Source organism: Streptomyces sp. NPDC088747 (assembly GCF_044751025.1).
Classification (GTDB): Bacteria; Actinomycetota; Actinomycetes; order Streptomycetales; family Streptomycetaceae; genus Streptomyces.
The window spans coordinates 112,332-168,773 of the sequence record NZ_JBIVKZ010000016.1; the positions used below are offsets into that span (position 1 = coordinate 112,332).

The 56,442-nt window shown below is 70.2% G+C and carries 53 protein-coding genes (2 of these 53 running past the window's edge); 29 read left to right on the plus strand and 24 right to left on the minus strand.

Annotated features, from left to right (window positions below; genetic code table 11):
* Positions 1-1,962: the 5' portion of a class III lanthionine synthetase LanKC gene (gene lanKC, locus ACIP79_RS31635; RefSeq protein ID WP_401228650.1), read on the minus strand. Its footprint begins 780 nt before the window's first position; the window shows 1,962 of its 2,742 coding nt (coding positions 1-1,962); the start codon lies at positions 1,960-1,962; its stop codon lies off the left edge, out of view.
* Positions 1,963-2,115: 153 nt separating this feature from the next.
* Positions 2,116-2,952, minus strand: coding sequence for an IclR family transcriptional regulator (locus ACIP79_RS31640; RefSeq protein WP_401228652.1), 837 nt, complete (start codon positions 2,950-2,952; stop codon positions 2,116-2,118).
* A 78-nt stretch (positions 2,953-3,030) separates the two neighbouring features.
* Between ACIP79_RS31640 and ACIP79_RS31645 the strand changes: the two genes are divergently transcribed.
* The gene (locus tag ACIP79_RS31645) at positions 3,031-3,981 is read left to right on the plus strand and encodes an amidohydrolase family protein (protein ID WP_401228654.1); all 951 of its coding nucleotides are present in this window, start codon (positions 3,031-3,033) and stop codon (positions 3,979-3,981) included.
* A gap of 94 nt (positions 3,982-4,075) precedes the next feature.
* Here ACIP79_RS31645 and ACIP79_RS31650 read toward each other — a convergent pair whose 3' ends face one another.
* The 3 genes from ACIP79_RS31650 to ACIP79_RS31660 all read right to left on the minus strand — a co-directional run bounded on the left by ACIP79_RS31650 (position 4,076) and on the right by ACIP79_RS31660 (position 6,218).
* Positions 4,076-5,152, minus strand: coding sequence for a PhlD (locus ACIP79_RS31650; protein WP_401228656.1), 1,077 nt, complete (start codon positions 5,150-5,152; stop codon positions 4,076-4,078).
* Positions 5,153-5,297: 145 nt separating this feature from the next.
* Positions 5,298-5,489 carry a hypothetical protein gene (locus ACIP79_RS31655; RefSeq protein ID WP_401228658.1) on the minus strand — a complete coding sequence of 64 codons (192 nt, stop codon included), beginning with the start codon at positions 5,487-5,489 and terminating at the stop codon, positions 5,298-5,300.
* A gap of 225 nt (positions 5,490-5,714) precedes the next feature.
* On the minus strand, positions 5,715-6,218 hold the full coding sequence (locus ACIP79_RS31660; RefSeq protein WP_401228660.1) for a hypothetical protein: 504 nt from the start codon (positions 6,216-6,218) through the stop codon (positions 5,715-5,717).
* A gap of 490 nt (positions 6,219-6,708) precedes the next feature.
* On the opposite strand from ACIP79_RS31660, the gene ACIP79_RS31665 reads away from it, so the two are divergent.
* Positions 6,709-8,028, plus strand: coding sequence for an Nramp family divalent metal transporter (locus ACIP79_RS31665; protein WP_401228662.1), 1,320 nt, complete (start codon positions 6,709-6,711; stop codon positions 8,026-8,028).
* Between the two features lie 106 nt (positions 8,029-8,134).
* The gene (locus tag ACIP79_RS31670) at positions 8,135-8,914 is read left to right on the plus strand and encodes a DUF1963 domain-containing protein (protein WP_401228664.1); all 780 of its coding nucleotides are present in this window, start codon (positions 8,135-8,137) and stop codon (positions 8,912-8,914) included.
* A 55-nt stretch (positions 8,915-8,969) separates the two neighbouring features.
* Here the strand turns inward: ACIP79_RS31670 and ACIP79_RS31675 are convergent, their stop codons facing one another.
* The 3 genes from ACIP79_RS31675 to ACIP79_RS31685 all read right to left on the minus strand — a co-directional run bounded on the left by ACIP79_RS31675 (position 8,970) and on the right by ACIP79_RS31685 (position 11,437).
* Positions 8,970-9,854 (minus strand): alpha/beta fold hydrolase, encoded by an 885-nt coding sequence (locus tag ACIP79_RS31675; protein ID WP_401228665.1) that lies wholly within the window; start codon positions 9,852-9,854, stop codon positions 8,970-8,972.
* A 258-nt stretch (positions 9,855-10,112) separates the two neighbouring features.
* Entirely contained in the window at positions 10,113-10,586 is a 474-nt protein-coding gene (locus tag ACIP79_RS31680; protein WP_401228667.1) for a hemerythrin domain-containing protein, read from the minus strand.
* 275 nt (positions 10,587-10,861) lie between these two features.
* Positions 10,862-11,437: a CAP domain-containing protein gene (locus ACIP79_RS31685; protein ID WP_401228669.1), complete on the minus strand. Its 576-nt coding sequence runs from the start codon at positions 11,435-11,437 to the stop codon at positions 10,862-10,864.
* Between the two features lie 896 nt (positions 11,438-12,333).
* On the opposite strand from ACIP79_RS31685, the gene ACIP79_RS31690 reads away from it, so the two are divergent.
* The 3 genes from ACIP79_RS31690 (at position 12,334) to ACIP79_RS31700 (ending at position 13,568) form a co-directional block, all read left to right on the plus strand.
* Positions 12,334-12,774 (plus strand): hypothetical protein, encoded by a 441-nt coding sequence (locus tag ACIP79_RS31690; protein WP_401228671.1) that lies wholly within the window; start codon positions 12,334-12,336, stop codon positions 12,772-12,774.
* Positions 12,774-13,238 carry a hypothetical protein gene (locus ACIP79_RS31695; protein ID WP_401228673.1) on the plus strand — a complete coding sequence of 155 codons (465 nt, stop codon included), beginning with the start codon at positions 12,774-12,776 and terminating at the stop codon, positions 13,236-13,238. Before ACIP79_RS31690 ends, ACIP79_RS31695 begins: the two co-directional genes overlap by 1 nt.
* A 90-nt stretch (positions 13,239-13,328) precedes the next feature.
* Positions 13,329-13,568 carry a hypothetical protein gene (locus ACIP79_RS31700; protein ID WP_383688906.1) on the plus strand — a complete coding sequence of 80 codons (240 nt, stop codon included), beginning with the start codon at positions 13,329-13,331 and terminating at the stop codon, positions 13,566-13,568.
* Between the two features lie 75 nt (positions 13,569-13,643).
* Here ACIP79_RS31700 and ACIP79_RS31705 read toward each other — a convergent pair whose 3' ends face one another.
* Positions 13,644-14,222: a TetR/AcrR family transcriptional regulator gene (locus tag ACIP79_RS31705; protein ID WP_401228675.1), complete on the minus strand. Its 579-nt coding sequence runs from the start codon at positions 14,220-14,222 to the stop codon at positions 13,644-13,646.
* A gap of 84 nt (positions 14,223-14,306) precedes the next feature.
* Between ACIP79_RS31705 and ACIP79_RS31710 the strand changes: the two genes are divergently transcribed.
* From ACIP79_RS31710 to ACIP79_RS31735, 6 genes are all read left to right on the plus strand, one after another.
* Positions 14,307-15,188 carry an SDR family oxidoreductase gene (locus ACIP79_RS31710; protein ID WP_401228677.1) on the plus strand — a complete coding sequence of 294 codons (882 nt, stop codon included), beginning with the start codon at positions 14,307-14,309 and terminating at the stop codon, positions 15,186-15,188.
* Positions 15,189-15,308: 120 nt separating this feature from the next.
* Positions 15,309-15,683, plus strand: a complete 375-nt coding sequence (locus ACIP79_RS31715) for a VOC family protein (RefSeq protein ID WP_401228679.1) — start codon at positions 15,309-15,311, stop codon at positions 15,681-15,683.
* A gap of 490 nt (positions 15,684-16,173) precedes the next feature.
* A complete protein-coding gene (locus ACIP79_RS31720) occupies positions 16,174-17,055 on the plus strand; it encodes an SDR family oxidoreductase (RefSeq protein WP_401228681.1) in 882 nt (293 codons plus the stop codon).
* Between the two features lie 125 nt (positions 17,056-17,180).
* Entirely contained in the window at positions 17,181-18,365 is a 1,185-nt protein-coding gene (locus ACIP79_RS31725) for a zinc-dependent alcohol dehydrogenase (RefSeq protein ID WP_387179398.1), read from the plus strand.
* Between the two features lie 690 nt (positions 18,366-19,055).
* On the plus strand, positions 19,056-19,376 hold the full coding sequence (locus ACIP79_RS31730) for a hypothetical protein (RefSeq protein WP_401228683.1): 321 nt from the start codon (positions 19,056-19,058) through the stop codon (positions 19,374-19,376).
* 182 nt (positions 19,377-19,558) lie between these two features.
* The gene (locus ACIP79_RS31735) at positions 19,559-21,709 is read left to right on the plus strand and encodes an MMPL family transporter (RefSeq protein ID WP_401228685.1); all 2,151 of its coding nucleotides are present in this window, start codon (positions 19,559-19,561) and stop codon (positions 21,707-21,709) included.
* Between the two features lie 204 nt (positions 21,710-21,913).
* On the opposite strand, the gene ACIP79_RS31740 is transcribed toward ACIP79_RS31735, so the two are convergent.
* Complete coding sequence (locus ACIP79_RS31740; protein ID WP_401228687.1) at positions 21,914-23,365, minus strand: ATP-binding protein; 1,452 nt, start codon at positions 23,363-23,365, stop codon at positions 21,914-21,916.
* Complete coding sequence (locus ACIP79_RS31745; RefSeq protein ID WP_401228689.1) at positions 23,362-24,045, minus strand: response regulator transcription factor; 684 nt, start codon at positions 24,043-24,045, stop codon at positions 23,362-23,364. The genes ACIP79_RS31740 and ACIP79_RS31745 overlap by 4 nt, the downstream gene beginning before the upstream one ends.
* 303 nt (positions 24,046-24,348) lie before the next feature.
* Between ACIP79_RS31745 and ACIP79_RS31750 the strand changes: the two genes are divergently transcribed.
* Positions 24,349-25,860, plus strand: a complete 1,512-nt coding sequence (locus tag ACIP79_RS31750) for an aminotransferase class I/II-fold pyridoxal phosphate-dependent enzyme (RefSeq protein WP_401228691.1) — start codon at positions 24,349-24,351, stop codon at positions 25,858-25,860.
* A gap of 60 nt (positions 25,861-25,920) precedes the next feature.
* Here the strand turns inward: ACIP79_RS31750 and ACIP79_RS31755 are convergent, their stop codons facing one another.
* Positions 25,921-28,179 (minus strand): catalase, encoded by a 2,259-nt coding sequence (locus ACIP79_RS31755; RefSeq protein ID WP_401228693.1) that lies wholly within the window; start codon positions 28,177-28,179, stop codon positions 25,921-25,923.
* Positions 28,180-28,547: 368 nt separating this feature from the next.
* On the opposite strand from ACIP79_RS31755, the gene ACIP79_RS31760 reads away from it, so the two are divergent.
* The 4 genes from ACIP79_RS31760 to ACIP79_RS31775 all read left to right on the plus strand — a co-directional run bounded on the left by ACIP79_RS31760 (position 28,548) and on the right by ACIP79_RS31775 (position 32,203).
* Complete coding sequence (locus tag ACIP79_RS31760) at positions 28,548-29,096, plus strand: cysteine hydrolase family protein (RefSeq protein WP_401228836.1); 549 nt, start codon at positions 28,548-28,550, stop codon at positions 29,094-29,096.
* Positions 29,097-29,565: 469 nt separating this feature from the next.
* Positions 29,566-29,946: a VOC family protein gene (locus ACIP79_RS31765; RefSeq protein ID WP_383689127.1), complete on the plus strand. Its 381-nt coding sequence runs from the start codon at positions 29,566-29,568 to the stop codon at positions 29,944-29,946.
* Between the two features lie 95 nt (positions 29,947-30,041).
* Positions 30,042-31,091: a hypothetical protein gene (locus ACIP79_RS31770; protein WP_401228695.1), complete on the plus strand. Its 1,050-nt coding sequence runs from the start codon at positions 30,042-30,044 to the stop codon at positions 31,089-31,091.
* A gap of 2 nt (positions 31,092-31,093) precedes the next feature.
* Positions 31,094-32,203: a hypothetical protein gene (locus tag ACIP79_RS31775; protein ID WP_401228697.1), complete on the plus strand. Its 1,110-nt coding sequence runs from the start codon at positions 31,094-31,096 to the stop codon at positions 32,201-32,203.
* A gap of 113 nt (positions 32,204-32,316) precedes the next feature.
* Here the strand turns inward: ACIP79_RS31775 and ACIP79_RS31780 are convergent, their stop codons facing one another.
* Positions 32,317-32,592: a helix-turn-helix domain-containing protein gene (locus tag ACIP79_RS31780; RefSeq protein WP_401228699.1), complete on the minus strand. Its 276-nt coding sequence runs from the start codon at positions 32,590-32,592 to the stop codon at positions 32,317-32,319.
* Between the two features lie 122 nt (positions 32,593-32,714).
* Here ACIP79_RS31780 and map point away from each other — a divergent pair, with 122 nt between their 5' ends.
* Positions 32,715-33,482, plus strand: a complete 768-nt coding sequence (gene map, locus ACIP79_RS31785) for a type I methionyl aminopeptidase (RefSeq protein WP_401228701.1) — start codon at positions 32,715-32,717, stop codon at positions 33,480-33,482.
* Between the two features lie 68 nt (positions 33,483-33,550).
* Here the strand turns inward: map and ACIP79_RS31790 are convergent, their stop codons facing one another.
* Complete coding sequence (locus ACIP79_RS31790) at positions 33,551-34,327, minus strand: polysaccharide lyase family 7 protein (protein ID WP_401228703.1); 777 nt, start codon at positions 34,325-34,327, stop codon at positions 33,551-33,553.
* A gap of 231 nt (positions 34,328-34,558) precedes the next feature.
* Between ACIP79_RS31790 and ACIP79_RS31795 the strand changes: the two genes are divergently transcribed.
* Together ACIP79_RS31795 and ACIP79_RS31800 are read left to right on the plus strand one after the other, a co-directional pair.
* On the plus strand, positions 34,559-35,692 hold the full coding sequence (locus tag ACIP79_RS31795; RefSeq protein WP_401228704.1) for a hypothetical protein: 1,134 nt from the start codon (positions 34,559-34,561) through the stop codon (positions 35,690-35,692).
* Positions 35,693-36,218: 526 nt separating this feature from the next.
* Complete coding sequence (locus ACIP79_RS31800) at positions 36,219-36,578, plus strand: STAS domain-containing protein (protein WP_401228706.1); 360 nt, start codon at positions 36,219-36,221, stop codon at positions 36,576-36,578.
* Between the two features lie 59 nt (positions 36,579-36,637).
* Here ACIP79_RS31800 and ACIP79_RS31805 read toward each other — a convergent pair whose 3' ends face one another.
* Positions 36,638-37,294, minus strand: a complete 657-nt coding sequence (locus ACIP79_RS31805) for an endonuclease (protein WP_401228707.1) — start codon at positions 37,292-37,294, stop codon at positions 36,638-36,640.
* A gap of 180 nt (positions 37,295-37,474) precedes the next feature.
* Positions 37,475-38,527 carry a DNA topoisomerase IB gene (locus tag ACIP79_RS31810; protein ID WP_401228709.1) on the minus strand — a complete coding sequence of 351 codons (1,053 nt, stop codon included), beginning with the start codon at positions 38,525-38,527 and terminating at the stop codon, positions 37,475-37,477.
* 224 nt (positions 38,528-38,751) lie between these two features.
* On the opposite strand from ACIP79_RS31810, the gene ACIP79_RS31815 reads away from it, so the two are divergent.
* From ACIP79_RS31815 to ACIP79_RS31850, 8 genes are all read left to right on the plus strand, one after another.
* A complete protein-coding gene (locus ACIP79_RS31815) occupies positions 38,752-39,732 on the plus strand; it encodes a TIGR03557 family F420-dependent LLM class oxidoreductase (protein ID WP_401228710.1) in 981 nt (326 codons plus the stop codon).
* Between the two features lie 44 nt (positions 39,733-39,776).
* Positions 39,777-40,784: a Ppx/GppA family phosphatase gene (locus ACIP79_RS31820; protein WP_401228712.1), complete on the plus strand. Its 1,008-nt coding sequence runs from the start codon at positions 39,777-39,779 to the stop codon at positions 40,782-40,784.
* 102 nt (positions 40,785-40,886) lie between these two features.
* On the plus strand, positions 40,887-41,381 hold the full coding sequence (locus tag ACIP79_RS31825; RefSeq protein ID WP_401228714.1) for a DUF6328 family protein: 495 nt from the start codon (positions 40,887-40,889) through the stop codon (positions 41,379-41,381).
* Between the two features lie 180 nt (positions 41,382-41,561).
* Entirely contained in the window at positions 41,562-42,743 is a 1,182-nt protein-coding gene (locus ACIP79_RS31830) for a PP2C family protein-serine/threonine phosphatase (RefSeq protein ID WP_401228716.1), read from the plus strand.
* A gap of 135 nt (positions 42,744-42,878) precedes the next feature.
* Positions 42,879-43,574, plus strand: a complete 696-nt coding sequence (locus tag ACIP79_RS31835; protein WP_401228718.1) for a response regulator transcription factor — start codon at positions 42,879-42,881, stop codon at positions 43,572-43,574.
* A complete protein-coding gene (locus tag ACIP79_RS31840; protein ID WP_401228720.1) occupies positions 43,567-44,694 on the plus strand; it encodes a sensor histidine kinase in 1,128 nt (375 codons plus the stop codon). Before ACIP79_RS31835 ends, ACIP79_RS31840 begins: the two co-directional genes overlap by 8 nt.
* A 149-nt stretch (positions 44,695-44,843) precedes the next feature.
* Complete coding sequence (locus ACIP79_RS31845) at positions 44,844-45,830, plus strand: endonuclease/exonuclease/phosphatase family protein (RefSeq protein ID WP_401228837.1); 987 nt, start codon at positions 44,844-44,846, stop codon at positions 45,828-45,830.
* A 277-nt stretch (positions 45,831-46,107) separates the two neighbouring features.
* The gene (locus tag ACIP79_RS31850) at positions 46,108-46,386 is read left to right on the plus strand and encodes a hypothetical protein (protein ID WP_401228722.1); all 279 of its coding nucleotides are present in this window, start codon (positions 46,108-46,110) and stop codon (positions 46,384-46,386) included.
* A 142-nt stretch (positions 46,387-46,528) separates the two neighbouring features.
* On the opposite strand, the gene ACIP79_RS31855 is transcribed toward ACIP79_RS31850, so the two are convergent.
* From ACIP79_RS31855 to ACIP79_RS31890, 8 genes are all read right to left on the minus strand, one after another.
* Positions 46,529-48,061, minus strand: a complete 1,533-nt coding sequence (locus tag ACIP79_RS31855) for a hypothetical protein (protein WP_401228724.1) — start codon at positions 48,059-48,061, stop codon at positions 46,529-46,531.
* Between the two features lie 167 nt (positions 48,062-48,228).
* Entirely contained in the window at positions 48,229-50,124 is a 1,896-nt protein-coding gene (gene nhaA / locus ACIP79_RS31860; protein WP_401228726.1) for a Na+/H+ antiporter NhaA, read from the minus strand.
* 130 nt (positions 50,125-50,254) lie between these two features.
* Positions 50,255-50,824 (minus strand): hypothetical protein, encoded by a 570-nt coding sequence (locus tag ACIP79_RS31865; RefSeq protein WP_401228728.1) that lies wholly within the window; start codon positions 50,822-50,824, stop codon positions 50,255-50,257.
* Entirely contained in the window at positions 50,821-52,218 is a 1,398-nt protein-coding gene (locus tag ACIP79_RS31870) for a hypothetical protein (protein ID WP_401228730.1), read from the minus strand. Before ACIP79_RS31870 ends, ACIP79_RS31865 begins: the two co-directional genes overlap by 4 nt.
* Positions 52,215-53,048, minus strand: coding sequence for an ABC transporter ATP-binding protein (locus ACIP79_RS31875; protein ID WP_401228732.1), 834 nt, complete (start codon positions 53,046-53,048; stop codon positions 52,215-52,217). The genes ACIP79_RS31870 and ACIP79_RS31875 overlap by 4 nt, the downstream gene beginning before the upstream one ends.
* Positions 53,045-53,863 carry a zf-HC2 domain-containing protein gene (locus tag ACIP79_RS31880; protein WP_401228734.1) on the minus strand — a complete coding sequence of 273 codons (819 nt, stop codon included), beginning with the start codon at positions 53,861-53,863 and terminating at the stop codon, positions 53,045-53,047. The genes ACIP79_RS31875 and ACIP79_RS31880 overlap by 4 nt, the downstream gene beginning before the upstream one ends.
* Positions 53,860-54,417 (minus strand): RNA polymerase sigma factor, encoded by a 558-nt coding sequence (locus ACIP79_RS31885; RefSeq protein WP_401228736.1) that lies wholly within the window; start codon positions 54,415-54,417, stop codon positions 53,860-53,862. Before ACIP79_RS31885 ends, ACIP79_RS31880 begins: the two co-directional genes overlap by 4 nt.
* Before the next feature lie 170 nt (positions 54,418-54,587).
* Positions 54,588-55,604, minus strand: coding sequence for a LacI family DNA-binding transcriptional regulator (locus tag ACIP79_RS31890; RefSeq protein ID WP_401228738.1), 1,017 nt, complete (start codon positions 55,602-55,604; stop codon positions 54,588-54,590).
* A gap of 285 nt (positions 55,605-55,889) precedes the next feature.
* On the opposite strand from ACIP79_RS31890, the gene ACIP79_RS31895 reads away from it, so the two are divergent.
* Positions 55,890-56,442, plus strand: partial view of an ABC transporter substrate-binding protein gene (locus ACIP79_RS31895; protein ID WP_401228740.1) — the 5' end (the start) only. 761 nt of this gene lie beyond the right edge of the window; 553 of the gene's 1,314 nt are visible here — the first part of the coding sequence; the start codon lies at positions 55,890-55,892; its stop codon lies beyond the right edge, outside the window.

A 56,442-nucleotide genomic window follows, 5' to 3' on the forward strand; every position in this document is an offset into this window, starting at 1 on the left:
GGTGTCGAGGAGGTCCAGCGCCCGTCGCCGGTGCCCGAGGCGGTCAAGGACGTAGGCGACGCCCGCGAGCCCGTCGTACAGCCCGAGCGGTGTTCCGGCCGGCAGCGGGTCCGTGTGGTCGAGGAGCCAGCGCTCGCCCTCCTCGTACCGGCCCGCGCCGGTCTGGGACAAGGCGTACAGGACACCCGCCGCGCCGTACGCGAGCCCGAGCCCGCCGCCCTCGGAGAACTGTGCGACATCGCCCGGGAAGAGGCGGTCGTCGCGCTCCGGGGTGGCCGAGGCGAGGATCGCCTTGACCATCGAGTCACGGCTGTACGGCCAGTCGCCGGGCTCGGCGAGAGTGGCGTACGGCGCGGAGGACACGGCGGACGGTGCGGAGGTGACGGCGGCCGGTGAAGTGGCCGTGGACGACGGCGAGGTGGCCGCGGATGAAGGTGAACCGGCCGTAGCTGATGGTGAAGTGGCCGTAGATGACGGTGAACCGGCAGCGGACGGCGTCGCGTTGGTCCGGGAGGACGCCGGGGTCCGGACGATCTCGGTGACCGCCTCCTCCAGAAACTCCCGCGGTACGTCCGGGAACTGACCGAGGATCACCTCGGCGAGATGCGCGGCCTTCGCCCGGTCGACCACGAACAAGGTGGTGACCGGCATGAACAGGGCCAGCCGCAGGCACGCCAGCGCGTACCGGTCCACGTCCGCGCCGGTCCGGTCGGGCGGCGCGAAGAACCCCGGGTGGGCGACGACCTGACGGCCGCCCTCCTCGATCGGAGCCGCCGCCTCGAAGTCGAGGAGGGAGACCGACTGTTCGTCGGGGGCGACCATGATGTTGAAGACGTGCAGGTCGTTGAAGGCGATCCCGCGCTCGTGCACGGCCTCGACCACTTCCTCGACCATGCGGTGGATGCGCAGCGCCCACGCCGTGTAGTCGGCGACGGCGGCCGGGTCGGGATCGGGGGAGAGCAGCGGATGCCGCTCGGCGAAGTAGGAGTTGAGCGGGCGCCCCTCCAGGAAGCTCATGACGAGGAAGCGGTGGTCGCCGAGGGTGAACCAGTCACGCACCTCGGGCACCACTCCGAGCCCGGACACCCGCTCCAGGGCGTACTTCTCCCTCGCGAGCCGGGTGACGGCGTCCGCCCCGTCGGCGGCGAGCCCCGCGTGCGGCCGCCCTTCCTTGAGAACGACCCGCTGTCCGTCCCGGGTGTCGACGCCCGAGTACACGCCGCCGCCGTTGGAGAAGTGCAGCGCCTTCTCGATGCGATACGGCAGGTCGCCGACCGTCGTGGTGTTGCGTGCCGCGAGCTGGGGTTCCAGGAACGCCGGCAGTTTCACCCACTCCGGCACCTGGAAGGAGGGCGCGCGCCGGTCCGGGACCAGTCGGCCCTCACCGTCCGTCACGGCGGGCACCAGCGTGCCGCGGTCGTCGACGACGAAGGACCGTGCGAAAGCGCCGTAGCGCACGTACAGCGGTCCCTCGTTCCAGCGCAGATCGGTGAGGATGTACGGCCCGTCGAGGCCTTCGAGCAACGCGCCGAGTTCCTCCAGCACCGTCTGGAGCTGCTGTTCGTCGGCCGGGTAGAGGGTGACGAACTTGCCGCTTCCGTCGCGGGCCGCGTACTTCACGTTCCGCAGGTGCAGCAGGTGCGGTCCGGGGACGAACTTGAACGGGATCGCCCTCGGCACGCAGTAGTCCCACACGATTTCCGCGATCCGTTCCGCGTTCTCCCGCGTGGCCGAGGCGTGGATCTTCCACCCCTGCGCCGGCCCGGACCGCGGCCTGCCCTCCGTGTCGACGGGCGTCAGTGCCAGCCAGTCGCCGATGCGGGCGGCCCGCCATCCGGCGGGTACCGCGCGCTTGGCCGTCTCGTAGACGGGCGCCGCCTCGCGCCCCTCTCCGGCCAGCCGGTCGGGCGTCTCGTAGAAGTGTCTGTCGGCCAGTGCGTAGACCTCGTACCGCGTGTCCATCGAAACCCCCTCCGGCTCTTGATTGAGAGTTCCACCTCATCCCGGGCACGGACAGTCACACCTGTCACGAGGTCACCGTGAAGAATGCACGGCCGTCGCCGGTCGGAGAGCGAGGAGAGCGACGACCGCCGTCAGAGAGTGGCTCCCGCCCGCCTAATGAGGGTTGTGAGCGTCGCCGGAGCGGCCCGCTCGCCGGCCGTCCTCCTCCAGCCGACGGGAGATCGCGCGGGCCGTCGCCCGTACGGCGGGGCCGAAACCCGCGTCCGCGAAGCCGGTACTGGGCGCCACGACCGACAACGCCGCCACCACCTCGTGGCCGTCCCGCACCGGCGCGGCCACGGTGGCCAGTCGCCAAGGACGTTCCTGCCTGCCGAAGACGTGATCGCCACGCCTCACCTCGGCGAGCACGCGGCGCAGATCCGCCGGGGTGGGGATGTCCTCATGGCCCCGCGTGGGCTCGTAGGTGGCGATGGCGTGGTCCTGCACAGCCGTCGGAGCGAAGGCGAGCAGCACCAGCCCGGCGCCGGTGGACGCGAGCGGAAGGCGGCCTCCCACGCGGTACTGCACGGGGCTGGCGTCCAGAGCGGACAGGCGTTCGACGAGCAGCGCCTCCTGCTGTTCGCGTACGGCGAGCAGCACATGCTGTCGTGTCACATGGAAGAGGTCCTCCATGAACGGCATGGCCACCGCTCGCAGCCCGTGGCCACGCGGCGCCAGGGACGCGGTCTCCAGCAACCGCAGTCCCACGACGTAGCGGCCGTCGTCGAGACGCTCCAGCGCACCCGCCTGGACGAGGGACCGGGCGAGCCGCAGGGCGCTGCTGCGTGGAGTACCGCTCCGCTGCGCGAGTTCGGCGAGGGTCTGTGCACGATGTTCATCGTCGAACGAGCCGAGCAGGGCGAACGCCCGATCGACAACCGGTTGGCCCGCGGTGGGCTTCCCTCCACGCCTGGGCCGCGGCCCGCTGCCGGAGGCAGGTGTTTCATTCATCGGCATCACCCATGCCACTCTACGGCGACGTTCCTACGGTGGTTCTGACACGGATTCGCCAGCCCAGGGAGCCCTCGTATGACCCCGACCGGCCTCATCGACGTCCACGCCCACTTCGTCACCGACAGTTATGTCGCCGCCGCCCGATCCGCGGGCATCGAACACCCCGACGGGATGCCCGGCTGGCCCCCGTGGAGCGTCGAACAGCATCTAGATCTGATGGAACGCTCGGGGATCGAGAAGTCCTATCTGTCGATCTCCTCCCCGGGTGTGCACTTCGGGGACGACGCCGCCGCACGGGCGCTCGCGCGGGAGGTCAACGTGTTCGCCGCCCGCGTCCGCGACGAGAATCCGCGACGGTTCGGACACTTCGCCGCCCTGCCTCTCCCCGACGTCGAGGGCTCGCTCGCCGAGGCCGTCCACGCCCTCGACACCCTCGGTGCCGACGGGGTCGCCGTGGAGACCAACCATCACGGCCTCTATCTCGGTGACCCCCGGCTGGAACCGCTCTGGAAGGAACTCGACGGCCGCGGCGCCGTCGTCTTCGTCCACCCCACGTCACCGCCGCACGCCGAAGAACTCGCCCTTGGCCGCCCGCGGCCGATGCTGGAGTTCCTCTTCGACACCGCGCGCAGTGCGAGCGACCTGCTCCTGGGAGGCGTCCTCACCCGCCATCCACGGATCCGCTGGGTGCTGACCCACGGTGGGGGAGCACTACCGCTGCTCGCCGACCGCATCGACCTCTTCGCCGCCTTGCGGGGCTCCGGTCCCGTAGACGCACCCAGCGCCCTGGAGCAGCTCGGCCGCCTCTGGTACGACATGGCCGGCACGCCCTTCCCGCGCCAGATCCCGGCGCTCGACGCCGCGTTCGGCACCACCCGCCTCCTGTACGGCAGCGACTACTGCTGGACACCCGCCGAAGGAGTGCTCGCGCAGGTCGCGGCCATCGACTCGGCGGCCCAGCCGTCCACCGCCGACACCTGGCGAGACCTCACCACCCGCAACGCGCGCCGGCTGTTCGACTCGTGATGATCGGGGCGCCGGGGGAGCCCCGGCGCGTGGGCACCGGGCCGAGCCCGGCGCGCACGGTCCACGTCACCCGGTCCAGGTCACTTTGTCCACGTCACCCGGTCCACGTCGCCGTGGCCGCGGTGACCGTGACGCCGGGACCGATGCCCACCAGCACGCCGCGCGCACCGTCCGCAGGCGGATCCTCGTGCGTTCGCGCCAGGACGTTCAGGACACTGACGCCGCCGAGGTTGCCCACCTGACGCAGGGTGGCCCAGGAGTGCCGGGTGAGCCGCTCCTTGTCGTCGAGATCGGTCGCCCGGTCGATGCCGAGCCCGAGCGCGACGTCCTCGATGATGCGCGGGCCTCCGGGGTGGACGATCGCGAACTCGACTTCATGCAAACGCTGTTGAACGAGATGTTCGCGTAGGGCGGGCATCGTGTCATTGACGGATTCGGTGGCCGACCTGTCCGACCCGAAGTGCATCCCGCCGGATTCCAGCCTGCCGAAGTACCGGTGGCGGGTGCGCGGCAGGACGTACTCCCAGGTGCTGTCGACGCGCAGGCCGGGACCGAGCGGGGTGCCGGTCACCACGCAGGCGCCGGCGGAGTCGCCGAACAGCGTCTTGTAGATCATCGACTCGTGAGTCGTCTCACGGTGGTTGTAGACGGAGCTGAGCTTCTCCGCGACGACGACCAGAACGGTGGCTTCGGGGTGGGCGGCGATGTGCTCGGCGGCCTTCGCCAGTGCCTGTGCGCCGCCGACGCAGCCGAGGGTACTCATGGGAACGCGCCGGACGTCCGGCCGTAGCCCGAGCTCCTCGACCAGGTGGACATCGAGGCCCGGCGTCGTCCACGAGGTGGTGTGGGAGGTGACGACGCAGTCCACGGAGCGGGCGTCGAGGCCGGTCCTGGCGAGTGCCTGGCGCGCTGCGCCGACGCCGAGGGAAGCGGCGTCGGCGAATGACACGCGGCTCCGTTCGGCGGCCGGTGCATCGCCGGAGACCGAGGGGTGCGCGAGCGGCCGCGTGAACCTACGGGTCTCGACCTGCGTACGCCGGGCGAACCGCAACCCGACCTTGAGCTTCGGCAGACCGGGGTTCGCGCGCTCGATGTCCGAGCAGATCTCGTCCATGGTGATCTCGTGGGGCGGCAGGGCGATGCTGGGACAGCTGACATAGGCAGGACGCATGAAGGCGACTCCGGGGTCCGTCAAGTCGATGGCGACATCAGCCGGACACGGCGACCGACCGACCAGAACGGCAGAGCGGTGCTGTCACGCACGCGGCGACCGCCGCCCCGGCCGGTGAAGTGGCCACCGCCGCCCGCCGCTGCTGTCAGTGGATGCAGCCGCCCGAACAGAGGATGGTGAACTCCGCTGTACCCGGGCGAAGTTGGGAGACGTCCCACGGCAACGGCTTGGCGGCCGCGGTACGGCCGGGCTCGGCCGCGGAGGCGCCGGACGTGAGGCCCACGGTGAACGCTACGGCGGCCAGTAGTCCTGCGGACAGGCGAGCGGTTACGCGCATGATGGTTCCCCCTGGTCGGAAACGGGCCGCCCGGATCAGGACCGCCCGCCCGTCAGTCTCACCTCTCCTCAGCCGCGCACCAATGCTTTCGACCCCGATCGAAAGGTGCAGGTCATTGGGGAGGCCCGGGTGGCCGGCGCCGGACCGAGGCGGCCGGTCACCCAGACGGACACCCCGCGCCGGGGAACCTGGCGCGGGGTGTCCGTGGGCTCGTCGAAGGTCAGGTCAGGCGCAGAGGACCCGGGTCTCGGGGGTGTACACCGGCCCGCCGCTGTTGTTCGTGGTGTCGCTGAACTCGGCATAGTAGTAGGAGTAGAAGCCGATGTTGCCGTTGCAGCCGGAGTCGGCGGCGACCTGCAGGGTCAGCGTCACGGTCCGGCTCTGGCCGGGCGGGATGGTGGATCCGTAGTTCGGGCCGAGGTTGGCGGGTCCTGTACCGGCGCACGGGACGCTGCCCGTGTCCGTGGTCAGACTGCAGCCGGTGAAGCTGTACTTGAGGTCGGGCCGCTGCGTGGTCAGCCACGTCGGGTCGATCGTCTGGTAGACGAACAGGATGTCGTGGGTCTTGTTGTTGGTCAGCGTCATCGAGAGTTGCACCGTGCCGCCTGGCGTCGTGGTGGCGGAGTCGGTGGCGAACGTCAGGTCGGCGTCCGCCGCACTCGCACTCGGGGTCAGGCCGAAGACGGCGAGGAGGAAACCGAGGAGGGTGGCGAGACCCAGGCGTCTCATACGTGGTGATCGCATGGCCCGTGAGGCTAGGCGGATCACGCGCGCCCCGTCTGCCCCGCGACGATCACCCCGACCACGGACCGGCCGAATGTGTTCCTCGTGTGACAGCTGTGAGGCGAGCGTGTGAAGTGGGTGCCCCGGTCGCATAGGTGCACGGCATGGGGAGGAGACGCGGGGCGCGCGGGGGCGAGGACACGCCGGTCGGCCGCGAGGTGGTGGATGCCGATATTGGCGTAATACCTGCGCGGGACACCGAAACGGGCGGACCGCTGACGGATGACCGCACAACCGAGGCATTCCTGGTACGGCAGGAACCGAACTCCTCGCTGAAGTCGGGCCGTTCGAAGTGACCAGCCCTTCGAGCGAGCTCCGGCCGGTCAACCGGACGCGGCCGGCGCACGGACAGGACCAGCCGGGCGCTGTGCACATCGGGTGGTGATCGAAGCGCGCGCCCTTGTGGCCCCACGCTCTTTACGCTTTCTTGATTCGCATGACGGAGACCAGTGGGAAGTCAGAGTCGGGGGAGTCCACCGCCCAACCGCGCAAGTCGAGTTGGAAGTACATCGGACCCGGCATCGTCGTCGCGGCGACAGGCGTCGGAGCGGGCGACCTCGTCGCGACGCTCGTAGCGGGAAGCAACTTCGGCTACACCCTGCTCTGGGCCGCGGTCATCGGCTGCGTGGTCAAGATCTCGCTCGCCGAGGCGGCCGGCCGCTGGCACCTGTCCACCGGACGGACCCTCTTCGACGGCTGGGCGAGCCTGGGCCGCTGGACGACGTACTTCTTCGTGGTCTACGTGGTCATCTGGGGCTTCGTGTACGGCGCGGCGGCGATGTCGTCGAGCGCGCTGCCGCTCCAGGCACTGTTCCCCGACGTCTTCCCGGACGACTGGTCGATCAAGCCGTGGGCGATCATCTGCGGCCTGGTGGGTCTCGTGTTCGTGTGGTTCAACAGGTACGAGGTCTTCGAGAAGGTCATGACCGTGCTGGTGGGCGTGATGTTCGTCGTCACGGTCTACCTGGCGATCCGCGTGACCCCCAACCTCGGCGACGCCTTCGCCGGCCTTCTCCCCGTCCTCCCCGACGAGAAGGACTCGATCCTCAACACGCTGGGCCTGATCGGCGGGGTGGGTGGCACCATCACCCTTGCCGCGTACGGCTATTGGGTCAACGCGAAGGGGTGGACGAACACGGGCTGGATGAAGGTCATGCGCCTGGACAACCGCGTCGCGTACATCACCACCGGCATCTTCGTCATCTCGATGCTCTTCGTCGGCGCGGAACTCCTGCACTCCGCGAACGTCGCCATCGCGAGCGGGGACAAGGGCCTCATCCAGTTGAGCGACATCCTGGAGGCGGAGTACGGCACGGCGACCGCCAAGTTCTTCCTGATCGGCTTCTTCGCCACGTCTTTCACCTCGCTGATCGGCGTCTGGCACGGCGTGAGTCTGATGTTCGCGGACTTCGTGGAGCGCTACCGCGGCACCAGGACCACCGGGGAGGAAGTGGCGGCGGGCACCCGGGAGAAGTCCTGGCCGTTCCGTGGGTATCTGCTCTGGCTGACCTTCCCGCCGATCGTCCTCCTCTTCCAGGGCCAGCCGTTCCGTCTGGTGATTCTCTACGGCGTCCTGGGCGCTGCCTTCCTTCCCTTCCTGGCCCTCACCCTGATCTGGCTCCTCAACTCCTCGCGCACACCGCGCGAGTGGCGCAACGGCCTGCTCAGCAACTCCATGCTGGCCTTCGCCGGACTGCTCTTCCTGGTCCTGTGCGTGAAGCAGGTCTGGGACCAGCCGTGGGCGGACTTCTTCTAGCCCGAGCCGAGTTCGCCGCCGGCCCCGCCTCGTGACGGCCTTCGTGGGGAGGTCGTCACGGGCGACGATCCTCGGCATGTCAGTGCCCCATGGCACGATCGCGAGCATGACATCGATCGACGAGCGGCTCGTTGCCGAGACAGCTGCCGAGTACGGCGTTCCCGTCCCCGTCGCACAGGAGCTGATGGCGCAGTCCAGGCCATGCCTCTATCTGGTGCCGCACAACGAAGTACCGCTCTCCCGAAGGGATGTTGCGCGCCCCGCGGCCCGAACAGGCGGGCTTCCCGCCCTCCCTGACGGAGTGGAATGGCCCGAGGGGAGGGAACCGCTCGTGCTGAGTGTCGACTGCGCGGCCCTGCCCCGCGAATTCCTGGACATCGAACTGCCCGTCGATGGACACCTGTTGTTCTTCACCGACATCGAGTACCCGCCGGACTCGTCAGCGGTGCTGCACGTCCCTGCCGGAGCACACACCACGGAGCGTGCCGCGACGTACGAACTGGGTGGCGAGGCGGTGGAGACCAGGGTCTACGAACCGCGCACCTTGTATCCCCTCCCCGGACTGACCTTCGACAGCGAGTGGGACGGTGGCCCGGAGACCCGCGCGTTCCTGGACGACGGCGGTGACGAGGACGCGCTGGAGGGTTTCGAGGAAGCCATCCTGGACAAGGCGGCGGGGGGACAGCATCCCGGTGTCTGTGTGCAGATCGGCGGGTTCTCCGATCCATGGGACATGGCACCGGACGAGGGCGATCTCGTACTCCTCGCGCAAATAGCCGGGCAGGCGATCGACTACAACGTGTTCACCATGAATCTGATCGTGGGCACCAGGGAGGACATCGCCGCCAGGAAGTTCGCCGCCCTGCAGTACGAGCAGCAATGCTGAGCCGGACCCTCGTCGGGGGAGCCGGCTCGCCTCTCCCGCCGTGGCGCCGCGCGGGTCACCGTTGGTCGGAGTCAGCCGGATCCGGCTGAAAGAAGTGGGCCAGGTCGGAGGCCAGGGCTTCGGGGGCCTGTTCGGCGACATGGTGCCCCGAATCGATGCCGTGCCCGCGGACGTTCGTGGCCCACCTGCGCCAGATCGCGAGGGGATCGCCGTAGAGGTCTTCGAGGTCATCCTTGAGCGACCAGAGGATCAGCGTCGGGCAGGTGACGCGTGTGCCGGCGTCCCGGTCGGTCTCCTCGTGCCGCCGGTCGATGGTGAGGCCGGCGCGATAGTCCTCGAGCATCGCCCGGACCACGTCGGGATTGCGAGTGGCCTGCCGCCATTCCTCGTAGTTCTCCGGCCCCATGACGCCGGGATCACCGTGGTACCAGCTGTCGGGGTCGGCGTTGATGACCCGCTCGGGGATGTCCGGCTGCGCGAAGAAGAACCAGTGCCACCACTGGGTGGCGAACTCGGCCGTGATGCGTGACAGATGCTCCGTCAGGGGCAGACAGTCCAGGAACGCCACCCGGGAGACGGCGTCGGGGTGGTCGAGCGTGAGGCGCAGCGCCACGCTGCCCCCACGATCGTGTCCGGCGAGCGCGAACCGGTCATGTCCGAGCTGACGCATGACGGCCACCACGTCCCCGGCGACCGCACGCTTGGAATAGCCCGCGTGATCCGCCGTGAATCGCGGACCTCTGGAACGCCCGTAGCCCCGCAGGTCAGGACAGACCACGGTGTGACCGGCTTTCACGAGCCGCGGAGCGACCCGATGCCAGGTCGCCGAGGTGCGGGGATGACCATGCAGCAGCACGACCGGCGGACCGTCTCCTGCGAAGCGGACGAAGATGGATGCCTCACCGACGTCGACCCGTGTCTCGTGAAACCCCTCGAACATCCCAGCCTCCTTCAGTCCGGCCCGCGCGCCACCTCCGGCTGGAGGAGGCACGAAACGAGTCTTCCTCCTGCCCTCATGGGCAACGGCCATGCACGCGGTGGAAGGGGGGCATCAAGAGGAGACCGATCCGCGCGTCTGAACCACTGACGGAGGCGCCCCCGTCAGCGAACGGGCCGGGCGCGGCCGACAAGACGCAGACTTCACCCGCACCCGCACCCGTTCCCGCACCCGCTCGTGTCAACTGCCGCTCCGGGGGAGCTAGTCGTCGGCGCTGGGGACGGCCAGCGGGTCGCCAGGAGCCCCATCCTTCGCCTTCTCCATCTGCTCGCCGAGATCGAGGAGACGGTTTCGACCCATGGCCTTGCGGACCTCGGGGAACCACTCCTTCTCTTCTTCCTCGACGTGATGGCGCACGTTCTCCATGAGGACGTTCATCTTGGCGTCGAACCGCTCATCAGCGGGATCGAGGTCCTTGAGCTCGGAGAGCATCCACAGCACCACGTGATGCTCCTCGACACTCTCCAGTACGTGGTCCGTGGTGTCCGGCGCGGCTTCCCGGGAGGCCGGGTAGAAGATTTTCTCCTCGATCCAGGTGTGCGTGGTGAGTTCCTTGATCACCTTGTCCGCGATCTTCCGCTTCTCGACGTGGGCCTTGTCGCCGGCCTTCTCGAACTGTTTGAACAGCTGCTCCACGGTCTTGTGGTCCTCTTTGAGCAGGACGATCCCGTCCATGTGACTCTCCTTCGCACCGGTCACGGGGCGGCACGACTGCCGGCCCTGACGCCGTGTACCCGGTGCGGAGGACGGAAGTCCCTTTCGGCGAGCGCTGTGGCTCGGACAGGCGAACGTCATCCGCCGAACGCAGTCAGCCGCCGTACGGGCTCAGGGGTCTGTCGAGGCCGACTGGGCGGCCCGGTCCTGCGGGCTCCGGTGTCCGTTGCCGCCCCCGTTATCGCAGCCTCGGCCACTGGCCGGACCGAATGGCGGAGACGGGGACCTCGACTGAGTCAGCGGCGCGCCGCGAGGTCCAGGGTCCACCAGGCGCCGCCCGGACCATCTGTCCTGCCGATTCCCGCGTCTTTGTAGCGGCAGGTGAGGATGATGGCCCGGTGCGGCGGACTGCCCATCCACGTACTGACGGCCCCACGGGCGGTGTCCGCTCCCGACAGCACGGCCTCGCCCGAGTAACTGGGGTGGTAGCCGGCCGCCCGCATCCGGTCCTCGGGACTGCTGCCGTTCGTTCCGGTGTGACCGAGGCGCTGGTGACGGGCCATGTCGGTGCTGTGAGCCTGCGCCGCCCGGTTCAGCGCGGCCCGCAGCCGTACTCGCGGGCATCCGGCCCGGCTGCGATGCCGGTTGATCTCGACGGCAGCCCTGGCCGCCGCGCCGGCCGCCTCGCGCTGGAAGGGCGGGCGCCGCTCCGGTGCCGGTTCGGCCACCGGTCCGGGGTCGGGTTGGGGCCACTGTGGCACCTGGTGGGCGGGCGGCGACGGCACGGGCGGGCCGGCGAAGACCTGCGGCGCGGCCAGCAGGGCGGTCACGGCATACACGCCCACCAGCAGGGTCCGGCGTAGTGAGTTCATGGTCTTCTCTCGTGGGGTGTGAGGCGCACGGGGTTCGGTTGGCTGCACAGCTCCACTGCGTTTCGTCACGGCAAGGGGGATGGGATTCGGTCGTGGCGGCACGAAGGCCGGGTGTGCACGACAGGACGGCCACCGCGTGATCAACGGCTCGTCCGTGCCGAAGTAACGCGTGCACAGCCCTGATTCACCGCGGCGCGCACTCCAGCAATCCCGGCGGATCATCCTCGTCCAGCGGTCGCGGTGTGCTGTACAGCAGGCGCAGTTCCTCGGCGGCGGAGTGGTCACCCGCGCAGGCGGCCACGACCGGCAGCGACTTCTTGCGCCGCGAGATCGGCGCCGACCGGCTTTCCGCTGCGCGCGGTACGGCCCCCAGTCCCAGCAGGGTGCAGCAACGTGAACTCGTGCGCGACAATAATGGCGGCCAGGACCCGGCCCGCTGGCTCCCGTGCAACACCCAGGCCACCTGCCGCTGTATCACCGCGTGAACTGGGCAACGCCGGTTGGACAGCCCTGAACGCATGCAGCCCTGAACGCATGGCAGACCTGAACGGGCCGCGGCAAGGTCCGCCGTGCAGCCCGACCCCTCGTTCGGCCGCTGCCCGTATCGAGGGCATCCGCAACGAGCCACCACGCGTGGGCCGTTCACATCCGAAGGTGTGGCATCCGGATCTGCTCGTGCCCTCGTCGCGACGGGCCCCGCACGCCGCGTAGTTCCCGCTCCTCGCGGTCCGTGACGGAACCGACCGCCTGTGCCGCCGGCCCGCGGGCACCGCCCGCGGCAAAGGCGAGAACGACATGGTTGAGTTTTCGAACATCCTCTGGGCGCCGACCGACGAAGACCTCGTGACCGGGCTGCTCCGCAGCCCTGCCGGCACACCGTCACGACGGGAGACCCGATGGCCCTTCAGGAGCTCAACGCCCATACCGCCGTTGCCACCTCCATGCTGAACAACGGCGACAACCCCGAGCACGTACACGCTCTCCGCCATGCCACGTCGGCCGCTGACGGCACGGCGCCAGTCGAACCCGCACCGCGCCATGACGACGAACACGACGTGACCGTCGCCGAAGCCGCGATCGGCTTACTGGAGAGCGAACTTGTCCGCGACGACGGGAGGCGGGCGGAGAAGGGGAGGTCCGCTGTCGCCTCGTATCCGGCCGCGCGGGTTCCCGGCGCCAAGCGGCGGACGAAGGGGGCGCTCGCCGCCATCCGAATCTGGCCGCGCGCGGGCGGCCGCCCAGGTGGCCGCCCAGGTGCCCACCGAGCAGGGCCGACCCCAGCGGTGCCAGACACCTTCGAGACCGCCGGCCGGGGCGCACAGAAGGAGGCGCGCTGATGGACACCAGACACCTCGCCTTCGACGGGTACCTCTACACCCACCCCACCCCCGGCGACGATCCGGGAAGCGTCCGGTTCCAGCTGGTCACCTCGTACACCGACGACGCGGCGGACGACAGGCTCTGGTCCTGCGTCACCGGTGACCGCGACATCGCGTACGCGCTCATCACCGAGACACAGCCCGGCGACCTGCTGCGCGTCTGTGGAACGGTGACGCGATCCGACGGTTCGGGCGAGTCCGCGCAGTTCACCGTCAAAGCCCTGGAGATCCTGGCCACCGCTCCGCCCAGGGTGGCGCACAGCATGGCTCTCGTGCGGTACGGCCCCTACGCCATGGTCTTCGACGCCGACACCGAGTCCGTGCCCGTCTTCACCGAGGCGGGTACCTGGGTCGGCACGGCCGTGAGCTCCGACGCCATCAACGACCTGATCGACGCTCACGAGAACGGTGACCTCGACTGAGCGTTGCTCGCCCATCACCGCGCCATGCCCGCCAACTCGCGCGGGCATGGCGCTTCCCCGCCGCACGGACTGCCAGGACAAGGAGCCCTCATGGCCAGGATCACCTTCAGTATCGAGCCCCGGCACGCCGACTTCACCGGATGCGCGCACCCGGTGAAGCCCTCCGGCCGCCCTCGCGACCCGAACTCCGGCTGCACCGGTCGCGACCACTATCAGGTCGTATGCAGCGAGCACGGTGACGTCGGCGACCCCCACCACGTCAGGCCTCTCGCCGAACTCGGGGTCGTCGCGCACCGCCAGGAGCACCGCGCCGCACTCATGAGCCGCTGACGCGGCACACCCACCATCTGCGGGGCGGCGGTCGAGACGGATCCGGCTGCCCCGCAGCACGGCGGCTCTGCCGGGTCAGCCCAGGGACGCGCTCGCCGCGCGGAGCTCGTCCAGGGCTGCCAGGGAGAGCTCGGCGAGCGCCTTCTTGGAGGCGTCGTCGCTCTCGGACCATTCGGCGAACCCCCGTTTGAACGCGAGGACGCCCAGCTCACCGGCGAGAGCCGCGGTCGGGTCGGGCACTCCGCGGGCGACGAGAGCGCTGGTCATCGCGGCGGCGAGACTCACGCTCTTGAGGGCGTCACGCTCCTGAAGCTCGGTGCTGGCGGCGACGGCCGCCCTCAGGCGAGGGGCGATCTCACGATTCATGGGGCCCATCGCGCTCGAAGCACGCTCAAGACCGGCAGCGACCGCTTCGAGCGGGCTGGCGTCGGCGGGTGCCTCGGCGATTCCCTCGGCCAGCAGCCGGCTCAGCGTTTCCTGTCCCGCCACCAGCAGCCCGCGCTTGTCGGGGAAGTGGCGGAAGAAGGTGCTTTTGGTGACTCCGGCGCGCTCGGCGATCTGCGCGACCGTCGTGGCGTCGTATCCCTGCTCGGCGAACAGGTCCACGGCAGCCACGACGAGGCGTTCGCGTGCGCCCGCTTCCCACCGTCCCATGGACTCATCGTACGTGACGGGACTCTTGTCCCGTCACCTGTTAACGTGATGGGACAAGAGTCCCATCACTTGCAGGAGAGCCCCATGCGTGTCTTTGTCACCGGTGGCACCGGTCTGATCGGGTCCGCCGTCGTCGCCGAACTGATCGGCAACGGCCACACCGTCCTGGCGCTCGCCCGCTCCGACGCGTCCGCACGGGCCGCCGAGGCGGCCGGTGCGGAGCCGCTGCGCGGCGGTCTCGCCGATCTGGACGTACTTCGCGCGGGCGCCGCCCAGGCCGACGGGGTGATCCACCTCGCGTTCAGCAACGACTTCAGCAGCCCCGACGCCCTCACCAAGGCGGTCACCGAGGAGAGCGCCGCCATGGCGGCGCTCGGCGAGGAACTCGTCGGCAGCGACCGTCCCTTCGTCACCGTCTCGGGCACCCCCTATGTGCCGGGCCGCGTCTCCACCGAGGCCGATCCGGTGCCGACCGACGGACCGGTCGGCGGTCGTGGACGCGCGGTCACGAGGGTCCTGGAGCTGGCCTCGCGCGGAGTCCGGAGCACGGCCGTTCGCCTGCCGCGCACCGTGCACAACCAGGGCAACGGCGGGTTCGCCGGAATGCTGACCGGCATCGCACGCCAGACCGGGGTCTCCGGGTATCCCGGCGACGGTGCTCAGCGGTGGCCGGCGGTGCACGCGCTCGACGCGGCGGTTCTCTTCCGGCTCGCCCTGGAGCAGGCGCCGGCCGGTAGCGCCTGGCACGCCGTGGACGACGAGGGAGACGCGGTGCGGGACATCGCGTCGGTCATCGGCCGACGGCTGGGCCTGCCGGTCGAGTCGGTGCCGTCGGAGACATACGGCCCGCTCGGCCCGATCTTCGCCACCGACCAGCCCTCGTCCAGCGCCCACACCCGGCAGACACTCGGCTGGGAACCGAAGCGCCCGCGCCTGCTGGAGGACCTGGAGAACATCCAGCCCTGAGACATCCTGGCCCCGGCCGACGAGCCGTGAACGATCAAGGGCCGGCGAAGTGAGGCCTCGTGCGGGCGGGCGTGAGCGTCACGCATGCGTGAGGTGGACGTCAGGGGCAACACTCCAGGCATGACGACAACGCTTGGCGCCTTCGTTCTGGGTACTCCCGATCCTCCCGCGCTGGCCGACTTCTATCGGGCCCTGCTGGGTTGGGAAGAGGTCGACCGCGAGCCGGAGTGGGTTCGTCTGTCGCCGCCGGAAGGTCAACGACCCAGCCTCAGCTTCCAGTTGGAAACCGATCACATTCCTCCCTACTGGCCGCAGCGCCCCGGTACTCAGCAGATGCAGGCGCACCTCGACCTGCAAGTCGACGACTTGGAGGCGGAAACGGAACGGGCTTGCGCCCTGGGGGCGACGCTCGAGGAGTACCAGCCGCAGAAGGACGTGAGGGTACTTCGTGACCCGCACGGCCATCCGTTCTGCCTCTTCCTTCCGGGTGCTTGATTCTCGATTACTTACGGGGACCGGCTCAGCGCTGCCTCTTGCGGTCGCGGCGGTTCAGCCGGTCCCTCCGCGCGAACGCCTCCGCCGAGATGCGCCGGCAGTGGGTACGCGGGGTGCGGCTCGCCCGATACCGCGCTGCCGCCGCTGGTCGCGCTTCGCTCCCGTTGGATGGTGCGGCACCTGGATAGGGGAGGCGGGTCTCGCCGATACCGGGTTCCTCGGTCCGGGCGGCGAGGCGGCGGCGGACGGATGAGCGGCGCCGGGAGACCGATCGCCGGAGCACCTGAATGGATCACTCATAGCGGGGCACTCAGTCCTGTGCGGAGAGAATGCCCCTAATGCAGCAGAATGGCGGGAAATGACCGGCTGAGGCCGTTCCAGAAACGCCCGAAAAGCCCGAAACGGTAGTCCGCGGTAGCACATCAGGACATAAGCCCATCAGCGCATCCACATCGCTCAGCCCACCACATCGCGGAGGAAGGTCGATCCCGTGTCCGACGACACCCCTCGTTCGCAGCCCCGGCAGCCCGAACCGGAATTCCCGCAGCAGGACCAGGAGCATCCCGGGTGGACGGGTCCCATGGACCCGCCGCCCGACCACGGTGAGGACTCCTACCGGGGCTCAGGACGGCTCCAGGACCGCAAAGCGGTACTGACGGGCGGCGACTCGGGTATTGGGCGCGCCGTCGCGCTGGCCTTCGCCCGGGAGGGCGCCGACGTGCTGTTCACCTACCTGCCCGAGGAGGGCGAGGAGGCGGCGGAGACCACCCGACTCGTCCAGGACGCGGGCCGCACGGCCGTGGCCGTCCCCTGTGACATCCGGGAGGAGGAGCAGTGCCGTCGGCTGGTCGAACGCGCGGTGGAGGAATGGGGCCGCATCGACGTCCTCGTCAACAACGCCGCGTACCAGATGTCGCAGCCGGACGGCATCGCGGCGATCAGTACCGAGCAGTTCGACCGCGTGATGCACACCAACCTCTACGGCATGTTCTGGCTGTCGAAGATGGCGCTGCCGCACATTCCCCGGGGTGGTTCCATCATCAACACCACTTCGGTCCAGGCGTACCAGCCCAGCCCGCACCTGCTGGACTACGCCATGACCAAGGGGGCCATCGTGACCTTCACCCAGGGACTGGCCCAGATGGTCGCCGACGAGGGCGTGCGCGTCAACGCTGTCGCGCCGGGTCCGGTGTGGACGCCGCTGATCCCCGCGACCATGCCGGACACCAAGGAGTTCGGCAAGCAGTCGCCGCTGGGACGTCCCGCGCAGCCCGCGGAGATGGCACCCGCCTATGTCTTTCTCGCCTCACCCGAGGCGAGCTACATCACCGCCGAGATCGTCAACGCCACCGGAGGTACACCGATCCCGTGACGGTGCGAGGGCGCCCGGCCACCCGGCCACTCGGCTGGACCGGGAGAACAGCAGGTTGCGGGCGCCCATTTCGGATACACGGCCGTGAAGCCACAGGCCGCAGGACGACCGAGGAGACGGACAACATGCGTGCACTGACCTGGCAGGGCCGACGGGACGTCCGAGTGGAAACGGTCCCCGACCCGACCATCCAACAGCCCGACGACGTGATCGTGCGGATCACCTCCACCGGGATCTGCGGCTCCGACCTGCATCTGTACGAGGTTCTCGGACCGTTCCTGGACCCGGGCGACATCCTCGGGCACGAGGCCATGGGCGTGGTCCAGGAGGTCGGCCCCGACGTGACCGCCGTCGCCGTCGGGGACCGGGTGGTCATCCCGTTCAACGTCTCCTGCGGCACCTGCTTCATGTGCGACCAGGGACTCCAGTCGCAGTGCGAGACGACGCAGGTGCACGCGTACGGCTCCGGAGCCTCGCTGTTCGGCTACACCAAGCTGTACGGACAAGTGCCGGGCGGCCAGGCCGAGTACCTCCGGGTGCCGTTCGGCAACACGCTGCCCATCAAGGTGCCCGAAGGGCCGTCCGACGACCGCTTCGTCTATCTCTCCGACGTGCTGCCGACCGCCTGGCAGGCCGTCGAGTACGCGGCGGTACCCCCGGGCGGTTCGCTCACCGTGCTCGGGCTCGGTCCGATCGGCGACATGGCGACCCGGATCGCCCAGCACCGCGGGGCGGGACTGGTCATCGGGGTGGACCTGGTGAACGAACGCCTCGACCGTGCCTCCGCGCACGGCGTGACCTGCCTGGACCTGCGCCGTCACGAGAAGGACCTCGGGGACACCATCCGCGACCTGACCGGCGGCCGCGGCACCGACGCGGTGATCGACGCGGTCGGTATGGAGGCGCACGGTAACCCGGTGACCAAGGCCGCCCAATGGGCGACCGGACTGTTGCCGGACGCGCTCGCCCAGCCGTTCATGCAGAAGGCGGGCCTGGACCGGCTGGGCGCGCTCTACGCGGCCATCGATCTCGTACGCCGTGGCGGAACCGTCTCGCTCTCCGGCGTGTACGGCGGAGCCCTGGACCCCCTGCCACTGCTCCGCATGTTCGACAAGCAGCTCCAGTTCCGGATGGGCCAGGCGAACGTGTGGCGCTGGGTTCCCGACATCCTGCCCCTCCTCACCGACGAGGACGTCCTCGGCGTGGACGGTTTCGCCACCCACCACCTGCCGCTGGAGGAAGCACCGCAGGCGTACGCGGCCTTCCAGGCGAAGCGGGACGGCATGATCAAGACCTTGCTGCGTCCTTGAGCTGCCGAAGTGCGCGCATCGGGGATCCCTGCATGAGGGGATGCCCGAACGGGGGAGTACGGCTTCGCGCCAGGGCAGGACCCGTGTGCCCGCCGCGAAGCGGAGGCCTTTGTGTTCGACAGCGCCCCGACCTGATGACCACCGGCTACGCGCGGTAGCCCGACCAGTTTCGGCGTAGCCCTTGAAGCGGCGCGGACGAGGCTCGGGGGCAGGAACGTGCTGGGCGTACGCGGGATCCTGGCCGGGACCGAGCCTGAGATCCCACTGACCGTCGAGCTGGCCCCTGAGTGAGTCGAGGCCACCGCGCTCCTTGAGCCGGGCGGCCCGGGGTCGGGCAGCCCCAGCAGTGCCTTGCGGGTGATCCGGACATCCTCGGCGGCCCGGCCGAGTTCGTCGAGCTGTGCGGTCAGCTACGCGACCCGTTCCCGCATCGTCTCGGCCTGTGCGGTGATCTCCCGTTCCCGCTCCTCCAGCCGCGCCGGCACCGCGCCGAGCGTCAGCTCCCCGCCGGTCATGCGGTGCGCCAGGCCGGTGTGGTCGCCCCGGTCAGCCGACGCAGTATCACCGCGGTCATCGCCCAGTACACCCGCGACTCCCAACTACGGGGCGGATGCTCGTAGTCGCGCACCACCGAACGGCATCCGGTCGCGACGCGCCTGCTGCAGATCACCCGGGGCCCAGATCGCCCTGATGCGCCCCGACCCGCAGACGAGCGCCCTGTGGGAGATGTTCTCCGACCTGATGGGCCTCGACGACGCCCGCCGATACGTCGCCGACATGCTCGCCGACATGCTCGCCGGCATGGACGTCCGGTACGACCTCGACCTGGGCTACGACCACCGGCTCGTCGGCACCCTGTGCCCGGACATGAAGCTGACCCTGGAACGGCCCGACCCGGACGTCGTCACCGCGGTGACCCGGTCGGCGGACCTGCTGCGTGAGGGGCGTCGGTTCCTGCTCGACCTCGTCGACCGCGCGGGGGTCCGCGACTCCGCAGTCGCGTGGATCTGACGGGTCAACACCGTCACCGCCCGCACGGACCGGGTGGACGTCGACGCCACCACGCCGGTGCGTGCGCCGGGCACATGGTCCGGCCAACCGGCCTGAGCAGCGCATTAACAGTCGCCTCAGGTTCGCTCAGTAGGAAGTCGGCATCCAGATAAGCGATGCAACCCGTATGTAGGAGGCTAGTGATGGCAGTCAACGCAGCGCCGTCCGGGGAAGCGCCGGCCGGTCGGTTGGCCGGCCGGTGGGTGCCGTGGTTGGTGATTGGCTTGTGGCTGGTGCTGGCGGTGGGCATGGTGCCGCTGAGCGGAAAGTTGAGCTCGGTCACCACCGACAGCGCCGTGGACACCTTGCCGGCCAGCGCCGAGTCCACGAAGGTGGCGGCGCTGGACGACAGTCTCCCCGGCGGTGAAGAGAACACGTTCGTCTTCGTGTACCACCGCTCCGGCGGCATGACCGACGCCGACCGCGCGACGGTCGAGCGCCACTACGACACCCTTACCAAGCAGTATCCGCCGAAGGGGACGGCGGCGGCCGGCGAGGACGACGAGGGCTCACCGATGAGCCGCTCCGCCGACCGCGAGGCGATGATGTTCACCCTCGATGTGAGCATGTCCTACGGCCCACCGGAGGACCTCGTCGGCCCGGTACGTGACGCCGCGAAGGACCGCCCCGCCGGCCTGGAACTCGACGTGACCGGCCCGGCCGCGATCGACGGCGACATGGATGCCGTCTTCGACGGCATCGACACGCAGGTCCTCCTCACCACCATGATCGTCGTCACGCTCCTGCTCATCCTCACCTACCGCAGCCCGGTGTTGTGGATCATCCCGCTGATGGCTGTCGGCGCGGCCGCACTGACCTCGATGGGCACCGTCTACCTGCTCGTCAAGGGCTTCAACATCGTGGTCAACGACCAGAACTCGGCGCTGCTGACGATCCTGGTGTTCGGCGTCGGCACGGACTACGCGCTGTTGCTCATCGCTCGATATCGGGAGGCACTGCACCACCACGAGAACGTCCGGGTCGCGATGGTCCACGCGCTACGCGGCGCGGCGCCGGCCATCATCGCGTCCGCGGCCACCGTGGTCGCCGGCCTGCTCTGCCTGCTCGTCGCGGACCTGAACAGCACCAGCGGGCTGGGCCCGATCGGTGCGGCCGGCATCCTGTGCGCGCTGGTGGCCATGCTGACGCTGTTCCCGGCGGTGCTCGTGGTGCTCGGCAGGCGGGTCTTCTGGCCGGTCATCCCGCGGTTCAGCACGGCCGTGGAGGAGAAGCCGGGGCTGTGGGGACGGCTCGGCACCGCCATCAACCGCCGCCGGTGGGTGGCGACGCTCGGCTCGCTCGGAGTCCTCGGCGTGCTCGCCCTCGGGCTGGCGGGCAACACCGGCGCCCTGCGGGAGCAGGACCAGTTCCTGTCCACGCCGGAGTCGGTCAACGGCTTCACCGTTATGCGCCAGCACTTCCCGGAGCTCGGCGGCCAGCCGATGACGGTCTTCACGCGGCCGGCGCACCAGGAGCGGGTGCTCGACGTCGTCAAGGACACTCGCGGTGTGGCCGAGGCCGTCTCGGAGCAGACCAGCGGTGGCTGGGCCAACATCTCCGTGACCCCGAAGGACGCTCCGGACACCGCCGCGGAGTACGACACGATCAAGCGGGTGCGCACCGCCGTGCACGCGGTGAGCGGGGCTGAGGCGATCGTCGGCGGGCCGAGTGCGGAGAACCTCGACACCGAGGTGACCACCGTGCGCGACGAGAAGCTGGTGATCCCGCTGGTGCTCGTCGTCGTCCTGATCATCCTCGGGCTGCTGCTGCGCGCGATCCTGGCCCCGCTGGTGCTGATGACCACCGTGGTCATCTCATTCGCCGCGGCCTTCGGCGGCAGCGTGTTCGTCTTCGACACGATTCTCGGGTTCAAGGGCATCGACTCTTCGGTGCCGCTGCTGGCATTCCTGTTCCTGGTGGCGCTCGGCGTCGACTACAACATCTTCCTGGCCAGCCGGGCCCGGGAGGAGACCATGCGTCTCGGCACCAGAGAGGGCATGCTCAAAGCCCTCTCCGCCACCGGTGGCGTCATCACCTCGGCGGGCCTGGTCCTGGCGGCCACGTTCGCGGTCCTCGCCACACTTCCGCTGGTGATGCTGGTCGAGGTCGGGTTTCTGGTCGCCTTCGGCGTGCTGCTCGACGCCCTGCTGGTGCGGTCGGTCCTGGTGCCCGCCCTCACCCTGCTGATCGGCCGCCGGATCTGGTGGCCGAGCCGGCTGTCCCGTCCAGCGGCGGAGCTGCCGGAGGGTCAACAGCCGCTCGCCGACGACGAGGAGCCCGCGCTGCAACGGTGAGCGCGGCGGCACGGACGAGATCCGGGACGGGCCCCAAGCCCGTCCCGGATTTCTTCATAAGCCCGACCGGTTGCCGCCCTTGGTCCTGCACCACACGCCGGGGCTGGGGTCGGCGCATCGCGATGCCCTGCCCCGCCGGTGAGTCACGCGGGGCCATGCCCGAGGGCCGCCACCCCTTGTCCTGCGCCGCGCTGCCGGGGCGGGTCAGCGCGCCGCGGTGTCCTCCCCGGCGGTGAGCCGAGCGATCGGGGCGGGCGGGGCCGCGGCCGGAAGGTCGACCCGAAGCAGCGCGCCACCGCGTGCGGAGCGGGCGACGGTGGCCCGGCCGCCGTGGGCCTCGACGACCCGCTGCACGATCGACAGCCCCAGACCGGATCCCGGCAACGCCCGGGCACTGTCGGCACGGTAGAACCGGTCGAACACCCGCGGTACGTCGGCGGTGTCGATGCCCGGCCCGGCGTCGTCGACCTCGAGCACCGCCGACGCGCCCTCGGCACGGAGCTGGACCTGGACCGGCTGGTCCGCGGGGGACCACTTGCCGGCGTTGTCGATGAGGTTGAGCACCGCCCGCTCAAGCGCAGCGGGGCGCCCGCTCACCCACACAGAGGTCACGTCGAGCACGACCTCGCTGTCGGGCACGCGGGAACGCGCCCGGGTCGCGGCGGCCGCCACCACGTCGGCGAGGTCGAGCACCTCGGTGCTCTCGTCGCTGACGTCACCGCGCGCCAGGTCGGTCAGCTCGGCGGCAAGGGTGCTCAACTCGGCCACCTGGGCGCCGAGATCGTTGAGCAGCCGGGTCCGGCTCTCCGCCGGCAGTGCGCTGTCCAGGGTGCCGCGCCGATCGAGCCGGATCAGCAGCTCGGCGTTGAGGCGCAGGCTGGTGAGCGGGGTCTTGAGTTCGTGGGCGGCGTCCTCGGCGAGCAGCCGCTGGGCCCGCCGGGAGTCCCGGAGCGCGGCGAGCATGTCGTTGATCGACTGGATCAGCCGCCGGATCTCCCCACCGCCCTCATCCGGGATGTCGGCGTCGAGATCCCGGGTGTGCGCGACACGTACCGCGGCGTCGGTCAGCCGGTCGATCGGTGCCAGCCCGGTCCGCGCCACGGTCCGCCCGACAAGGGCACCGCCGACCACGCAGAGCAGCCCGATCAGCAGCATGCCGAACCCGAACTGGTTGACCGGGCTGTCGTCGACGACGTGGGCCACCTGGACCGCGCCGTCGCCCGCCCGCAGCGTGTAGATGACGTAGCCTTCTTCGTCGCTGTCGCTCGACTCCATCAGGTCGGCCGACGCGCCCTGCGCCACGCGCCACGCGTCCTCGCTGACGGGGGGCAGGGCGGGTTGGCCGGCCGGCGTCCGGATCGAGCCGTCGGGCAGGATGACGCGCACCAGCCGACCGGATCCCGGATACGGCGGTAGCTGGACCTGCGCCAGACCGGCGCGCTCCGCGTTCGTCGCCAGGACGCGGGAGTCGGCGCGCAGCTGATTCTCGGCGGTGTCCCGCAACTCCCAGTTCAGTAGCTCGCTGGCCACCTGGAAGGCCGCGAACACGCTGACCGCGATGGCCGTCGCCGCGATCACCGTCAGCCTGGTCCGCAGGGACCGCCGGCGCCACCATCGGGTCAGCCGGCGCGGTTCCCGGCCGGCGGGCCTGCTCACGGAGGAGTCTCCCGCAACGTGTATCCCAGGCCGCGCAGCGTGTAGATCAAGCGCGGCTCACCCTCGGCCTCCATCTTGCGGCGCAGGTAACTCACGTACACCTGGAGGTTGTTGGCGGTCGAGCTCATGCCGAAGCCCCAGATCGCCTCGAACAGCGCGTCGCGGGTCAAGACCCGGGTCGCGTTGCTCATGAGGACCTGCAGGAGGGAGAACTCGGTCAGGGTCAGGCGCAGCGGCCGCCCGCCACGCCATGCCTCGAACCTGTCGGGATCGAGCCGGACGTCGGCGAACGACAGGATCTGCGACTCCTCGTCGGTCGGCGTGTGCCGGCGCAGCAGGGCCCGCACCCGGGCCAGCAACTCCTCGGTGGCGAACGGCTTGGGCAGGTAGTCGTCGGCGCCCGCGTCCAGCCCCGCGACCCGGTCGGAGACCTGGTCACGGGCGGTCAGCATCAGCACCGGCAGATCCCGGCCCGCGGCCCGCAACCGCCGGCAGGTCTCCAACCCGCCGAGGCGGGGCATCATCACGTCCAGGAGCAGCAGATCCGGCGCGTCGCCACCGACCTCGTCGAGCACGGCGAAACCGTTGGCGACGGTGCTGGTGTCGTAACCCTCGACCTGGAGCACCCGCTCCAGCGAATCCCGGATGGCCGCCTCGTCATCCGCGATCATGATCCGCACGCCGGCCCGCCCCCTTCCAGTCGATCTTTTTGCCGCTCATTGTCCCCGATCAACCTGAGGCCAGGCTTAGAGCGTCGCTGGGGACCGCGCTTCTTCCCGGCAACCAGACAGTAGATCCTCGCGCCGTCGGCGTCCTCGGAAACGCCGCGTTGCTGAGTCTCGCCGTGGCGTTCGCGATCACCACGGTCACCGGCCGACGATGGCACCAGATCCTGGCGCGGGACCTCGGATTGTGATGTGTGGATGCACCCGTCTGGCCGGAGCGGGTGACATGCCGTCCCCCATCCAGGGAACTGCACCTCCATGGGTCTGAATCACGACGAGGCGCCGGTCCTTGAGGCGCTCGCCCGCTATCACGATGCCGACGAGATGGACTTCACGCCGCCGGGACACAAACAGGCGCGGGGTGCGGACCCCCGCGCGCGAGCGGTGCTGGGGGACGCCGCCTTCTTCGGTGACGTCCTAGCCAACGGGGGTCTGGACGACCGGCTGGCGCGCGGCGGTGTCCTGGAGCGGGCCGAAAGCCTCATGGCCGACGCGGTCCACGCCGATCACACGTTCTTCTCCACCTGCGGCAGCTCCCTGTCGGTGAAGGCGGCCATGCTCGTGGTGGCCCGTCCCGGCAGCCGGCTCCTGGTGGGCCGCGACGCACACAAGTCGGTGATCGCGGGACTCATCCTCTCCGGTGTCGAGCCGGTGTGGGTGGAGCCCCAGTGGGACCCCGCGCGGCACATCGCGCATCCACCGTCGGTCGCCGCGTACGAGAAGGCGTTCGCGGAGCATCCTGATGCCGACGGCGCCCTGGTCACCAGCCCGACGCCGTACGGTGCCGCAGCCGACCTCGCCGGTATCGCCGACGCCTGCCACCGCCGTGGCAAACCGCTCATCGTGGACGAGGCGTGGGGCGCGCACCTGCCCTTCCACGAGGACCTGCCGTCGTGGGCGATGGACGCGGGCGCGGACATCTGCGTGACCAGCATCCACAAGATGGGCAGCGGGCTGGAACAGGGCTCGGTATTCCATCTGCGGGGTGATCTCATCGATCCCGCGGAACTCGCCTCGCGCGCCGACCTCCTCGGCACGACCAGCCCGAACGTCCTGCTCTACGCCGGAATCGACGCCTGGCGCCGACAGATGGTCCAGCACGGCCACGAACTCGTCGGCCAGGCACTGGAACTGGCCGCGCGCACCCGAACGGCCATCGAGCGGATCGGCGGTTTCCACGTCAACGACGCCGCCGACTTCTGCGGTCGCGATCTCGCCGCGGACTTCGACCCCCTGCCGGTCGTGATGGACATCAGCGAACTCGGCACCACCGGTTACCGTGCCGCCGACTGGCTGCGTACGCACCGTCACGTCGACGCGCACCTGTCGGATCACCGGCGGATCAGCGCCCAGTTGACCCACGCCGACGACGAGGAGACCGCCGGTCGTCTGGTGAGCGCCCTGCGCGATCTGGCCGACCACGCCGACACCCTGCGCGACGCACCGCAGGTCGTCGTCCCGGCCCCGGCCGAACTCCGCATGGAACAGGCCCAGTTGCCTCGCGACGCCTACTTCGCCCGGCACGCGAGGGTGCCGGTCACCGAGGCCTGCGGCCGGATCGCCGCGGAAATGATCACCCCGTACCCGCCGGGTATTCCCGCGGTGCTGCCCGGCGAACGCCTGACTGAACCTGTACTGCGGTACCTGACCTCGGGGGTCGCGGCCGGCATGTTCCTGCCCGATGCCGCCGACCAGAGCCTGGAAACCGTGCGCGTGGTCGCCGAAGACCGACCTTCGGACAGCCGGTCCTCGAACCTCGGGCCGGTCTGAGGCTCGTGGCGGCTCCAGCCCGTCCCGGACAGGAGCCGCCACGAGGACGGGATCAGAGTGTCAGAGCGACGGGGTGAAGCGGTCCCAGGCGCGGTGGTGGGCCAGCAGCACCGTGAGCTGTTCCAGCGCCGCGGCGCCGGTCTCGGTGCTCACCACGCCGGGGGCGTCAGGTGCGATACCGGCAGCCGCCAGAGCTTCCGCGCCCTCGCCCCACACCCCGAGGGCCTTTCCGTGCCGGTAGGCCTCCATCACCATGAGCAGCACGCGCGGGTCGATGCCCGCGGCCACCGCCACGTCGTCGTCGACCTTGGCGTCACGGGCTCCATACGTGTCGGCTCCCACCGCCGGTGCCCCGGCGAGCAGGATGGCGTCGAACTCGGTCGACCGGGCGTTGGCGAAGGTGCGCTGGACGGTGAGGGGCTCGCCATCGGGGTCGAGAACACCTCCGGTGGGGGCGATGACCAAGGGGACCATGCCGGCGTCCAGGACGGACTGCCGTACCGCCCGTACGTCGGTCAGGTGCTGGTCGCCTTCAACGACGATGCCGATGATCCGGCCGTCCAGCGGCCAGGCGCCGCCGAGTTGGGACAGTGCCGGACTGGGGAGGGGTTCGGCCGGCGTCTCGGTCGGCGCGGGTGCGGGCAGGCCCAGTCCGGACGCGACCTGGGCGCAGAGGCCGGTGTCGATGTTCGCCAGGACCTTCAGGGCGCGTTCCTTGATCGCGGTTTCCCAGCACTTGCTGAGTTCGAAGGTGTAGGCGGCGACGATGTGCTCGCGTTCGGTGGGCGTCATGCTCAGCCAGAACAGCCGGGGCTGGCTGAAGTGGTCGTCGAAGGAGGCAGCCGCCTCTCGCACCTTGCGGGCCGCGGGCAGCGGCTCGGGAACCTCGATGTAGGCGCCGTTGTCCGCGCCGGCGAGGAAGGGGCATCCGCCGTCGAGGGAGTTGGGCCGGTAGGGCGCGACCCCGCGGTGGACGGCGGTCTGGTGCATGCCGTCGCGAAGCATGTCGTTCACCGGCGCGTGGGTGCGGTTGATCGGCAACTGGCCGAAGTTGGGGCCGCCGAGCCGGCTGATCTGGGTGTCGAGGTAGGAGAAGAGCCGGCCCTGGAGCAGGGGGTCGTTGGTGACGTCGATGCCCGGAACGAGATGCCCGACATGGAAGGCGACCTGTTCGGTCTCGGCGAAGTAGTTCGAGGGGTTGGCGTTCAGCGTGAGCAGCCCGACGGGCTGGACCGGCGCCAGCTCCTCCGGCACGATCTTGGTCGGGTCCAGCAGATCGATGCCCTCGAACAACTGGTCGTCGGTGTCGGGGAAGGTCTGGACGCCGAGTTCCCACTGCGGGTGGGCGCCGGCCTCGATCGCGTCGGCCAGGTCCCGTCGGTGGAAGTCGGGGTCCATGCCGGCCGTGATCTGGGCTTCCTCCCAGACCAGGGAGTGCACGCCCAGCTTCGGCTTCCAGTGGAACTTCACCAGCGTGGTCGCGCCCTCGGCGTTGACCAGGCGGAAGGTGTGGACGCCGAAGCCTTCCATCATCCGGTAGGAGCGCGGGATGCCGCGGTCGGACATGTTCCACAGGGTGTGGTGGGTGGCCTCGGTGTGCAGGGAGACGAAGTCCCAGAAGGTGTCGTGGGCACTCTGCGCCTGCGGGATCTCCCGGTCCGGATGCGGCTTGCCGGCGTGGATGACGTCGGGGAACTTGACGGCGTCCTGGATGAAGAACACCGGAATGTTGTTGCCGACGAGGTCGAAGACACCCTCCGAGGTGTAGAACTTCGTCGCGAAACCCCGGGTGTCACGGACCGTGTCCGCGGAGCCGCGTGAGCCCAGCACGGTGGAGAAGCGCACGAAGACGGGCGTCTCGACGTCCTTGCCGAGGAACGCGGCCTTGCTGATCCGTTCGGCGGTGCCGTACCCCTGGAAGATGCCGTGGGCGGCGGCGCCGCGCGCGTGCACCACCCGCTCCGGGATGCGTTCGTGGTCGAAGTGCGTGATCTTCTCGCGCAGGTGGTGGTCCTGGAGCAGCACCGGACCCCGCGGCCCCGCCTTGAGCGAGTGGTCGGTGTCGTACAGCCGCGCGCCCTGCGCGGTGGTCAGGAACTCGCCACCCTGCGCCACCGCCGCCTGCGGGGTGCCGGTCGCCTGCCCGGTGGGGCTGTACGTGTCCGGGCCGCGCTGGTCGGGCTTGGGCGGCAGCGGGCCCTCCGGCGCCGTCGGCTCTTCGACCGGCGGAGGTACCGGGCCCGGCGCACCGGGAATCTCGTTCCCGGGGTGCGCGATCTCCTGAACCTTTTCGGCGACCTTGTCGGCTGCTGCCGTCACGGGATTCTTCTTCTTGGCACTCACGGAATTTCCGATCGACTAGGGGGGTGAGAAACCGCTGTTTTCGTCACGAGGACGGCCGATGAGATCAGCGGAGGCTGAGTACCCCCTTCCGTGATCGCGACTCAGCGCCTCGCCCACATGAGGCGGAGATTCACCCGCCGGCCTTCTGCGGCGTGCTCATCGCACGGCTCCCCCCACGGATGACCGGTATGTTGCGCATTGTCGGCCAGGCGAGCGACGCCCTCGGCCCGGGCAACCCAAGACTCGGCAGGCCGCTCCCGCTCGCGCCCGGCCGGTGTGGCGATCACGCGGACCGGGTACCCGCACGCTTGATCAACCGGCTACCCGCACAGGCGAAAGGTGTCATCGTGGACGGCCGTGACAGGACAGCACTCATCGTCATCGACATGATCAACACCTACGGGCACGATGACGCCGATCTTCTCGTCCCGTCCGTGGCGAAGACGATCCCGGCGCTGAGCCGCCTCCTGGAACGCGCCAGATCCGCCGAGGCACCCGTCATCTACGTCAACGACAACTTCGGTGAATGGCGGTCCCATCACGGCGAGCTGCTCGACCAGGCACTCGCGGGCCCGCACGCCGACCTGGTCGAACCGGTCCGCCCCGACGACAAGTCCCTCTTCGTCGTCAAGGTCCGGCACTCCATCTTCTACGAGACACCGCTGACGTACTTGCTCGCCCAGCAGGACATCGGACATGTGGTGCTGTGCGGCCAGGTCACCGAGCAGTGCGTGCTGTATTCGGCGCTCGACGCGCACATCCGCCATCTGCGGGTGACCATCCCCGAGGACGCCGTGGCCCATATCCACGCCGATCTCGCGGACGCCGCGCTTCGCATGATGCGCCGCAACATGGACGCCGACATCCGCCCCGCCGACGAGATCACCTTCTGAGACCCGGGGTGCGCCTGGTGCGCCCGGCGGCCTTCCTGGCGTAGGCGGTCATGGCCATCGGCCAGAGTCAGCCAGAGTCGGCGGGAGCGTGACGTGCGGAGACGTCCGTACCGTGGGCACATCAGTGCACAAGTTCCTCACGAGACATGCTGTTGGGTTGCCGTGAAAGCGGGCACACGGGAGTCAGGCCGGTCAGGTGGCCTACCCCCTTGGGGACTGACCGGCTCAGGTTCCCCTGGTTCGGCCACATGTGCCGGGGGAACCGCCCCCCTCGCGCGCGTGAACGTACTCCGCGATGCCGAGGCGTCGCGAGCAAACCTCCGGTTGCCCAGCTCAGGGGCACCACGGAAATCATGTCGACCATGTTCGCCCTGTCCGGTACGGTCGCGGAATTGTTCCTGCTGCCGGGAGCCATGGGGATCGTGTGTGGCCTGACCTGCAGTGCCGAGGCTGAGAGTAGGTTTCGTCAATGGCGTGTCGTATCGGTGAACTCGTCCTCGGTTGCCGCGAGCCGGAGGTGCTGGCGCGGTTCTGGTGCGAGGTCCTCGACTTCGTCGTGCTGGACCGCGAGGACGACGGCTCGATGGAGATCGGGCCGCGCGAAGGGTTCGGCGGGCCGCAGCCGACGATCTTCCTCAGCCGCAGGGACGAGCCGGAGAAGGGCAAATCCCGGCTGCACATCGACGTCAACGCCACCGACCGCGACCAGGACGCCGAGCTCGAACGCCTCCTCGGTCTCGGCGCGCGCCCGGCCGATATCGGCCAGACAGGGGAGGAACAGTGGCATGTGCTGGTCGACCCCGAAGGCAATGAGTTCTGCCTGCTCAAGGCGCGCCTCGCTCCCCTCTGACCTCGTGCCCACGCGATCCGATCGGCTGAATGCCGTCTGTTCGCGGATGGGTGAACGCCCGTAGCCTGTGCGGCCTTCGCGTTCTGGGGGGTCTCGTGAACGGTCTCCGTGCTGTCGTTGTCTGCCTTGTGATCGCGTGTGCCACGCTGGTGTCGCCCGCGGCGGCCGTGACGCCGAGTTGGTCGGCCCTGCCGGTGCCGGCCGCGGCCCCGCCGGTGACCGTGTCCGATCTCGCCGCCCGCGGACCGCGCGAGGCATGGGCGACCGGGTACGAGCAGGCCGTCGACGGACTGCGGCCGATGTTGTACCGGTGGGACGGTACGGCGTGGAGCCGGGACACGACCTTCCCCGGCGCCGACGAGCCGGGCTGGCTGGGTAAGGTTCAGTTCGTCCGCGACGAGGCGTGGATCTTCCACAACCGGGCGGGGGAGGGGGAGATCCTGCGCCGGTCGGCGCGAGGATGGAGCTCCGTCCCGCTCCCGCAAACCCTCTGGACCTACCAGGACTTCACCGCCGTACCGGGTGGAGCGTGGGTGGTGGGAGAGGACGACACCGGGCTGAAAGTGCTGCACTACGACGGATCCGGCTGGACCACCCAATCCACCCCGGACGGCGTGCTGTTCCTGATGGGGATCACGGCCCGCACTGCCACGGACGTCTGGGCCTGGGCGGACACCACCACCGGCACCACCGTCCTGCGCTGGGACGGCACGGCATGGCGGGACGCGAAGGTGCCGCTGCCACCGGACAGCAACGTGCACACGATCATGCCCGAACCGTCCGGCCGGGTCACGATCGGCGGCAGCCAGTACACCGACGGTGTGGCCCGGACGTACCTGATGACCTTCAACAGCCGTGCATGGCACACCAGTTACCCGCCACTGGGTGACACGTACACCGAGGCGTTGGTGCGCGGCGCGGACGGCGCGCTGTGGCTGCCACTGCGCAGCGACCGCGCGTTCCAGTCGAAGTACGCACGGGTGGACGGCCGCCGCGCCACCTTCTCCTACGGACCGGAGCGCGCGAACGCGATCGACGTCAAACCGCGCGCACTGGCGAAGGCCGGCTCCGCACTTCTGTCCTTCGGGACCGTCGAGATCTACGGCTCGAAACCGAACCTGATGAGCGAGCGGCTGGGAGGCTGACCATGGCACGCAGACTTCTCGTCGCGGCCCTCGCCGTCGCGTTGACCCTCGTGACCATCATGTCCTCGGCCGCCGCGGAGGGCGTTGCCTGGCAACACGTTCCCCTGCCGGCGCAGGTGCGTCCGCAGGCGGGGCTGAACGAGGCCGTGGCGTTCTCGCCCGAGCGGGCGTGGGCGGTGGGTGCGGACGCCGTGGGTCGCGAGGCGCCGGGCTTCCCGCTGGTGCTGCGCTGGGACGGCACCGCCTGGCAGCGCCAGGGCCTGCCCGGGATCGGCTGGCAGGGAGAACTCCTGTCCGTCGCCGGTACCTCACCGACCGACCTCTGGGCGGTCGGCCGCGACTCGGCGGGCGGCACCCACCTGCTCCGCTTCGACGGCATCGTGTGGTCCGAGAGCCGGCTGCCGCGCGGTGCCGTGCTGACCAAGGTCGTCGCCGGCGGCGGTGAGACCTGGCTGATCGGCTCGCGGGACGGCGCGCAGGTGTTGCTGCGCTGGGACGGGCGCGGCTGGCGGGACGTGCCGGTGCCGCCGGGATCCGTGCTCGGCCTGCACATTCTGGCGGCCGATGACGTCTGGGCCGCGGGCGCCACCAACTCGGGTGCGGCGGTGTCGCACTGGAACGGGCAGGCGTGGCAGCAGACGATCGTGGACGGGTTCCCGCGGTCGGCCGTGGGCAGCGTGCTGGCGGTCTCGCCGACCGAGGTGTGGGCGGGTGGCACTGCCGGATTCGTCGGTGGTCCGCCGGGCCGGCCGATTCCGCCGCTGCTGGTCCGCTGGGACGGGCAGGCGTGGAGCAAGGTGACCATGCCCACCGACTTCGGCTCGGTCAACTCCCTGGCGCCCACCACGTCCGGCGCGCTGGGCTGGGTCTCGGTGGCGCGCTCGCAGAAGTGGGGGCCGCCCGGCGGCACTCCGCCGTTGGTCCCCGGGCCGGATTTCCTTGCCTGGAACGGACAGGCGTTCACCGAGTACAGCGAACCGGCGGTGGCCGGGGAGGGCGACTCCTCGGCACTGTGGCTGGCGCCGGTGCCGGGCACGACGACGGTGTGGTCGGTCGGCCGTGCCGCCGGTCCGGAGGGCACCTTCGCCCCACGGGTGCTGCGGTTCGGCTGAGGAGCCGCGACGAACTCCCGGCCCATCTCCGACAGGGCCGGGCTGACCGTCCGGCCCGACGGTCCGGGCGCACCGTCAGGCCCGCCCGCCCGCGCCGGGCCCACCCTCCCGGCTCACGCCGAGAGGGCCTGCTGATCGCGGTCGTCGGCCTGGACGCAGGCGGCCGCCAACGCGTCCAAGGACATACCCAGCGCCGCGGCCAGGGCTGTCACGGTGAAGAACGCCGGAGTCGGCGCCCGACCGGTCTCGATCTTGCGCAGCGTTTCCGGTGACACCCCCGCCGCCGCGGAGACCTCCACCATGCTGCGGTCGCCTCGCGCCCGGCGTAGCAGCGCGCCGAACCGCTCTCCGCGCTGCCGTTCCGAGGGGGTCAAAGGAGTTCTCACCATGTCCGTGATACTAATACCGGTATAAGAATTGGTTCGCAGGCGCGTGAGGCCGCGTGTGCTGACGTGCAGCGTGAGCCGACGTGAGGCCGCATGGGCCGACGTGAGACAGGGAGTCGCAGGACATGGTGGAGATCAAGACCGACACGGCGCTGGACGCGATGAGGGAAGCCGGCCGCATCGTGGCCCAGGCCCTCGCCGCCGCCCGGAAAGCGGCGGCCGTCGGGGTGTCCCTGCGGGAACTGGACGAGGCGGCTCGTACGGTGCTGGCCGAGGCCGGAGCCGGCTCGCCCTTCCTCGGATACCAGCCCTCCTTCGCCCCGACCCCCTTCCCCGCGGTGATCTGCACCTCGGTCAACGACGCCGTCGCGCACGGCATCCCCACCGGTTACCGGCTGCGCGACGGCGACCTGGTCAGCGTCGACTGCGGAGCGAAGCTCGACGGCTGGACCGGGGACGCCGCCATCAGCTTCACCGTCGGAACGCCGCGACCCGCCGACGTGGCGCTGATCGACGCCACCCAGCGCGCTCTCGACGCAGGCATCGCCGCGGCGATGCCTGGCAACCGCATCGGCGACATCTCCCACGCCATCGGCACCGTCGCCCAGTCGGCGCGCTGCGGCATGCCCGCCGACTTCGGTGGCCACGGCATCGGCCGTCACATGCACGAAGACCCCCACATCCCCAACCGGGGGCGTCCCCGCCGCGGCTTCCCGCTCCGTCACGGTCTGACCCTCGCCATCGAGCCCATGCTCATGGCCGGAGGTAAGGATGCCTACCGCACCGGCGCCGACGGCTGGACCCTGCACACCATCGACGGCAGCCGGGCGGCTCACATCGAGCACACGATCGCCATCACGGAAGAGGGTCCCCGCATTCTGACCCTGCTCTGATCCGGACGGCGGACCGGCGGCCGCGCTTGGCTTGTCCGGGCCGCCCGCCTCCGGGCCCCGCCTTCGGGTCAGCCGTGCGAGACGTTCAGCCCGTAGAACGCGACCCGTGCGCCCTTCGTGGTGCTGTCGGAGGACGACTGGTTGTAGGAACCGGCCTTGAAGTACTGCTTGTACGGGAAGAACGACGACGGGATCGTGTAGCGCGTGGTGCTCCCGTTGACCGTCAGGCTGATCGTGTTGCCGCCGGACACGGCGATGGCGTAGGTCCATGTCTTGCCGACGGACACATTGCCCACGGTGTGCAGGGTCTGTCCGCCGGCGGGGGAGATCTCGGTGCCGACGACGATGTCGCCGTTCGACCGGTAGTACAGCTCCACCAGCGGCTTGGTGGAGGAGCCGCCGGAGCCGAGGTGGATCTGTCCCACGCACACGTTGGACGTCACCGACACCACGCGCAGGGTCGCGCTCAGTCGGTGGCTGCCGCTCAGCGACCAGTCCGCCGCGCCGCCGTTGCGGTTCATCTCCCGCAACTCGGAGCGGGCGTAATTGGAGTTCGGGGTGGTGACGCCCTTCTCGGGCGCCCAGAACGTCATAGCTCCGTCACGGGTGTCCGTGTAGAAGTACGAGTCCTGGAAGCCGTTCGAGCCCTGGAGCCGGGACGAGGAGATGGTCGTGGGACTGCCGGGCGACCCCACGGGCTCCTGCAACTGCCAGACCGACAGATCGAAGTTGCCGCCGGGAGCGACCTTCGGATCCGCGGCGCCCGCGCTCGATGTGCCCAACACGGTGACCACGGCGACAGTGGCCGCGACCGTCGCCGTCGCGAGAACTCTGGTACGGATCATGATGCCGTCCTTCGTGATGTGGGGGAGGAGCGGACGCGTTCATTCATGTGAACGACTGGTTCCCATGTGAACCTGCGTGTCGCGACCGTAAAGGTCTGAACCAACCCCGTCAAGAGGTCTCGTGGCCGTACAACCGTCGGCCGCTGCGGCGGGTCTGACTGAGTGACCAGGCAGTGAACGGGGGCGGGTCGCGGGTTCCGCGTGTGCCTCCGGTGGACAACGGGGGCATTCATGAAGACAGGTACGTATCTCAGGGCTGCGGTGGTCGGGGCGTTGGTGGCGGCCACGGTGTCCGTCGCCCCGGCCGGGGTCGCCGTATCGGCCCCGGACCGGGCGTCGGCTCCAGACCGGGCCTCGGCTCCGGCCTGGAGCACCTCCCTGGCGGGCACACTCTCGGACAACTCCTCGCTCTTCGACGTCGCGTCGGCGGGCCCGAACGCGGCCTGGGCGGTGGGGGTTCAGTACGTCGACGGGGCCGGCCAGGGCGTGATCCTGCGCTGGAACGGCAGGACCTGGCAGCAGCAGCCCACTCCCGACGTGCCGGGGGTCGGGGTGTGGCACGCCCTCGACGCCGTGTCGGCCCGCGACGTCTGGGCGTACGGCTGGGGCCAGGACGGCGAGACGCTGGCCCACTACGACGGCAGCCGGTGGAGTTCGGTGCCGCTGCCCGCGGGGGAGCGCTACGGCTTCGCGAAGCTCGCGGCCGTGCCCGGCAAGGTGTGGCTGGTGGGTGACACGGGGATCAGCTCCTACGCCCACGGCGTCTGGCGGACCACACCCCTCCCCGAGGGTGTGATGATCGGCGCGATCGAGGCGCGGAACTCCCGTGACGCGTGGGCGGTCGGGCAGTTCGCGTACGCCGGCCGGCCGGGCAGGTCCGTGCTCATGCACTGGGACGGCCGCGCGTGGACCGACCTCGCGCCGGCCGGCAGCGATATGCCGGTCACGGCCGTGTACCAGGAGTCCGCGCGCAATGTGTGGGTGACCGCCCTCACCCCCTACGTCGAAGACCAACGGCAGCAGACCAAGGTGCTGCACTGGGACGGCCGCGCCTGGCGCGACGTCACGGGGCCGGTCGACGGGCTGTGGGCCGGCGCCGTCACCGGCGACGGCAAGGGCACCGTGTGGGTCTCGGGCGATCCCTACGGTTACGAGGGCACCGCCCTCTACTGGCGTCTGCGCGAAGGCGTCTGGACCTCGGTCGCGGGCGACGCCGTCCCCGGAGGCCAGACCCAGTCGTACGATGTCGAAGCCCTCGCGCCCACCGGCCGCACCGGGCAGTTCTGGTCGGTCGGCTCCTATGGACTCATCACCGGGGAGTCCACCTCCGCCCAGTACGAGTTGATCCAGCGCTCGACCCGCTGAACCCGCCCCTGCGCACAGCGCGCACAACGCTCTTCGGCGCCCTCGCGCCGCCGAGGAACTCACCCGGTGAGCCGACGTCCGACTCGCCGCCGCCGCCTCCTTCTCCGGCCGCGAGGATTCCGGTAAGCGCCCGTGGGTGCCCGGCGCTCACCCGCGGGTGCGGGGAGGCGGTGAGATCGGCCCGACCGGTGTCGGGAGAAGGGACGATGATCCATCAGATCGAGGGCGATAACGACTCACCGGTCAGGCCCGGACGCCTGTGCCCCCCTCGCGGGGCCGGCCTGCACCCGTTTGCTTCTGTCCGGTGAGCTCGTACGACCGTCTCGCCGATCGCATGCCGTGCGAAACCGCTTGGCCAGGGCGAATTCACCCGCCTACGGTCCGCAGCGCGCCCCCGCGGTGCGGCACCGCTCCGATCACGATCTGCCCACTCCCGCCGGACATGAGCTTCAACCGTGCGCAGCGGGGCACTCCTCGGATGGAAATCTGGACCCTGGCGGCGCACCGGCGCGGATGAGGACAGCGCGTGAACACTCAACAAGCAGATCAGCCCTGGCGGTTGGCGGTCAGTACGGAGACGGTCGGCGACACCTTCGTCGTGACCGTGGCCGGAGAGATCGACCACCAGACGGGCGGCCCACTCAGACAGGCACTGAACCTCCCGGACGACGTTCCACCACGTGTGGTCGTCGACCTGCGACAGGTTCCCTTCATAGACTCCAGCGGCATCAACCTGTTCATCACCGCGCATCACACCCTCGCCGGTGCGGACGGCTGGCTGCGGCTGGCGGGAGCCGTGCCACCGGTGCTGCGCACCATCAAGCTCGTCGGCATCGACCAACTGGTCGAGTGTCACCCCACTGTCGAGCAGGCCCTCGGCCGCTGATCCGCGGGGGAGCGTCGTCCGTCTCCGGGCAACGCCTGGAGTACGCCGATGAGGGCTGCTCAGCTACGGGCGGCTTCGCGGACGGTCTGAGGGGCCTTCTTGTCGAGGGCGACGCGGACCAGGGCGGCCGCCAGCACGGCCGGTTCCGCGCCGTCCGCCAGGCGGAGCAGGGCGTCGGGCGTGGTGGGCAGGTCCAGGGCGCGGGCACCCTGGAGGGCTTTGGCGCCGAGATACGGCGCCGTCGCCGGCCAGACAGCCTGTGCTTCGCGCAGGAAGATGTCGGCGCCGGCCGGTCCCAGCCCCGGGAACTCCTGGAGCAGGCGCCGTATCGTCGCCGTGTCTCCGCCGGCCTGGTCCCGCAGCTTCCGCAGGTCACCTCCATAGCGTTCGGTGGCCAGCTTCGCGCCGTCGCCGAGCTGGGTGGCGGTGCGTTCGTCGTAGCGCCGGTAGCCACCGCGGCCGAGCGCATCCACCCGCTGCTGCCAGGAGGCCTCCGCCATGCCGCGCGGATCGCGCATCCCGGCGGCGGCCAGTTCCTTGGCAGCGGCGACCGCGATATCGGCGCGAATACGGGCACTGAGCAGACAGGCGAGCACGAGCAGCCGGTACAGCGGCTGAGGGGTGTCCTTGAGGCGAATGCCCGCCTGGTCGGCGTAGGTGCGGTCGTGGGCTTCCAGGAGCGCCCGCATCACCTCGCGTCGACTGGTCGTGGCCATCCACTCTCACCTCCGGAGACTGCGTACGAAACACCGCGTACCCGTATAGACCGGGTCGAATCAACCGATTCGAATCGGCCGGGTCGAATCAACCGGGCGGAATCAGATCGGTCGCATCGCGCGCCGCTCGGCGCCCGCATCGGACGGAGGCCGCGGGGCGGGGCGCGGAAACCCCAGGGGCTAACGGTCGACCGCTTCCTCACCGCCGCCGGGGGAGTCCCCGTTCCGGAGCATGCGCAGGACCGCCAGTTCGGCGACGCCGTGGGTGGCGGGGACGCCGTACGCGCCCTCCTCACCGAGGTGAGGCAGAACGGCGGCGATGGTCACTCCCTCTTCGTAGAGCTCGATCACCCGAGGGTTGATGTAGGAAGCCCGGCAGACCGCGGGTGTGTTGCCGAGATACTCGGCCACTTCGCGTGCCGTGCGAGCGATGGCCCGCCGCCGGGTGGTCTCACCGCGCGCGACCGACTGCGAGACGGCCAGCGCCACGGCGGCCATGACGGTGGCGTGCCAGGTGCGGAAGTCCTTGGCGGAGACGTTGAGGCCGGACACCTCCCTGAGATACGCGTTGACGTCCTCCCCGCTGACGTCGTGCCAAGCGCGCCGCTCCCAGTAGGCCAGCAGTCGGTCACCGCCGTTCCGGCGCCGCAGCAGAGCGGTCAGGCTACGGCAGACCGTGGGCTCCACCACGGTCTGGACGTGCTCCTTGCCGGCCTTGCCGGTGTAGGTGAAAAGGACGGCCCCCGCCCGGCACTTCGAGTGTTCGCGCAGCAAGGTGGTGAGGCCGTAGCTGTTGTTCTGTTCCGTGTAGCGGTCGCTGCCGATACGGAAGAGCCCGAGGTCGAGCATGCGTACGGCGGTGGCGAGGACCCGGCGACGGGTCTGCCCCCGGTCGCGCAGGTGATCCTCGACGACCTTCCGCACGTCGGGAAGTGCCTCCGCCAGGTCGAGTACGTGACTGTGCTTGGCCCGTTCCTGTTCGGCGCGGAAACGCGGGTGGTAGAGGTACTGGCGGCGTCCGGCGGTGTCGGTGCCGACGGCCTGGAGATGGCCGTTGGCCTTGCGGCAGATCCACACGTCCTGCCAGGCCGGTGGAATGACCAGCGCGTGGATCCGGTCCAGCTCCCGCGGATCGCTCAGCGGATCCCCGTCCGTGTCGAGATAACGGAAGCCCCGGCCGTGACGTCGGCGGCGATAGCCGGGCTCGGTGGGCCGACTGTGGTAGAGACGCACCCGACCTCCTGGAAAGTCCTCGGCAGTTCTCGGCAGTCCTCCGCGTGGAAGAACCGCTCCTTCCAGTACCCCCATCGCGGCACCGGAAAAATCTTCGTGCTCCGGGGGAGATTCCCCGCGGGTGCGCACGCCTCCTCTCGCGTACGACAGCGTTACGCCCTGAGGCCGACGGGTACCTATGTGCGGACGAATCGCCCGCCGCGAATGAGGAAACGAGGAGCACGATGGAGATCGGATACAAGCTGGCCGCCGAGGCGTTCGGACCGGCGGAACTCGTACGGCAGGCGGTTCTCGCGGAGCAGGCGGGCTTCGACTTCGTCGAGATCAGCGATCACTACCACCCCTGGCTCGACAACCAGGGGCACTCGCCCTTCGCCTGGACGGTGCTGGGGAGCATCGCGGCCAAGACCTCGCGTATCGGTCTCGCGACGGGCGTGACCTGCCCGACCGTGCGCTACCACCCCGCGATCATCGCCCAGGCGGCCGCCACCCTGGCCCTGCTGTCGGAGGGCCGCTTCGTCCTTGGCGTCGGCTCGGGGGAGCGGCTCAACGAACACGTCGTCGGCCGGGGCTTCCCCGACGCTGTCAGCACCCGGCACGAGCTGCTCAGGGAGGCCCTGGAGATCATCCGGCTGCTCTGGCGTGGGGGATACCGGTCCTACGAGGGCAAGCACCTGCGGCTGGAGGACGCCCGCGTGTTCGACCTCCCCGACACGCTGCCGCTGATCGCGGTGGCCGCCAGCGGGCAGGCCTCGACCCGCATCGCGGCTGAACTGGGCGACGGCCTGTTCGCCACGGAGGACAAGCCGGAGATCGTGCGGCACTACCGGGAGGCCGGCGGCACCGGACCTCGCTACGCGGAGGTTCCGATGGCGTGGGCGCCCGACGAGCACACCGCCGCGAAGGCGGCCCTGGAGACGTCCAGGTGGGCCCTGACCGGCTGGAAGGTCATGAGCGAGCTGCCCAACCCCGTCAACTTCGACGCCGCGACCACGACGGTGCGGGAAGAGGACATCCTCGGGAAGTTCGCCTGCGGCGCGGACCCTGCCCGGTACGTCGAGGTGGCCCAGCCGTTCGTCGACGCGGGCTTCGACAGGCTGGTCATGCAGAACGCCGGGCCCGACCCGGACGGTTTCATCGACTTCTACCAGCGCGAACTCGACGCACGCATTCGGCAGCTCAAGCCGAGTGGCACGCGCGCCTGACAGGCGCCCCGACTGCCGGGGTCGTGGGTGGGTACTAGCGGGCCATGCGGCTGAGCGTGGTGGATGTGGGTTCCAAGACGGTCCGGTTGGTGGTCGCGGACGCGGAGGGCGGAGTGCCGCTGCCGGTGCACACCGCGAAGTGGAAGACACGTCTGTCCGAGCAGGTCGAGGCGGACGGCCGTATCTCTGACGAGGACCTGCGGCAGTTGGTCGAGGCGGTCGGCGCGGCGGCCAGGACGGCCAAGGAGTGGGGCGCGGCCGAGCCGCTGGCCTTTGCCACGGCCGTGGTACGCAACGCGCCGAACCGCCTGGAGGTGCTGGATGCCGTCCGCACCGGGACGGGTGTGCGGATCTGCACGCTGCCGGGCGAGGTGGAGGCCGAGCTGACCTTCCTCGGTGCCCGGCGTTGGATGGGCTGGCAGGCGGGTCCACTCGCGTTGTTCGACATCGGCGGCGGCTCTCTGGAGGTGGCCTTCGGACGTGGCCGCCTGCCGGACTTCGCGGCCTCGCTGCCGCTTGGGGCGAACCGGCTGACGCTGGAGTTCTTCGAGGACCAAGGTCTGCCCAGTACGCGGAGCGTGAAGGCGCTGCGCCGCAGAACCCGCCACCAACTGCGGGACGTCGCCGCGCGGATCCGCTGGGAGGGCCCGCGGACGGCGGTGGCGACCTCACGCAACTTCCAGCAGCTCGCGCGTCTGTGCGGCGCCGCCCCCGGACGCCAGGGGCCATTCGTCCCCCGTCACCTGGAGTGCCGCGAACTGCGCTGCTGCATCGACACCCTCGCGGCGCTGTCGGCCGCCGAGCGCGCCGAGCTTCCGGGCATCTCCGTGCCGCGCGCCAAGCAGAGCCTCGCAGGAGCGATCGTGGCCCATACAGCCATGAAGCTGACGGGAATCAAGACCGTCACGATCTGTCCCTGGGCCATCCGCGAGGGAATCCTCCTCCGGTACATCGAGGACGGCCCCGCCTGGTGGTCGGCCGTCACGGAGCCCGGCGACGATGGGGGGACCGCGGGTGCGGTGCCCCTACGGATCGCCACACCCCCGGCCTGACCGGGGCCCGACTCCATGAGAGCCCCGAGCCCCACCAGGCCGCCGCCGGCTCGGTGTGGTAGCAGGCGATTGGGCGGGATGTGGCAGGGTACCCGCAATGTCATGAATGACGACGAGAAACTCCGTGCGGAACGGAGTGAATCGGAAGCGGAGCGGAACGACCGCAACTTCGCGGAACTCCTGCAAGAACTCCGTGTCGTACAGATGGGCGTGCAGATCCTTTTCGCGTTCCTGCTGACTCTGCCCTTCCAGTCCCGCTTCACCACCTTGGACTCGTTCCAGCGCGGAACCTACGTGACGACGCTGCTGCTGGCCGTACTGGCGGCCGTCATCTTCACCGCGCCCGCCGCCCTGCACCGCGGACTGTTCCGCGAGGGCGCGAAGGCCGAGATCGTCACCGGCTCCTCCCGCCTCGCCGGTGCCGGACTCGTGGTGCTCACGCTCGCGCTCACCTCGGCGGTGCTGCTGATCATCGACGTCGTGCACGGTGCTCCGGAAGCCTTTGTCGCTGCCGGTGCGACCCTGCTCACGTGTGTCCTCCTGTGGGCCGGACTGCCCCTGCTCGTCAGGCGTCATGTGACCCGGCGGAACACCTGACCCGACAGAGGGCCTACGCCCCGCCCGCACGGTCACGGCCAGGCGCGTATCGAGACTGCGCCACGACGCCTTCCGCCGCGTACCCCGCCATGTCACTCGTCGCGCGCACCGGCCCACCAGGTGTTTAACTCCTGTTGCTGTCTGCTGACGCTGTGACGGTCAACGTCGAGGGGAGATCCGGTGCCGGCCCCGGACGAGGACGCAGAGCTTCTGGAGGATCTCCTTTCCGATCCGGATGTCGCGGCACGCGACTTCGCGGCCGTGGTGCAACGCTGCGCAGCCGCTCTGGGTGTCCACCAGATCGTCGTGTACCTCGCGGATCTCCAGCAGCGGCACCTGATGCCGTTGACCGAGATCTCCTCGCCCCTCGACATCGACAACTCCCTCGCGGGCTGGGCCTACCGGACCCTCTCCCTGCGCGTCGAGGAGTCGGCGACGGGCGAGGTGATGATCTGGCTGCCGCTCGTCGACGGAACGGAGCGGCTGGGCGTGATGTGCGCGCACTCCGGATCGCTGGACGCCGTGAAACTCCGCCGCAGCCGCGCGACGGCGTCCCTGCTGGCGATGATGGTCACCTCGAAGCGGGCGTACAAGGAGACCTTCGTCCAGCGCACCCGCACCGAGACCATGCAGCTGCCCGCCGAACTGCTGCGGGCGTACCTGCCGCCCCGCACCATCGGCAACTCCGACGTCGTCTCCACGGCCGTGCTGGAGCCCGCCTACGAGGTGGGCGGCGACGCCTTCGATCACGCGCTGACGGCCACGACCCTGCACGCCGCGATGCTCGACTCCATGGGACACGACCTGGCCTCCGGCCTGACGAGTGTGGTCACGCTGGCGGCATGCCGCAATGCCCGGCGCACGGGTGCCGACCTGCCGGAACTGGTCATGTCCGTGGACGAGGCCCTCGCACGCTGGCTGCCCGATCAGTTCTGCACGGGAGTCCTCCTTCAGCTTGAACAGACGACCGGTGTGCTCCGGTGGATCAACTGCGGCCATCCGCCACCGCTGCTCATCAGGAACGAGCGTCTGGTCGAGGGGGCGTTGTCCCGTGAGGCGGACCCGCCCCTGGGACTGGCAGCCACGTTCCTCGACGCCCCGCGCACGGTGCACGAGATCTCCCTCGAACCCGGTGACCGGGTGCTGCTGTACACCGACGGTGTGACGGAGGCCCGTATGCAGGACGGGTCGCTCTTCGGGCTCGACCGCTTCGCCGAGTCCGTCATCCGAGCCACGGCCGGGGGAGAACTGGCCGCCGAGACACTGCGCCGCCTCATCCACTGGCTCCTGGACGCCGAGCACAGCAGGCTGCGGGACGACGCCACCATCCTGATGGTGGAGTGGCAGCCGCGCAGGGCGTGAGGCGTGCGAAACAGCAGCGTGAGCAGCCCTCTGCCGAGCGTCCGGGCAGGTCCGGCCTTCACTGAAAGCGGCGCTGACGGCCGGCAACCGGTTTTCGATATGCCCACGATATGGGCCGCCTCGTAGCCTCGGAGCATGCGAGTGCTGATCGTCGAGGACGAGCCCTACATGGCGGAGGCCATCCGTGACGGCCTGCGCCTGGAAGCGATCGCGGCGGACATCGCGGGAGACGGCGACACCGCTCTCGTACTGCTGAGCGTCAACGCCTACGACATCGCCGTCCTGGACCGGGACATTCCCGGACCCAGCGGTGACGAGGTCGCCAAGAGCATCGTCGCCTCCGGCAGTGGGATGCCGATCCTCATGCTCACCGCGGCGGACCGTCTCGACGACAAGGCCACCGGGTTCGAGCTCGGCGCGGACGACTACCTCACCAAACCGTTCGCGCTCCAGGAACTCGTGCTCAGACTCAGGGCACTCGACCGCAGGCGTGCCCACAACAGGCCGCCTGTGCGGGAGATCGCGGGCCTGCGGCTCGATCCGTTCCGCCGCGAGGTCTACCGCGACGGCCACCACGTCGCCCTGACCAGGAAGCAGTTCGCCGTGCTCGAAGTGCTGGTCGCCGCGGAAGGCGGCGTCGTCAGTGCCGAGGAACTCCTGGAGCGGGCGTGGGACGAGAACGCGGACCCGTTCACCAATGCCGTACGCATCACGGTCTCGGCACTGCGCAAGCGGCTGGGGGAACCCTGGGTGATCGCCACGGTGCCGGGGGCCGGGTACCGCATCGACGCGCAGCCGGAGACCGGACCTGGGGGAGGGGCGCATGGATAGGGCGCCGGGATTGAGCGTCCGCATCAAGCTCACCCTCAGCTACGCCGGATTCCTCATGTTCGCGGGCGTCCTGCTGCTCGCCGCGGTGTGGGTGTTCCTCCTGCGGTACGTCCCCGATCGCGCGATGCTCATCAACGCCGACGACAAGCCCACGAACGGCGTTTTCCCCGTCCGCTCCACACTCCTGAACGTCTTCGCTCCGAGAGCGGCCGCGGTGCTGGCGTTCCTGCTGCTTCTCGGTCTTCTGGGAGGCTGGCTCCTCGCGGGCCGCATGCTCGCCCCGCTGACACGCATAACGGACGCCACGCGCACGGCCACGAGAGGATCCCTCTCGCACCGGATCAGGCTGCCCGGCCGCAGAGACGAGTTCCGCGACCTCGCCGACGACTTCGACACGATGCTCGCCCGGCTCGAAGCGCACGTCGACGAACAACGGAGATTCGCGGCCAACGCCTCGCACGAACTGCGTACCCCCCTGGCGATCTCGCAGGCGCTTCTCGACGTGGCTCGCGGCGATCCGACGCAGGATCTCCGCGTGGTCATCGACCGCCTGGACGCCGTCAACGCCCGCGCGATCGACCTCACCGAGGCGTTGCTCGTGCTCAGCCGCGCCGACCGGAGGTCCTTCACCCACGAACCGGTCGATCTGTCCCTGCTCGTGGAGGAAGCCACCGAGACCCTGCTCCCGCTCGCCGAGAAGCGCGGAGTCACCATCGAGACCTCCGGTGACACCGTCCCGGCCTTCGGGTCGGGAGCCCTCCTGCTCCAGCTGACGACGAACCTCCTGCACAACGCGATCGTGCACAACCTGCCCGGCAAGGGCACGGTGTTGGTCGAGACCGGCTCCGGCCCCGAGACCGTGGTGCTCACGGTCGAGAACAGCGGCGAGAAGCTCTCCCCCCAGCTGGTCGCGACTCTCACCGAGCCGTTTCAGCGCGGCACCGAACGCGTTCGCGGCCACCACGCGGGTGTCGGCCTCGGCCTCGCCATCGTCAAGCGGATCACCGAGGTGCACGACGGATCCCTCACCATCACCCCGCGCGCCGCGGGCGGCCTCCGTATCGCCGTTCAACTGCCCGCCCCACCGGCACATTTCACCGACAGGACGTCCGATCAGTGAGTGAAGCACTACGAGAAGTTCCGGATGCCGGACAGTCACATGACGTCGAGGACCGCGCCGAGATCCTGGAAACCGGGGACGCCGGGAAGGGCGGCGCCGGTCGCGAGGACACCACCTCGGGAGCCTGGCGCGCGCGTGCCCGCCGGGCGATCCGCGGCCTCTCCCGACCCGGCCCGTGGAAGCGCGGCCCGGTGCTCGCGGCGCTGGCGCTACTGCTCGGCCTGGTCATGCTGCTGCACGCGGAGATCACCGACTGGGGCGGCCTCGGCAGTCTGCTGGAGACGTTCCTGCCCTGGTTCGGCCTGTTCATCCCGGTGCTGCTCGCCGCAGCGCTGTGGCGTCGCTCCGCCGCGGCGGTCGTCGCGCTGCTGCTGCCGGTCGTGGTGTGGCTGAGCCTCTTCGGCGGGCTGCTCCTCGACAAGTCCCGGTCGGGCGGCGACCTCACCGTGGTCAGCCACAACGTCGGCGCCGAGAACTCCGACCCGGCCGGTACCGCGCGCGACCTGGCCGCCTCCGGGGCGGACCTGCTGGCCCTGGAGGAGATGCCCCCGCGGGCCAGGGCCACGTACGAGGAGGAGTTGGCGGAGGCGTATCCCTACCACGTGGTGAAGGGCACGGTCGGGCTGTGGAGCAGGCTGCCGCTGTCGGACACCCGGATGATCACCGTCGTACGCGGCAACGTCGGGCCGCTGGCGGAATCCAGGTCGGCCGGCATCCCGGTGGACCCGCCCCGGGCGCTGCGCACCACGGTGGCCACGGACCGGGGACCGCTGGCGGTGTACGTGGCGCACCTGGGGTCCGTGCGGGTGATGCCCAGGGGCGGCTTCTGGACGGACTCGCGTGACTTCGGCGCGGTCGCGCTCGCCAAGGCCGTCGCCGCCGAGCGGATCGGGCGGGTGGTGGTGCTCGGCGACATGAACGGCACCGCCGACGACCGCGCGCTCGACGGCCTCACCTCTCAACTGGACTCGGTGCAGGAGGAGGCCGGGGACGGCTTCGGTTTCACGTGGCCGGCGTCCTTCCCGGTGGCGCGGATCGATCAGATCCTGGTCAGGGGCGTGGAGCCGGCGAGCTCATGGGTGCTGCCTGCGACCGGCAGCGATCACCTGCCTGTGGCGGCCGGAATCAGCTGGTGAGTGCCGCGCGTTCGCGCCGTTGCGCCGAGCCTTCCCCCGCGGACGCGCGGACGCGCGGAACGTGGGATCGGCGGGAGGCGTCGCTCGACCTCCCCAGGCGTTGCGCTGCCTCCCGCCGGGCACCGACTACCCGATAAACAGGGATGTACACATACTCCCGGAAGGACCGCGGCCGGCTCTCCCGTTCCGTACCTGACCAGGCAGGACGCGGAGAACGACCACGCGGATGACCTCGGGCGAGCCCGCATTGTCAGTGGGGGCTGGGACGCTGGACGTCATGGACAGGGACGATGAGCAGCTGCTGCGCGGGCGGGTCTACGGCCAGGACCATGACGACCCACGCCAAGGCCCCCAATCCGGCCGCACCTACGTCGAACTGGTCGGTGGGCCACTGGACGGCCTGCTGCTCGACATCACCGGCTGGACACCGGCCGAGATCGACACCGGTGGCGCCCTTCAGACGGAGCTCGGTCAGTTCGGTCCCGGCGGACGGGCGGTGTACGACCCGCGCCCCGGTGACCGGAGCCGCTGGGACTGGTCCGGCGACACTCCCTGACCGATGACCGCGGCGTTCCCTGACCGAAGGGGTCGGGCCAAGGCGGGCGCGGGGGGCATCTCCGTGCGACGACGTGCGACATGTGACGACGTGCGACATGCAACGACGTGCGACACGCGATGCCCACCGCGCCCGCCGGGACTCACCCGGAGGTCACGGACCCCCTCTGGTCACGGTCCGAATCCGCTGACACGGGCCGGGAATCGGCGGTGACGTCCTGGGGCAGTGCCCAGCGCAGCGACTTGGGACGCCGCCCGCCGGACCGCGTACCGGGCCTCCTCGTGGCCAGGAACGTGACCAGCGCCGTCAGGGCCGCCAGCGCGGCGAGCACTGCCGCGAGACCTGCGAGCATCGGCGGCGCGAGGGTCAGATCCAGGGCCCTGGACAGGCGGGCCGAGTGGATCCGGCCCTCCAGGAGCTGGGCGACGGCGAGAGCCGCCGGAACCACCACTCCCAGGACGAGAACCGGCAACGTACTCCTACGGATGAGGGTCAGCCCCAGCAGGACGCACAGCCCGCAGGCGCCGATCACGAACCCGTAGGCGACGAGGGAGGCTCCGTCCCGGTGCGGCGGGAAGTGGGCCAGACCGCACACCACGAGCATCAGGACCGCGACCAACCGGGGCCAGGCGGGGGAGTCGCCGCCGATGGCCGTCCGGTTACGGCGTGCTCGGGCCGTACGGCTGCTGATGGCTGCCGCGTCAACGTCGTCTACGAGCCGGTCTCCTGACGGTCCGTCGGTGGACGAGGGCGAACCGCTCACGCCTTGGGCCCGCTGTGTCCCCTTCCGTGTCGAGGAATCACGCTGCCGGGCCTCGCGTACGTCCTGTTCCTCGGCCATGCGGCCGATCAGCTCGACCAGTTCCTCGACCGGCCGGCTGGTGGCGGCCGCCCGTACCGCTGCCTCGCCGCAGTGGGGTTCCAGCGAGGGCTGGTGCAGCAGCGCCATCAGCCTGGTGACGTCCGCGACGGGCCGGCCCTCGGCCGCCGCGCGAATCGCCTCGTCGGCGCTGTCGGCGCTTCTCGGCGGCCGGGTCAGCAGAGCCACCAGCCGTGACACGTCCTCCACAGACCGGTCCGTGCCGACCGCACGCAGCGCGTCGACCGTGGCCTTCGCGTACTCCGGGGACTGCTCCAGCAACTCGATGAGCTGGATGACCTCGTCCAGGGGCCGGTCGGCGATGGCCGCGTGCACCAGCCCGTCGACCGGGTTGATGTACGAGTGGTGGTCGTCGTCCGCCGGATCGGGGAGCGGCTGGTCGAGCGGGTCGGCGACGGCCTCGACAGGGTCGGAGTGCCGCTGGTCGACCTCGTCGACCTTGTCCGTCGCCTCGGTGTGACGCGGGGGGCGCTGCTCGAACTCGCTCGCCGGGTCGGCGTACCGGTGCTCCGCCGGGTCGGAGTACCGGTGGTCCGTTGGCTCGGGGTACCGGCGATCCGCGCGGTCGGGATACCGGTTGTCCGCGGGCTCGGGGTATCCGTGGTCCGCGGGCTCGTCATACCGGTGGTCGGTCGCGTCGGCGTACCGCTGACGAGCCCGGCGCGGCCTGTCCGCCGCCTCGTCCGGCGCGGTGGGCCAGGGGGCGGAGACGGGTGGCGGCGGCACGGGTGCGTCGACCGCGTTCTCGGGCGATATACCGGATCGATCGGAGTCGAAAGGGGGGCGGGTTGTCATACTCGGCTCCATACGAAGGGTGCAGTCGCTGTGGTGGACCGCAGATGCGGCCCGAGTGTCTCTGCGACCCTTTCTAAGCGGCCCCGCCGGACACCGCCATTGGGATGCGGCACACGTGTGAAACCGGTCTGAGCTGGTTTGCGTGCGGGAAGTCGGACCCGGCAGGCTCACCGACGACCTTGCTGAGCCTGCCCCGCCAGCGCCCGTTGCCGGGCATGCTCCACCGCCTGCGTGAGCGCCGCGATGTCGTAGACGCCGTGGTGACGCCGTCCGTTGACGAAGAAGGTGGGCGTACCGGACACCCCGCTCAGGTCCGCGGAGTCCACGTCCTCCGCCACCCGGCGTGCTCCGCGGTGTCGTTCCATGTCCTTACGGAACGCGTCCACGTCCAGGCCGAGCTCCCGCGCGTAGCGCATGAGGTCGCGCCCGCTCAGTGCCTCCTGCCGGTCCAGCAGCAGATCGTGCATCTCCCAGAAGTAACCCTGCTCCGCCGCCGCTTCGGACGCCTCCGCCGCCAGTTGTGCGTCGGGATGCACGTCCGGCAGTGGCAGATGCCGCCATACGTAGCGCACGTCCGCCTCGCTGCCCAGCAGATCCCGCACCACCTGCTCGGCCCGCCCGCAGTAGGGGCACTGGAAGTCCCCGTACTCCACCACCGTCACCACGGCGTGCTCGGGGCCGCGGATCCGGTCGTGCCGCGCGTCGACCGCCACCGCCAGGTCCGTCAGCGGATCGGACCTTCCCAGCAGTGCCCGCGCCCGGCGCCCGGCAGGCAGCAACGCCACCACTCCCGACACCACCCAGCTGACCGCGAACGCACCGATCAGGGTCGCCAGAATGCCGATGCGCGCCTGGTCCAGCTCCTCTCCCTCGAAGGCGAGAGCGGCGATCAGCAGGGACACGGTGAAGGCCGCCCCGGCGATCGCCCCGCCCGCGGTGACCGAGCCCCAGCCCACGTTGGGCTTCAGACGTCCGCGCGACAGCCACTGTGCGGCCGACATCGAGCCCACGATCCCGAGCACCTTGCCGACCACGCATCCGCACAGGATGCCCAGCGTGATCGGTGAGGTGAACGCGTCGGCCAGCTTGCCGCCGCTCAGTTCGATGCCGGCGTTCGCCAGCGCGAACAGCGGCACGATCCCGAAACTCACCCAGGGCAGGAACCGTTGCTCCAGCCGCTCGTTCGGGGAGATCGCCGCGGCCAGGCCTCGTACGGCCGAGCGCTGCAATTCGGGCGTCGGCTGCTCGCGGAAGAGCCGGAACAGCCGGCTCGCCCGCTCCAGATCCTCCCGTGGCGCCGGATAGGCGATGACCAGCGCCCCCACCGCCAGGCCCGTCACGACGGGATCGACCCCGGCCTCGTGCAGGGCCACCCACACCACCACCGACAGCACGGCGCAGTACGCGCCGCCGCGCACCCCCGACAGCCGCAGCACGGCGATGGCCACCAGCGCGCCCAGCGCGACCAGCAGCGCGGGCACCGAGATGTCGTCGCTGTAGAACACGGCGATCACCAGCAGCGCGACCAGGTCGTCGACGACCGAGATGGACAGCATGAACGCCCGCAACGACGCGGGCAGCCGGGATCCGAAGACCGCCAGGATGCCCAGCGCGAACGCCGTGTCCGTCGACATCGCCGTACCCCACCCGTGCACGGAGTCGTGACCCGCGTTGAACGCGACGTAGATCAGCGCCGGGACGACCATGCCGGCCAGCCCGGCCACCGCACTGAGCAGTACCCACCGCCGGTCCCGCAGTTCCCCCATGTCGAACTCGCGCCGCGCCTCCAGTCCGACCACGAAGAAGAACAGGCTCATCAGCCCGGCGTTGATCCACTCATGCAGCTCCAGCGACAGGTGGTGGGTGTCGAAGCCGATGGTGAAGTGGGTCTTCCACACGGCCTCGTAGGAGTGCACGTCGATGTTGGCCCACACCAGCGCCGCGGCCACCGCGACGAGCAGCAGGGCGGCGCTGCCCGTCTCGGTCTGCGCGAAGGTCCGCAGGCGCGCACTGCTGTGGGTGGACCGTCCGCGAAGCGCCTCGTCAGGCTGGTTGCCGCTCACCGGCCGATTATCGCCCCAGCCCGCGCGGTGGGCCCGTGGACCACCCCGATCACCCGGACCCCACCTGGTTGGAGCAGCCTCCCGCAGCGCGGGCCGGCCGCCCTCCGCTGGGACTCCGTCGGTCCGCCGGTCACCGTCTCGGACCCGCCACGGCGTAGACCGCGATGCCGGTGACCGTGAGGGCGAGGGCCGTCCAGGTGCCGGCCGCCGTACCGGGGGGCAGCAGCATCCAGGTCGCCACCTGCGTCGGCATACTCGTCGGAGGCGGCGCGAAGAACGTGTACGAGAGCCAGGCGAACGGCACCGTCCAGGCGTACTGCGCGCCCGAGATGGCCGCGCCCAGGGCCGCCAGTCCCATCAGGCCCGCGCTGTCCCGTACGACGAACTCGGTGGTGGCCATGTCCTCGCCCGTGTTCTGCACCGCCAGCAGCACCCCGCCGACGACCGCGCCGGCGAGCAGTACGTGTGCCGCCCGGCGGGGCGCCCAGCGGATCGCCGCCGTCCGGTCCAGCGCGAGATCCTGCCCGCCGAGCCCGACCGAGGCCGCCATCGCCCCCATGGCGAGGACGAGTACCGGCAACCGCGGATCACCAGGCCCCTCGCCGCGGACCAGAGCCCACACGGCCACCGCGCTGACCAACACCGCGGCGAGGGACACAGGCACCTGACGGGAGCGCGCGTACAGCGTCAGCCATCTCATCGGGGCGCACCGCCCGACAGCACGTCGAACGCGTCGCCCTCGCAGGACAGCGCGGCGGCGCGCGTCGCGTTGATCCGCGAGAGCTGCTCGGACCGGGGCAGAGCCTTGAGCTCCGTCCACACCGGGCGGGTCTCGGCGTCGGCCTCGCGGCGCAGACCCGCGGGGTACGTGCCGGGGAGCGGCCTGAGGTCCCCGAGGACCCAGCCGACCGCGACGGTGCGCGCGAACTCGTCCCTGCCCGTGCCGCTCCACCCGACGGGGAAGCAGCCCGGCACCATGCCCTGGGCGATCAGGGCCACGGTCAGCTCCTCGCCCTCCGCGGCGGCGATGATCTCGTCGTCGAAGTCGAAGAGCACGGCCTCGCGGGACCACTGGGGCATGCTGCCGTCCGGCAGCACGGCGGTGTTCTCGCGGATCGAGACCGGGGCCTGTCCGCCGAGCGCGCCGTGCAGCAGGCGCAGCGCCTCCTTGCCGGGACCCGCGAGGCCGGCGAGCCGCGCCTGATGCGTCCTGGTCACGCACACCGGGCCGTCGCACACCAGCTCCGCGGCCGCCTCGTCCACGACGTACATCCGGCGCGGGTCGGAGGGAAGGACGAGCAGGGCGAGCGCCGCGCCCGCCAGGACGGGTGTCAGGGCGATCAGACGGGTGCGCGGGGTCGCGGCGACCAGCAGGGCGAAGCCGGTCGCGGCCATGCCGAGCAGCCAGACCGTCTGCCCTACGTGCACGGCGGCGGAGAGGGTGACGAGCACATCGCGGACCTCTTCCACGGCCGGTGACAGCAGGGAGACCTGGTTCGGCTCCGTGGTCGTGACGCCCGTCGTCGTGGCCGTCTCCGTCCGGCCGAGCGAGGTGTGCATGAGAACCGTGAACACGAAGGCGCCCATGGCCAGTGCCGGAGGGGTGAGTACGGACGGCAGGGCTCGCCCGGCCCCCATGCCCAGCACCGCACCCGCGACCAGGGAGAGCGCCCCCACCAGCGAGATCGGCAGCCAACCGAGGTGCGTGTAACCGGCGTTGGCGACCACCTGGACCGCGCCCATCAGGACGAGGAGTGAGAAGGCCGAGGCCAGCGTGATCGCCGTGGCGCCCGCCAGCGTGGCAGCGCGGTGGCGCGCCGGCCGCGGCGTGCTCGTCAGCAGCTCGGCCATCCTGGAGCGGTGGTCGCGCAGCCCTTGCAGCGCGCCGAGCCCCACGGCGATCGGCCACAGGTAGAACAACAGGCCGCGGGTCCACAGCGCCAGAGTCGTCCACTGAGCCGTCCACGCCGTGCTGCCCCTCCACCACGCGGCGTCGACCAGGTACAGGAACGCCAGCGCGCTCGCCAGGACCACGACACCGGCCCACGGGGCGACGGAACGCCGCAGCTCGATGCGCAGGACACGGAGGCTCACCAGGAACCTCCGGTCCGCTCGGGGCCGACCAGCAGCGCGGAGTAACCGCGTTCCAGCGGGCTGTCGCCCACGTGACCGGGGCCGCCCGCCGCGGCGAGCTCGTCCGGGGTGCCCTGGAAGACCAACCGGCCCTCGGCGAAGAGCACCACGTCGGAGCAGGCGGCCGCGACGTCCTCCACCAGGTGGGTCGAGACGACCACGCAGGTGTCCGTACCCAACTCCTGCAACAGCTGGCGGAATCGCAGCCGTTGCGCCGGATCCAGTCCCGCCGTCGGCTCGTCAAGCAGCAGGATCGCGGGGTCGTTGACGATGGCCTGGGCGATGCCGACCCTCCGCACCATGCCGCCCGACAGGGCTTTCATCCTCTCGTCGGCCCGGTCCGCCAGACCCACGCGCTCCACGGCGCGTTGCACCGCCGCGGGGATATCCGCCTCGGGCACCTCCTTCAGCCAGGCCATGTACTCGACGAACTCGCGCACCGTGAAGCGCTTGTAGTAGCCGAACTCCTGCGGCAGGTAGCCGATCCGGCGGCGCAGCGCACGGTGTCCGCCCATGCCGCCCGCGGATTCGCCGAGCAGTTCCAGGGTGCCTGCGGTGGGACGCAGCACGGTGGCCAGCGTCCGGATGAGGGTGGTCTTGCCCGCCCCGTTGGGACCGAGGAGGCCGTGCACGCCGGTGCCGAGCGACAGGTCGAGGCCGTCGACGGCCATTCGTTTCCTGCCGACCCTGACCTTCAGCCCGGTCGCCCGGATCTCCCAGGCGTAGGCCGTCGGCGCTATGTCGGCAGCGCTCACCGCGGACGTCATGTGGTGTTCCTTTCCGGCGTTCATCGATGGGCTCCCAGTACGGCGTACGCGCCTCGTCGGGCGGAGACGACGCCGATCCCGAGCGCGAGGACCACTCCCCACAGGGGCAGAGCGTCCGACTGGAGTGCGAGGGCGGTACGGCTGGTGGCGAGGGTCGGCGCCACGACCACCGCGGCCCACACGAGCGCCAGCACGACGGCGGCGCGGGTCACGCCGAGGACACCGCCGAGTGCCAACGTCGCCGAGGTGAAGGCCAGGCAGGGCAGCAGCCACTGAGCCACCATCACGCCCGACGCCCAGCCGCCCACCAGCAGCGCGGGGACAACCACGCCGAGTACGGACGCGGTGCGCCGCAGCACCAGATGGAGACCGGCCCTGGGCGCGGAGGCCGTCAGTTCGTACGCCGGGTCCAGACCTCGCGACCAGGAAGCCGCGACGCCGAGTACGGGCAGGACCGGGGCGAGCAGCAGCACCAGGGACACGTTTCCGGTTCCGGTGCCGGCCAGGTCGAGGAGCAGCGCGAGCAGCGTCACGCCCACGACCATGGCCAGCCACGGCACCATCGTGGGCGTCATCCACCGCGACAGCCGCGCCGGCCATCGCCGTCCGCCCGGCATCCTGGCGACGAGGGCCAGTTGGGGTTCGAGTCCGGACCACACGGTGTCGACCAGCGCCGCCACGGCGGGCACCCCGACGTCGACCGCGGCCGACAGCCGGTCACGGCACACCCGGCAGGCCTCCAGGTGGGCTTCCAGGGCCCACACCTCGTCGGCGGCGATGTCCGTGTCGCCGCGCGCGTAACCGTCGATGATCCGCTTCGAGGCGTGTTCCACCCTCACGTCAGTGCCTCCCGCATCGCGATCCGGGCCCGGCGTGCACGGGTCTTGACCGTGCCCTCGGGCAGCCCGAGCAGGACCGCGGTCTCCCGGACGGACAACCCGTCGAGCACCATGGCCTGCAGTACCTGTCTGAGTTCCGGTGCGAGTCGCCGCAGCGCGTCCCCGACATCACCGCCTATGGCCGCCGCGAGCACCTCCTCCTCGGCGGCGGGCGCCGCGCCGGGCACAGCGGCGGCCGGCGGCTCCGCGTGGTGGGCCCTGCGCCGGAACGCGTCGACCAGACGTCGAGCCGCGATCGTCCACAGCCAGCCGGTGGCCGTACCTCCGACGCCGGCCCCGGCGAACGCACCCGCCGCGCGCCACACCGCCAGGTAGGTCTCCTGCATGACCTCCGCGACGATCTGCTCGTCGACACAGCGCCGGCGCAACCGAACCGCCAGCCACGGCGACGTACGCCGGTACAACTCCTCGAACGCGGCACGATCGCCCTTTGCCACCAGGCGGACGAGACGCTCCTCGTCGAGCTCGTGCAGCGGTGCCCTTGCTGATCTCACACCCGCTAGACGCCGGAGTCGGGCTGCGGGTTTTCCCCCTGACGTGATCCCCGCCACATGTGGGCGCTCATGAGCCCTGTTTGATCAAGCGTCACCTGAAGGACCGTCAGGCCCGGGGCGACCGGCGCCTGATCAACGGACACAGGCTCGTGAGGCTGCGGCCGACGGATCTACGAGGATTCGCGCACCACGAGTTCGGTGCGGAGGACGACGTGCTGGCGCGGTTCCTCGGGCCGGCTGATCTCTTCGAGGAGGATGCGGGCGATCGTCTGGCCGATCTCTTCGACGGGCTGACGCACGCTGGTGAGGGGCGGGTTGCTGTGCCGGGCGATGATGGAGTCGTCGAATCCGACCACGGCCACGTCATCGGGGACGGTGCGCCCCTGTCTGCGCAACTCCGCGAGCGCGCCCACCGCCATGACGTCCGAGGCGACGAACACGGCGTCGAGCGCGGGGAGTTGTTCAAGGAGTGTACGCATCGCGGCTTCACCGCCCTCCTCGGTGAAGTCCGCCGACACCACGAGCTCGTCGGTGGCCCGGTGGCCCGCCTTCTCCAGGGCCTCGCGCCACCCCTGGAGCCGGCTGCGTGCCACGTCCATGTCGAGGGGTCCGCTGATCGTGGCGATGGTCCGCCGTCCCCGTGCGAGCAGGTGGTCGACGGCTGTCGCGGCGCCGCCGGCGTTGTCGGAGTGCACATGGCTGAGCGACTCGTCGGGGGAGCGGCGCCCGGCGAGCACCGTGGGCAGCCCCATGTCCTCAAGGAGTCCGGGCAGCGGGTCGTGCTCGTGCACCGAGACCAGCAGCACTCCGTCGACACGCCGCTCCGCCACCGACTCGGTGAGCTGGTCCCGCTCGGCCTGGTCGCGTACGAGGACCAGTTGGAGCTGTGTCCGGGTCCTGGCGAGAGCGGTGCTGACGCCGCGGATGACCGCCGAGAAGTAGGGCTCGGAGCCCAGCCTGCTCTCCGACTCGGGAATCACCAGGGCCACGGAGTTCGTGCGGCTCGTCACGAGCCCCCGGGCCACCGAGTTCGGAACGTAGTTCAGCTCGGCGATGGCGGCGAGCACGGCGGCCTTCGCCTTGTCGCTGACGAGCTCCGAGCCGTTGATGACTCGTGAAACCGTGGTACGTCCGACACCGGCACGCGCGGCCACGGTTTTGATGGTCGGGCGTTGCCTGCCCCCCATGTCGCCTCCTCGCTCGCGCGGCGCCCGCGCGGCTTCCACCAGCGCATTGTGCCAGACCCGCGATGAGCGCCCGAAGGGTCCGGGCGCGGGAGTACGACATCTCCCCGCAACGAAGTCGATTCAACTTCTTGACAGGAGCCTTTGGTGGCGGCCACGCTTCGGGCACTCCGAGTGGGCACGTTCCCATCGTCGTTTGGGAACGTACCCACCAGGACAAATCGGGCCCGTGGAGCGGACCACGGGGCTCGTACTCCGGTGCGTCAGCGCCGCCGCTAGGAGGACTGAATGGGCAAGGCCCGAAGGAAGTTGTGTACACGAGCCGTGGCCGCCGTGTCGGCGTTGTCGGCTCTCGGTCTGGTCGTGGGCTGCGGAGGAAGTGGCAGCGGGGGGACCGGTGGCGGGAAGAAGGACGGCAAGGTCACCATCACCATGGGGCTGTTCGGCGTCATGGGCTTCAAGGAGACCGGCCTGCTCGACAAGTACATGAAGGAGCACCCGGACGTCGTCATCAAGGCGGACGTCGCGGGCGACGAGCAGACGTACTACACGGCCCTGCAGACCCACCTGGCCGCCGGCAGCGGGCTGAAGGACATTCAGGGCATAGAGATCGGCCGGGCCAAGGAACTGTCCGACACCCAGAAGGACAAGTTCGTGGATCTGGCCGGAGCGGCGGGAACGGACCACTTCCTGCCGTGGAAGCAGAGCCAGGTCACCACCGCGGACAAGAAGGTCATTGGCCTGGGGACCGACATCGGCCCGATGGCGGTCTGCTACCGCAAGGACATGTTCGAGCAGGCCGGCCTTCCCACCGAACGCGATGAGGTCGCCGCGCTGTGGG

What these genes read in the sequence shown, in the direction of transcription:
- ACIP79_RS31640 (WP_401228652.1), bottom strand. Translation starts at nt 2,952, where the DNA reads ATGAATGAAACACCTGCCTCCGGCAGCGGGCCGCGGCCCAGGCGTGGA.
- ACIP79_RS31645 (WP_401228654.1), top strand. Translation starts at nt 3,031, where the DNA reads ATGACCCCGACCGGCCTCATCGACGTCCACGCCCACTTCGTCACCGAC.
- ACIP79_RS31650 (WP_401228656.1), bottom strand. Translation starts at nt 5,152, where the DNA reads ATGCGTCCTGCCTATGTCAGCTGTCCCAGCATCGCCCTGCCGCCCCAC.
- ACIP79_RS31655 (WP_401228658.1), bottom strand. Translation starts at nt 5,489, where the DNA reads ATGCGCGTAACCGCTCGCCTGTCCGCAGGACTACTGGCCGCCGTAGCG.
- ACIP79_RS31660 (WP_401228660.1), bottom strand. Translation starts at nt 6,218, where the DNA reads ATGAGACGCCTGGGTCTCGCCACCCTCCTCGGTTTCCTCCTCGCCGTC.
- ACIP79_RS31665 (WP_401228662.1), top strand. Translation starts at nt 6,709, where the DNA reads ATGACGGAGACCAGTGGGAAGTCAGAGTCGGGGGAGTCCACCGCCCAA.
- ACIP79_RS31670 (WP_401228664.1), top strand. Translation starts at nt 8,135, where the DNA reads ATGACATCGATCGACGAGCGGCTCGTTGCCGAGACAGCTGCCGAGTAC.
- ACIP79_RS31675 (WP_401228665.1), bottom strand. Translation starts at nt 9,854, where the DNA reads ATGTTCGAGGGGTTTCACGAGACACGGGTCGACGTCGGTGAGGCATCC.
- ACIP79_RS31680 (WP_401228667.1), bottom strand. Translation starts at nt 10,586, where the DNA reads ATGGACGGGATCGTCCTGCTCAAAGAGGACCACAAGACCGTGGAGCAG.
- ACIP79_RS31685 (WP_401228669.1), bottom strand. Translation starts at nt 11,437, where the DNA reads ATGAACTCACTACGCCGGACCCTGCTGGTGGGCGTGTATGCCGTGACC.
- ACIP79_RS31690 (WP_401228671.1), top strand. Translation starts at nt 12,334, where the DNA reads ATGGCCCTTCAGGAGCTCAACGCCCATACCGCCGTTGCCACCTCCATG.
- ACIP79_RS31695 (WP_401228673.1), top strand. Translation starts at nt 12,774, where the DNA reads ATGGACACCAGACACCTCGCCTTCGACGGGTACCTCTACACCCACCCC.
- ACIP79_RS31700 (WP_383688906.1), top strand. Translation starts at nt 13,329, where the DNA reads ATGGCCAGGATCACCTTCAGTATCGAGCCCCGGCACGCCGACTTCACC.
- ACIP79_RS31705 (WP_401228675.1), bottom strand. Translation starts at nt 14,222, where the DNA reads ATGGGACGGTGGGAAGCGGGCGCACGCGAACGCCTCGTCGTGGCTGCC.
- ACIP79_RS31710 (WP_401228677.1), top strand. Translation starts at nt 14,307, where the DNA reads ATGCGTGTCTTTGTCACCGGTGGCACCGGTCTGATCGGGTCCGCCGTC.
- ACIP79_RS31715 (WP_401228679.1), top strand. Translation starts at nt 15,309, where the DNA reads ATGACGACAACGCTTGGCGCCTTCGTTCTGGGTACTCCCGATCCTCCC.
- ACIP79_RS31725 (WP_387179398.1), top strand. Translation starts at nt 17,181, where the DNA reads ATGCGTGCACTGACCTGGCAGGGCCGACGGGACGTCCGAGTGGAAACG.
- ACIP79_RS31730 (WP_401228683.1), top strand. Translation starts at nt 19,056, where the DNA reads ATGCGCCCCGACCCGCAGACGAGCGCCCTGTGGGAGATGTTCTCCGAC.
- ACIP79_RS31735 (WP_401228685.1), top strand. Translation starts at nt 19,559, where the DNA reads ATGGCAGTCAACGCAGCGCCGTCCGGGGAAGCGCCGGCCGGTCGGTTG.
- ACIP79_RS31750 (WP_401228691.1), top strand. Translation starts at nt 24,349, where the DNA reads ATGGGTCTGAATCACGACGAGGCGCCGGTCCTTGAGGCGCTCGCCCGC.
- ACIP79_RS31765 (WP_383689127.1), top strand. Translation starts at nt 29,566, where the DNA reads ATGGCGTGTCGTATCGGTGAACTCGTCCTCGGTTGCCGCGAGCCGGAG.
- ACIP79_RS31775 (WP_401228697.1), top strand. Translation starts at nt 31,094, where the DNA reads ATGGCACGCAGACTTCTCGTCGCGGCCCTCGCCGTCGCGTTGACCCTC.
- ACIP79_RS31780 (WP_401228699.1), bottom strand. Translation starts at nt 32,592, where the DNA reads ATGGTGAGAACTCCTTTGACCCCCTCGGAACGGCAGCGCGGAGAGCGG.
- map (WP_401228701.1), top strand. Translation starts at nt 32,715, where the DNA reads ATGGTGGAGATCAAGACCGACACGGCGCTGGACGCGATGAGGGAAGCC.
- ACIP79_RS31790 (WP_401228703.1), bottom strand. Translation starts at nt 34,327, where the DNA reads ATGATCCGTACCAGAGTTCTCGCGACGGCGACGGTCGCGGCCACTGTC.
- ACIP79_RS31795 (WP_401228704.1), top strand. Translation starts at nt 34,559, where the DNA reads ATGAAGACAGGTACGTATCTCAGGGCTGCGGTGGTCGGGGCGTTGGTG.
- ACIP79_RS31805 (WP_401228707.1), bottom strand. Translation starts at nt 37,294, where the DNA reads ATGGCCACGACCAGTCGACGCGAGGTGATGCGGGCGCTCCTGGAAGCC.
- ACIP79_RS31815 (WP_401228710.1), top strand. Translation starts at nt 38,752, where the DNA reads ATGGAGATCGGATACAAGCTGGCCGCCGAGGCGTTCGGACCGGCGGAA.
- ACIP79_RS31820 (WP_401228712.1), top strand. Translation starts at nt 39,777, where the DNA reads ATGCGGCTGAGCGTGGTGGATGTGGGTTCCAAGACGGTCCGGTTGGTG.
- ACIP79_RS31825 (WP_401228714.1), top strand. Translation starts at nt 40,887, where the DNA reads ATGAATGACGACGAGAAACTCCGTGCGGAACGGAGTGAATCGGAAGCG.
- ACIP79_RS31835 (WP_401228718.1), top strand. Translation starts at nt 42,879, where the DNA reads ATGCGAGTGCTGATCGTCGAGGACGAGCCCTACATGGCGGAGGCCATC.
- ACIP79_RS31840 (WP_401228720.1), top strand. Translation starts at nt 43,567, where the DNA reads ATGGATAGGGCGCCGGGATTGAGCGTCCGCATCAAGCTCACCCTCAGC.
- ACIP79_RS31850 (WP_401228722.1), top strand. Translation starts at nt 46,108, where the DNA reads ATGGACAGGGACGATGAGCAGCTGCTGCGCGGGCGGGTCTACGGCCAG.
- ACIP79_RS31855 (WP_401228724.1), bottom strand. Translation starts at nt 48,061, where the DNA reads ATGACAACCCGCCCCCCTTTCGACTCCGATCGATCCGGTATATCGCCC.
- ACIP79_RS31865 (WP_401228728.1), bottom strand. Translation starts at nt 50,824, where the DNA reads ATGAGATGGCTGACGCTGTACGCGCGCTCCCGTCAGGTGCCTGTGTCC.
- ACIP79_RS31875 (WP_401228732.1), bottom strand. Translation starts at nt 53,048, where the DNA reads ATGAACGCCGGAAAGGAACACCACATGACGTCCGCGGTGAGCGCTGCC.
- ACIP79_RS31890 (WP_401228738.1), bottom strand. Translation starts at nt 55,604, where the DNA reads ATGGGGGGCAGGCAACGCCCGACCATCAAAACCGTGGCCGCGCGTGCC.